Raw genomic sequence first — 57,671 nt, forward strand, 5'->3', positions numbered from 1 at the left:
TCCTTAGTTCTTTGATTAGAGTAATGAGTTCCTCTACCTTTTCTCGTTTCTCCGCTTTGAACTCCAATCCGAAGGACCTCAGGCCGTCAGTAATCCTCTGCTGGACCTCCTCCTGCCATACCATATAGTTGTCGTCTTCCGCCAGGGTCTCGCTGAGGCTGTATGACACTATGAATCTATCTCCGATGCTCTTGTAGTATGATTGAACCATATTCCTCACCTGAACGGTGCGGGTCTTCTTAACAAGTCCAGCCTCTTTAAGAAGGTTGAGATGGTGGATGATGCTAGAGTGGTTCTTCTTGAGAGACTTGGCGAGATCCGTCGCGGACCTCTCATGGTGCCTTAGTGTATGGAGTATGTGGCGGCGGGTCTCATCAGCGAAGAGTTTAGCTATTTCGGGGTCCTTGATGACGCGAATTCCATTGACCAATATTTTCGCTACAGAACCGTGTACCGTTCTATATAAATTCTCTCAATAAACCATCAATCTTTTTTTGTACAACTCAAGGTAGACGAAGGCGTGGAGAATCAAGATGCATTCCAAGGCATTATTCTCTTCGACCCCATGTGTTCGGCATCAACTCCATTCCCGTCCTGCTCATCTCATATAGGGGACCAAGGTCATTAAGCTCAAGAACCCGTAAGGTTTTCAATTGACCTCTCCAGTTCTCAGTGATTTTAATCGAACGTGTCTCATGCTTCACAGTAAAACGTAGTATAAAGTCGAGGACATTAGATTTTGTCCTTACTCTAGTTTTATCCCTCTTGAATCTTAGGCTCCGAACTCGATGATCTTTACAGGTTCACTGAAAAAATACTTGGAACTATTGACCCGGTTTTTTTATCTTGTTATAACTATCAAATATTACGAGTCTATTAAGCAACATTCTGAGCCTCATTGCCCGTAAATATTTAAACACGCTGCCCCTCTTTTCCACCGGTTCCTTTGAACACTCTACTAAGGGAAACCCGAATGAGTTATATCACAGACGCCGCCCGAACTTGCGAGCGTTGCTGTCTCCACAAGGGCCGTTTAAACGTCGTCCCGGGGGAGGGTAGTCTGTGTTCGTCGGTGGTCCTGATTGGGGAGGCTCCCGGGCGAAAGGAGGACGAATCGGGGAGGCCTTTCATAGGGTCCGCGGGAAAGATTCTCGACGAAGCCATGGAGAACGCCGGCCTCGCTAGGTCCCAGGTCTACATCACAAACGTCGTCAAGTGCAGACCACCTGGTAACCGTAGGCCCCGATTAGACGAAGTAGCGGCTTGCACCAACTATCTCTACGATCAGCTAGCTATCCTTACTCCGCAGGTTATTGCTCCAATGGGGAACTCGGCGCTGTATCATGTCTTCAACCATTTTGGATTTGGTAATGCTACCATTGGTGAGGTGCATGGGAAGCCTCATCTTTTGGATTTTGTTTGGGGGAAGGGTGTGGTCTTTCCCCTCTATCATCCGGCGGCCATACTATACAATCGTACTCTAAAGAATGATCTTCACGCCGACTTTGAGGCATTGGGTGATCTTCTAGGGCCTGTCAGTTTGTAAGGGCCCGGATCCGCTTTACTATATTTGGATGAGTGGAAAAGAGCTCTGCGAACCGGGCTATGCCAGTTATCTTCCGGGAGGCGATGTTGGCAACGAGCTCCTCATCGCTTCTCCCGATGCTGGCACTGTTCAGTTCTGCAACGTCCTTTACGGCCCTGTCGGGGTCGGAGATGAAGAGGGTCTTAAAGCTGCTGGACCCTCTGGTCCTAGGTGTAAATATCCTGTGACGGGCCGTGGATGTCGTGATTTTGGCCAGGCCCTCAGTGAGCTTCCGGGCGCCGTCGCTCACGATGCCTGCCGCGTGCTGGTCAGCATAATACTCCCGGAGTCTGCTGAATCTAAGGTTGAATAGCATGAGCCCAAGGTATAGGAGCATGCTGAGTCCCCCTACCAAGGCAAGCCCCCCGCCATTCTTTTGATCCCTCTTGCCGTATCGAGCGAACATAGTGGACCGGGAGATGATGTAGAACAGGCTTGGGAGGACGCTAATGAGCATGGTAACCTGGACATCTCGGTGCTTAATGTGGCCCAGCTCATGGGCTAGGACAGCCTCCACCTCCTCTCCTTCAAGGCTCGTAAGAAGCCCCTCCGTAATTGCAACGTGGTTCCCGGTGAGGGGGGACCCGTACGCGAAGGCGTTGGGGATGCGCATCTTGGAGATCATCAGCTTTGGCGTCTTGATTCCGGAACGTGTTGATAGATCCTCAAATGTGCTGTGGAGCCAGGGATTTTCAATGGGATCGAGCTTGCGCACCCTATAGAGGGCGTTGACAAGATAGGGGGCCAATAACCACTGGGCCGCGTTGAACAAAATAACCATGGTGGCGAGTGAATAAACGTTCAGCCCCCCTGAGTAAGCGAGAAGGGTAGCCATTCCGATAGTAGAAACCCCTATAATGAGTGCAAGGGTTCCAAGCATAGATAGGCGTAGCTTTATGAGATTCAACCTTTATCCCGTAATAATACCCGCTGATCCCTGAATATAAACAAAAGGGTGAGCAATGAACGTGCTTGGTTACATCCTCTCCGGGGGAGCTATGCCTAGAGTCTGGAGAGAGTTCCTGATTGTGATTCGGGTCGCCTCCACCAGCATGAGCCTTGCGCCGACAAGCCCTGGGTTCTCAGCCTTGAGGACAGGGTGCGCGGCGTAGAAGCTGTTGAATTTATCAGAGAGATCGTTGACGTACGCAGTGATATTCATGGGCTTTAGCTCGTTAGCGGCGTCTATGAAGACCTCAGGGAACCGGGCAAGAGCTAGGGTTAGCTCTTTCTCCTGGCGTGCGTAGAGGCTCTTGTAGTCGGGCTTAGGCCAGTCCCCTGCCTTTTTCAGTATGTTGCACGCGCGGGCGTGGCTGTATTGGATGTAGGGAGCGCTGTTGGTTTCGAAGTTGAGGGCCTTCTCCCAGTCAAATGTAACTGTCTTCATGGGATCAATGCTGAGGAGTGTGTACTTGATGGCTCCATGCCCCACTATTCTGGCGATCTCCTCCTTATGTTCTACCGAAAGATGGGGTGAACGGACGTCAACAACCTCGTAGGCTAGTTTCTCGGCCTTCTCCACAATCTTGCTGAGGACAACGTACCTGCCGAGGCGTCCGCTCATCTTGATCCCTGGGAGGTTGACAAGCTCGTAGGCGTAATGGCGGAGGTTGTCCCCCATCTTGAGCCTGCCCATTGCGGCCAGGGCAATCCTAAGCTGGAGCTGTGCAAGCCTCTGCTCTGAGCCAATGACGTTGATGTCTCTGTCCACCAAGTTGAACTTCCAGATGTGGTATGCCATGTCCCTTAGGGTGTAGAGGGTGGTGCCGTCACTCCTAATCAGGACGAGGCGGGGGATCTCGTGCTCCGAGTTTAGCCCCCAGCGCTCCTTGAGGCATAGGTCATTGGCGATCCTGTCGCAGTCGAAAATGAGGGCCCCTTCATCCATGAAGGCATAAGGGGTGCCCTTGAGCTCATCGAGGACTTCGTCTGCTGCTTTCTTCCAGACGAGGTCGCTCTCGAAATCGAATGAGTCGAAGCCGATCCCTATCTCGCCGAGGCTAGTCTCAAAGCCTTTGAGACAGTAGCCCACCACTTTCCTGACGTCCTTGGTGGTCGTTGGCTCGTTGTTTTCATATGCAGTGTTAAGGGCCACGATCTCGGCGTTAGTGTCATTAATTTTAGGGAGTTTCTCGGCAAGGGTATCATAGACTTTTGGATATCTCTTTCGGAGCTCTTCTGCGGCTTTCCGGTATTCTTCTTGCTCCCTCTGGAGCTTGGCGAGCTCATGTACCAAACCCCTCCGCTCTGCTTCATCGATTTTTCCACTGAGTCTAATCGTCTCGTTGATGACATTGACGCTGGCGTAGATGGTACCCACCCATAGTTCGGCTCTCCCCTCCGGCTCTGGCTTCCCCATAAGTTTCCACCCGTACGTGGTCATGGCTACTTGGCGTCCCATATCGTTGACGAGAAAGTGGGCAAGGACCTCATGGCCCTGGCGCCTAAGGATCTCGGCGATGCAGTCACCAAGGATGCTGTTCCGGGCGTTCCCGATGTGAAGTGGAGCGTTAGGATTAGCACTGGTATGCTCCACCATTACCCTAATGGGTTCCTGGGTTTTAACGAAGCCATACTCTTCATCTCCCTCAACTATAGTTCCTAGGACGAGCCCAGCAAATCTCCCCACATCCACCTTGAAGTTGAGGTAACCCCCGACGGCTTCCGCTGATTCAATAAGGCCCGAAAGAGAGGCGTCGATCTTCTCTACAATACCCTGGGCTATCTCCTGGGGGCTCAGCTTGAGTGTCCTAGCGAGCTGAAAGCACACTGGTGATGATAGCTCCCCCATCTCGAGGTCGGGTGGAGGGGAATACTTTGCTTTTGGGAGCTTTGTCCCAGGGTACACTTCTATTATAGCCTTTTCAATAAGTCCTTGACACTCTTCTCTCAGCTTGGCTAGGGGATTTTCCATGGTTTTCCCTTCAGTATTCCAGTAAGGCGAGCGGAGATGAGCTTAAAATGGGTTTTGCTCTGAGTGTTATAACCCAGCGTAGCATGAAAAATCGCAGGTACGACTAGAGAAATTATTTAAAAAAAGGGTCGAAGGTTATGTTATCTCTAAGACTAGAAATATCTTGCCAACAGGCCCCTGAGGGCTTCAGCGTGTCGCGCTTCATCTTTTGAAGTTTCATCAAAAACATCATGCGCCTCATCGATCCCTGCCTTTTTAGCTTGGACTGCCGCCTGTCTTTTCCCAATGTTTGCTCCAATTTCGCCTTTCAGCATTTTTTCAAGATTTTCCTTAGTGCTCTCAGATATTTTTCCTGCGAGCTCCGCGTATCTTGCGCCATGCCATGCTTCATCCAATGCAATTGATTTGAGAACCTCTGCTATCTCAGGGAATCCTTCCCTTTGAGCTTGACGAGCCATCGCAAAGTAAAGACCCACCTCTGCTGTTTCACCCTTAAAGTTTCCCTCCACTGCCTGTTCTACTACTGTTCCCTTGGCAACGCCCAGTTTATTCAAATTTATGAGTTCAGTCATTTCACTACCTCATTCCTTTCTGAGAAGTGGTTTCTTATGGTAACATTTGAACCTTTATCTTGTTTAATTGAATAACTTGATTTAGTCCTAGGGTTTAGTTCGCGCGCGTCTATATTTTTTGGTCAGCCGATATGTAGATATTATTAACGCGCGCTACTAGCATAAACGTCAGTGTTGTCACTTTCTCCCGGTCACGCAATTTTCTGAAGCGTCATAACAACAGATTGCTTCTCGCGCGCGGAAGTAGGCAAACACCGGCTCTGAGATTGAACAAGGACTAGATTATGGCTTTTTTCTCCCAAGCAAAAGAGGGGCTACTATTCGGTCTTCATGACAGGATTACAGTTTTTCATGCCTTTGGATACCCATATTTTTTATCCAAACTGATCCCTTTTCATCTCCGACGACGATGTTGTACTTATGTGAAGAAGAGATTGCAGAGATACTGACCATGAGGGAAGCCATCGAGGCTGTCGAGAAGGCTTTCGGAGAATATGCTAGGGGCTCAGCCATAATGCCCTCTAGATCCACGATGATGCTGGACAAATACAATGGGAGCGTCTCCCTGATGCCATCATATCTTGAGGAGACAGGGGCCCTCGCTACAAAGATAATCTCCATATACCCTGAAAACCCCCGAAAGGGGCTGCCCACAACAATGGCTTCTATCGTCGTTAACGATCCCGAGACTGGGCGAATCAGCGCAATTCTCGATGGCACCTATCTTACCTCCATTAGGACCGGGGCGGTATCCGGTGTGGCCGCCAGATATCTGGCACCAAGGGATAGTAGGGTCGCAGCGGTTATCGGATGTGGGGCCCAAGGGATGACTCAGGCCTGGGCTATGGCTGAGACGTTCAATCTGGATCAGATCAGGATTTTTGATATATTCAAGGAGGGCATGGACAGGTTCGTTAATGAGATGGTGTCAAGACTAGGAGTAGATATCATCAAGGCTGGGAGTAGCAAAGAGGCAGTAAAGGGCGCTGATATAGTTCTCACTGCTACCACATCCAAAGAACCTGTAATCCAAAGGGCCTGGCTAGAGGACCGGGTCCATGTGGGTGCGTTTGGGAGCTTTTACCCTGACAGCCGAGAGCTGGACACGGCTACCATCGTGGAAGGTAAGGTAGTGGTGGATAGTATGGAGGCTATAATGGACGAGGCGGGGGACCTTCTCATCCCTATTTCTGAGGGGGCCATAACCGCTGATCATATCCACGCTGAGCTGGGGGCGGTCGTGAACGGGGAAAAGGAGGGGCGAACCAATAGTGACTCTCTGACGGTGTTTAAGAGTGTCGGCATCGCGATCCAGGACTCTTCAGTTGCCAGTCTAGTGCTGAGAAAGTACAAGGAGTCCCATTAAAACACAAGACTTGCTTTTTGTACAAAGATTCCTTTGACATCAGGGTTTGAAGAATCGTCTAAAATATGTTCAGATTGAGGAAGCCCTCTTCGATGAGGATAACGGTCAGTCTGTACGTAAAGCCGCCTCAACTGCTAAGGCAGCCATGAAACTCATTGAACTTGGTTTTCAATATGTATGTGACTTTGATAAAGTGAAGCAGTTCAGGAAGCGTATGTGAGGTTTAGTTGACCGGGAGAATTTACTGGTAGCCCGGGAGAGATTCGAACTCCCGTCTGGGGCTCCAGAGGCCCCCATCCTTGACCGCTAGACGACCGGGCTACACCGGATCGTTACCAACAAGAACCCCATATAAGTCTAACCCGTCACCCCTTAACCTATGAAGAACTCCACCAACCTCCGCCGATCCAGCCTCAAGTCCCCCACCAACTCCCTCGCCCCAACTAACATTTCCGCAGCAGATCGTTCTGTCACTCCGGAAAGGCCAAGCACATCTAACGCCCCCTCTCGCACTACCTCATCTCCCCCACCCACTACCCTGAGTAACGATGTATAATCATACTTCTCTCCATCCACCGCCAAAATAGCCCATGCAAACCCCTCTAGAAGAGGCAACATCCATCCCCTTAGATATATTACCGCCTCCATATTGTTCTCCATTGCAATCATCCCTCTAACACGAGTAAGAATTCCCCCCAATGTTGGAAGGTTAATTAAATACTCCACGTCTCGTTTCACCTTCCCGTGGAGCCCATCCATCACACATCCATGATCCAAGATAAACCCCCTCACCCCATCCCATGCTGTCTTAAACCCCTTAATGATCTCCTCGGCCTCTTGACGGCTGACCTTGGAAACCCTGCTCAAGATTAGGTAACTCCTGTAGACATCCTCCATATCTAACCTGACGCACGCTCTCCTCAGACTCCATACAAACTGGCTCCTAGTCACAGGAACCCCTGCAATATCTATCAACACAACTGCAGCGGATGTCAACCCCGCACCTACATAAGCGAACGTTGTCTCCGAGTCCCCTCTGCTCAACGCCGATGATGCCCTACTTAGGTACATCTCAGAGGTCGCAAGCAGCCCATCCGTTCTCGCCTCCACACGCCTTGGACTCATAAAGACTCTCTCAACAAATTCCCTTGCTTCACCCAATACCTCCACGGGATCGTATAAAACTACCATCTCGTGAAACCTATAATCCAGCTGGGGACTCACAGGCTCTCTTAACCATCCCAAGGGTATATGCTGGAGATCCACTAACCATCCCCCTCTAACCTCCACCTTACCATACTCATAATCTAAACCTGACCCATCAACAACAAGAATGTCAAAATCACTTGAAATATTGCCTTCCCCCCGGACCCAGCTCCCAAACAGCCCCAGAGCCCGCACCGCAGGGTCCATCTTAAGATCCTCCACTAAACCATAGAATGATCCTTGGATTAACCTAGGAAGAACCTCCATCAAAACCCAGTTAATAATCCCTAAGAGACGATTTTTATATTTTCCTCCCCTAAAGGAACCGGAGAACACAACACGCTTATTTATAGATACGGAACTTAAGGCATTAGTCTTTCACTCATTCATGGTTACATATCATCGGCCTTTTAGATTGGACACTACAAGACTATACCCATAAACTTAAATATGATAAATGGAAGGAAGGCTAATACTCCAAGTGACCAGTCATTTTGAGCCTTAGGGACAAGGATCTGAGATGGAAGTACATAATTTAACACGCGAGAGATATCTATATGTCTAGAAGAAGAGCACAACTCACAAGCGAGCTGGCCTGCTCCGAATGTGGAGGTGGCAATATTATTCATGATGGTGGATCAGGAGAGATCATCTGTGGTGCCTGTGGCCTTGTCATCACCGACTCTGTGATTAACAAAGGCCCTGAGTGGAGGGCCTTCACCCAAACGGAAAAAGAGTCGAGGAGTCGGGTGGGCGTACCCCTCTCCTTCGCAGTTCATGATAAAGGACTCACCACCATGATCGGTAGGGTCGGCCGAGACGCCTTCGGACGAAAGATCCCGCTGAAGACGAAGCTCCAGATGCTTAGGCTCAGGAAATGGCAGATTAGGTCAAGAGTCCACAGCTCAGTGGACAGGAACCTTGCCCAGGCCATGGCAGAGCTAGACAGGCTCACCGACAAACTCCATATACCTCCCTCCATCAAGGAGAAGGCGGCAGTAATCTACCGAAAGGCTCTCGACAAAGGCCTCGTCAGGGGTCGATCCATCTCCGCTATCGCGGCAGCCTCTCTATACGCCGCCTGCAGGACGAGCCAGACCCCCCGGACCCTCCGAGAGCTTTCAACCCACAGCCCTATCGAAAAGAAAGACATTGCTCGATGCTACCGCCTCCTCCTAAGAGAACTCAAAATCAGGATGCCTATCCCTATGGCCCAACTCAGGGTCCCAAAAATCGCCGCCAAGGTGAACGTCGGGGAATTGACCCAACAGGACGCAGTAAAAATACTCCGGGAGGCTGAGAGGCTCAAGACAACCGCGGGGAAAGACCCCATGGGTCTAGCAGCTGCTGCCCTCTATATCGCCTGCGTCAGGAACGACGAAAAAAGGACTCAGAAGATGATCGCCGACGCCGCTGGGGTCACCGAGGTCACCATCCGGAACCGGTACAAGGGCCTCAAGGAATCATTGAATCTAATAATATAAGAACCTAAATAGCCCCTCCACCTAATTTGGACTGGGAAAAAAAGTGTCGGAGTCCAATAACAACCATGAGAGGACCTTAATCCTCTGCATTGATATTGATGACGACATCGGAAAAAAGGCTAACGTAAAAACCCCCATTTTGTCAAGAGCTCAGAACCTAGAGGCAGCCGGCATCCTAGCTTTAGCAGACCCTGAAGAGGCAGACGCCAACGCCATGTTCGGAGCCGTGAGAATCTACGACAACCTACTAGAAAAGTATCCAAAAGAACACTATCAGATCGCCACAATATCCGGATCGGCTCTAGGAGGCATCAATGCCGACCGTAAAATAGTGATGGAGTTGGAGAGCATTCTGAAGGAATTCATGGCAACCGGCATAATCCTAGTAACCGACGGTTACTCAGACGAGGCGGTTATCCCCCTGATACAGTCCAGGATCCCGATAAACTCGATCCAACATATCGTAGTTAAGCACAGCGAACGCCTCGAGGAAACCTGGGCAGTAATTTTCCGCTATCTAAAACAGATGGTGACAGATCCATATTACTCTAAAATAAGCCTCGGAGTACCCGGTGTGATGCTCATTGTGGTTGGGGTCCTCCAGATCTTCAATCAGCTCCAGAACGCCGGCATGATACTCACTTTCGTGATAGGCCTGGTTCTGCTCATCAAAGGATTTGGCTGGGAAGAAAAACTCAACATTGTGAAAATGCGGCTCCCTACTCCTGACCGCCAGATCACAGCTGCCTCCTCGAGCTTCGGGTTCATCCTCATCCTCGTGGGAGGCATAAAGGGGATAAGTAATGCATGGAAATATCTCCCTAGCCCCGCTCCTCTCTGGTGGGAAGACTTTGCATGGTGGATTCAACAGTCACCCAGTATCTTAGGCCGTTTTATGCTTGTTGCTGTCGATCTTATAGTCATCGGGATCATGGCCGCCCTCATAGGGGGCATCGCCGCTAACTACATCAAGAAGGACCCAAAAATCTGGCAAAACGTCGTCGGGATAATTGTCACCTTTTGGAGCAGGTTTATCGCCCTTGAGTCAGCAAGAGTCCTCATAGATCCTGATAAGACCATTGCTCCCTTCTCTCCCTTAGTCCTTTATGCTTTAGCTGGAGTTTTGTCGACTATAATCTCGGTATTCCTGATCTACGGATCAGACCGAAAGCTCTATTTCAGTGATACCTGAATACTGACCGCCATGGTTTTATCAAGTGGGCATATGAGGAGGGATTGATAATTTATGCTCCAAGGCTTCCTTTCTGCCATCGGCGTTTATAGGATGTACCGTCAATGGATCCTCAGTCAAATCGATAAGGAGCGGATACCTGAACATATAGGCATCATTCTAGATGGAAACAGGCGGTGGGCATCGAAAAGATCACTCCTCCAATGGAAGGGCCACCGAGAGGGGGCTGAGAAAGTACGAAAGTTCATGGAGTGGTGCCTCGACATCGGCATCAACACCGTAACCCTTTACGCCTTGTCCACCGAGAACTTCAATAGGTCCAAAGCGGAGGTTGACGAGCTTATGAAGATCTACGAGGAGAACCTCAAAGAACTCATCTCCTCTGAGGCCATCCATAAAAACAGGGTGAACATCCGGGCCATCGGCAGGATCAATCTCCTTCCCGAGAAAATAAGATCAATAATCGAAGAGGTGGAGCAAGCAACCAAGGAATATGACCAATTCTACATCAACTTTGCCCTTGCTTATGGGGGTAGAGCTGAGATTGTCGATGCGACTAGGGAGATCGCAACTCTAGTGGAGAAAGGGGAGGTCAATCCAGAGAGCATAGATGAGGTACTCATCGAGAATCACCTCTATACTGCTCATCTTCCACAGCCTAACCCGGATCTTATTATCCGGACCTCGGGGGAAGCCCGCCTCAGTAACTTTTTGATCTGGCAGGCGGCCTATAGTGAGCTCTTCATCGTAGACGTCTACTGGCCTGACTTTAGGGAGATAGATCTGGCTAGGGCTATTAGAAGCTATCAGAACAGACATAGACGATACGGAAAATAGTGGCTCAGACACGCATCGCGTCCAGATCGGAATCGAAATTTGTGAGCCTCTCGGGACCTGAGGATGTCACCAGAACCGTGTCTTCGATCCTCACACCTCCAAAGCCATTCATATAGATCCCAGGTTCATTAGAGACAACGTTCCCTATCGTCAAAGTGTCCCCACTACTTTTGCTGAGAGAGGGGGGTTCATGGACCTCTAGGCCCACCCCGTGGCCAAGACTATGAAAAAAGTCCTCCCCATGTCCAGCCGTTGTGATGATGTCTCTAGCGATTCGGTCTACATCGATCCCTCTAGCACCTTCCTTGATCTCCGGGAACGCCGCTGTATTGGCCTCAAGGACGTTCTCGTAGATGGTCCTTTGCTTCTCTGAGGGGGAACCTATGATGAAGGTCCGGGTGATATCGGAGCAATATTTCTTGTATGTGGCCCCCATGTCGATAGTGACGAAATCTCCTCTCTTTATCTTCCTCCCGGAGACACCTGCGTGTGGGTATGCTGATCGAGGCCCTGAAGCTACGATGAATGGAAATGAAATATCATTTGCACCTTCCATCCTTATCGCAGAAGCAGCAGAGGCGGCAACTTCATGCTCCCTCACCCCTTCAGTGAGGAACTCTTGGATCGCCTCCATACCCAAATCTGAAAGCGCCCCAGCACGCTTCATGAACTTTTGCTCTGACAAGTCCTTCACCTTCCTCATTGCCCATATGAGATCCTGATTCTCTTTTAGCACCACACTTCCAAGCTTTTTTTTAATCATTTGATATTCTATAAGGGAGAGTTCATCGAAGCCAATCTTTTCCGTTTTAATCTGGTTCAGTTTCTCCACGATCTTGACCTCTTTTTCTTTCCTCTCATATGATTCTATACAGCAGCCTAAGGCGCTATCTTGGGCTAAGTATAGGTTAAGGCGGGGGGTAAGGAGGATGGGGTGGGTATCAGGGGCTATAATGAGAATCCCGCCACTGTTTGAGCCAGTGAGGTAAAATATGTTTGGTTCTCGCGTAACTATGTAAGCATCTAACCCCTCAGATTCTAAGGATTTCGAAACTCTTTCGGTTCTCATCTGGTTTTGTAATTTGGTGTTCAAAGGTATATAATTTAGGCGTTCAAGCTGTTTGTTAACATCAAAAAACTTCAGATCTGGTTATCAAAGGGGATGATGAGCATAATCTCGTTGTAATACTTAATAATACCGTATAGGATACCCCATTTAGCGAACATCGGTTTTGAATTGATTAAAGAAATAATGCAATACACACAGGGTAGTCTCCACTAGAATTAGTTTAAGATATAAACATGCGTTAGATTGAGAAAAAACCTGGTCTGAGGGGTAAAAATGGTGTATATTAACCGGATTGTGTTTAGGAATTTCAAGTCATTCGGTGGAAGCTTGAAGCTCAGCTTCCAGCAGGGATTCAATGTTATCACGGGGCCAAATGGCAGCGGGAAAAGCAATATCATTGATGCGGTCCAATTCGTATTTGGGGAGCTGGGATCTAAACGTATGAGGGTCCCCGTTCTTTCAGGTTTGATTTTTGACGGAGCAGGGGATGACAGCGCAAAGCCCCATTACGCTCAAGTGACTATTTACTTCAATAATACTGATAGGGCCCTTCCAGTAGATAGGAAGACGGTGAGCGTAGGGAGAAGAGTTGACAGGGAGGGTAAGAGTAAATATTTCCTCAATGGGAAGCAGACGTCGAGGCGGGCTCTCCTAGACATCCTCATGATGGCGGGAATCAGCCCCGGGGGATATAACATGGTTCTCCAGGGATTCGCGACCCGCCTTAGCGACCTGACACCATTGGAAAGGATGAATGCCCTCGAGGACCTCGTTGGGATCACAGAATATGATGAGAAAAAGGCCGAGGCTCAAGTTAGGCTCAATGACGCCGAGAGGAAGATCGAAGTTGCCTCCGCCAAGGGGGATGAAGTTCGCCGTAGAGTGATAGGGCTGGAGCGCGAGAGGAACGATGCGATCAGGTCCCGCCTCTTGGAGAGGGAGAAGAAGCGTCTTGAGGGGTACTTACTTTCAGAGCAGATCACTAAGATCGAGACCAACATTGGGGACACGAAGCGGAAAATCACCGAGAACCATACAGAGATCGAACGGATCGTGGGGGAGAGAGAGAAGCTATTAGCCAAGCGGGATGAAGCGAGGGCTCGTCTTGAGGATTTCACAAACGAGGCGTCCGAGAAAAGCAACACAAGGCTCCCAATTATGAAGTCGGAACTTGTGGAGAAAAAGGCGATTAGAAAAGGCCTCGAGAACCGTCTGAAGGAACTAGAATCTAAAAAGCTCTCCACCCACAAGAACATAGAGGCGAAACTCAAGGAGATCAATAGATCGAAAGTAGAAAAGAGAGAAAAGCAAAAGATTCTCAGCGAGCTGAAACGGAAGTTTAAACGGATTGAGCTCAGGATCTCAAAGAGAGAGGAGGACCTCAAGAGCCAGGCCGCTGAGATCGAAACTCAAAAGGAGCTTGCGGAGTATAATCTCGGGAGAATAGAGCAGCTGACAGAGGATCTTGTACCGATGCAAGAGAGCCTAAGTGGTCTCGAGATCGAGATCAATAAACAGAACGTTAACTTTGCTACGCTTGAGGGTAAAATCGAAAACTTAGAGAGGAAGAAGAGTGATACTCTCATCTCAACATCAAATTTAGGCGAAAAGATTAGGGAGTACGAAGACCTCAAGAACGATGAAGCTAAAAAGCTCGAGGAGATGCTCGAGAATATTGAGGGTCAGGTAGGGAGACAGAAAGGAATTCGAGACACCATTCTGGGAGCTAACAAGCTTGCCAAGGAAGCTGAGAACACAATAACCCAGTTCGCAGCTAAGAGGGATCTTTGGAAGAACCTAGTCACTGAGGAGAAAGCCCAGGCACGAATCATCAAGATGTCTAAAGCCGGAGCTCTCAAAGGATATCACGGGCAGCTAAGGTCTTTAGTGAAGATCGACCTAAAATATCAGAAAGCGGCGAACACGGCAGCAAGCGGCTGGAGCACTGCACTGGTTGTTGCTGACGTTGATATTGCGTTCCGATGCATTGAAAGTCTCAAGAAAAACAAACTGGGGATGACCCGGTTCATACCTCTGAAAAATATTAGAATACCAGAACCACTTCAAAATATCCATGAATTAGGTGTTGAGGGATATTTGCCTGAGCTCATAAGATTCACCGAAGAGTATAGAACAGCAGTCTACCTTGTTTGGGGAGACACCTATGTTGCTAAGGATAGGAAATCGGCAATCTCCTTAGCAAATAAAGGATATCGGGTGGTAACTTTGACCGGAGACCTTTTTGAACCTAAGGGAGGACTCCTAGGAGGGCACTGGAGGCGTTCCCCCGATTTTACCAAACTTATCCCCAGCGAAGAGTCCGTTCATGATCTCTCCACAACGATCAAGGCATTAAGGAAAAGCCTTTCATCAAAAATGACTGATCTAAAAAAGTCTGGTGGAAGCCTCAGGGAGTTCACTGAATATATTAATCACTTTAACAACGTCATCGATGGCATCGATTTGCAGGTTAGGGAAACTCTAGAGACGATCGAGAGATACAAGCGAAACGTCGTCACCATTAATGGGAATATTACCAAGCTTGTCGAGGGAAAAGCAAAGGAGCTAGGCCTTGTTACCGTCCTTGAAAAGCGGAAGGCCAGAACTGTACATGAAATAGACAGAGCAAAAAAAGAGATCATTCAACTCCGGGGTCTGGGTAATCCCTCCGAGGTTATCCAGCTTGAGAGGTCTTATGACATCTTGGTAAGGGATACCACTGAACTCGGGAAAAAGAGGTCCTTGCTTCAAACCCAGATCTCAATTCAGAAAAACCATATTGACGGATTTCTCGACCTAAAGACCACAGAAATCCAGGACCAGATCAATGGCATGAAAGGAGAAATCAAGGTCATTGAAGAACATATGAAAGGGGGCTCTACGAGAATCTCTGAGGGAAGAACTGAGATCGAGGAGCTCCAGGAGGTTCTAAACGGCATAACCTCCGATGTGGAAGAAACGGGGAAGATTCTTGAGCAGCACAGGAGAGCCGTTTCTGGAATCGAACGAAACATTGAGAGGCTCGACCAGAGGAGGGTGAATATCGAGAGAAGGACAGGGTCCTTCGAGGTGGAGCTTGAGAGGCTCAGACTCCAAAGCGGACAGCGCTTCGAAGATCTGTCACGGCTTGGCTTTGAAGTTAGGCTCCAAACTAACGGGATGAATCTCGCCCTGGTGGAGAGGACTCTCCGAAGGATTGAGCAAGAGAAACGTGAAATTGGAATGGTGAATCAACTCGCGATCCAAGCCTATGAAGAGGACGCATACAATTACAAAATGCTCAGCGTCAGGATCAACGAGCTCGAGGAAGAGAAAGGCTCTATCTTGAGATTCGTTGAAAAGGTGGAAAGGGAAAAGACTGAGCAATTCATGGCGGCATACAACGATATCTGCGAAAACTTCTCAGTTCTTTTCGAGAAGCTAACAGGTGGAGGAGACGGACGCCTTGAGCTCCAGAACCCAGAAAGCCCATTTTCTGAGGGTGTTGACCTTTACGTCCAGTTTCCTGGGAAGCCTATGAGACTCGCTGCGGGGGCGAGTGGTGGAGAAAGATCGGTGGCCGCAATAGCATACCTCCTCGCTATCCAGAGATTCCTGAAGGCTCCTTTCTACCTTTTTGATGAAATCGACGCTCATCTTGACGACTTGAACACAGCAAGACTAGCTGATGTCCTAAAGGAGAACGCAATGGAGTCCCAATTCCTTATGGTAAGCCTCAAAGATGTGATGGTCCACAACGCCAATAAGATCTACGGGGTCTTCGCGCAGAATGGGCGGAGCCGAGTAGTATCGCTACCGATGAAGGTGGAGGTACCGGTGTAAAGTGCCGAAGAAGAAGCCATACTACCTCCAAGATCCCTGGGAGATACTCTTTAAGGTCAAAAAGCTGGGGAAGACAAGCCCTTGGAGCATAGATCTGGTGCATATCCTCACTACCCTTTTAGAGGAGATGCACAAGGTCGGCATTGATTTTAGAATCGCCGGGACAGCTATCAACTCCTCGGTAATAATCTACCAAAAAAAGGCTGAGCTTCTCCTCAAGTTAGAGGAGCCTCGGAAGCCCCAGATTGTGAGACCCGACATCTATGTCCCTCCAGCCCTAAATCTCCCCTTCCGATTCGAGTTTACGAATACTAGCGTCACAGATCTTATTACTGCCTTAGAGAGTGCGCTCACGGAGGATAGGAGGTCATCTCTCCCACGGGTTCCCGTGCTCCCGGTTCAGATACCAGACTTTCTAGATGTGGAACAGTATCTCCTTGAGGTGGGGGAACGATCGGAGGGACTCTACGAGAGCCTTTTGGAGAGGGATGGAGGGCCTTTCAGCATCAGGGAACTCATAGAAAACTTGAGTCCTATAGAGAAGGTCCGAATATTCATGATGCTACTGTTTTTGGCCCAGAGTCTCAAGGTGGATCTCTTTCAGGACGAACAAGAGACCGACATCCGGATTAAAGTCAGAGAGATGAATGATGATCAGCAATATCCAGAACAATAAACGCTTGGCGATGCTTGAGGCGGCTCTTTATGCTGCAGGGCGTCCGGTTGAACTTAAGAACATGAAAGTAATCGCCAGAACGAAATCGGATAAGGTGATCGCAGGTTTAATCCGAGAACTCTCTCTTCGATACGAGGCTCGGAGGAGTGCTTTAGAGGTCATGATCCTGCCAGGAAACAGAGCCGTCATGAGGCTCAAACAGAGGTTTGATCATTCGGTGAAGAGATTTACAAAAAGGCCACTTCTCTCAATCGGTCCCCTTAAGACCCTGTCCTACGTTGCCTATAATCAACCTGTACTCCAGGGTCAGGTTGTGGCGGACAGAGGAAACCACGTCTACTCTCACCTTAAGAGGATGGCGGACATGGGGCTAATCTCCAGAGAGAGAAACGAGAACAGAGCCTATGTGATCAAAACAACCCCGTTCTTCGCTGACTATTTCGGTTTTGGCACGGATCCCATGAATACGAAAATACAACTCAGAAGAATATTCAATCAGATAAAAATCCACAGACTGGATAACGGAAATGGGGAGAGCGCTGGGCGAAAGACCCTCAATCTGGCTTTCGACGGGAGCACCATCGCAGAGCCCATGGATAAGCTCCCCTAAAAACTGTGGAGAACGCCCCTGAGGAGAACACAAGAATATTCCACACATTTTTATATCCTCCCTAGGTCTAAGTCTAAAGAAAGAGCAGAGCTTTTTACACTGAGGAAAAATAGATGGCTTGGCAGAGTGGGATAACAAAGCGAAAAAAGACGGGCGGAAAGAAGAGAGCCTATAGATCCAAGAGGCTTAGGGACGCGGGTAGCGCTCCATTGCAATCTGAACTGGGAAATACCATTAGGAGGGTGGAGTCTGGGAAGAGTCGCCTCCTCAAGGTGAAGCTATTCTCTGACAATGTTGTCAACGTCTCCGACCCATCAACAGGGACAACCGAGAGACTTGAGATCCGTGACGTCGTGGAGAACCCTGCAAACATTGACTACAACAGGCGAGGAGTTATCACCAAAGGAGCCATCGTGCGTACTGATGAAGGCCTCGCAAAAATAGTCTCAAGACCAGGGCAGCACGGCGTTTTCAATGCAATCGTCATAAAAGAGGAGTAGTAACATCCCTCATGAGATGAGGCCCCGGTGAGGAAAAAACGCAGACTAGTATTCTGGCCAGCTTATTTCGAGTCTAATAATACTAGAGGGGAAGGCCGAAGAGTGCCCAAGGCACAGGCTATCCGGAGCGTCAGTATTGGTGAGCTCTATAGAGCGGCTGAGGAACTTGAGTTGAACCCGGAATTGAAACCTAGTTCAGCCTACACAAAAAAGCCATGGGATCGGACAGGATCCGTCATTGTCAATAAGGCTAAGTCGAAAACACTCACCACAACTGAGATCGCGTCGCGGATACGCTCAAACCGATCCAAAAGATAAATCAATTCGCCCCAGGATAAACGATAATGAAGTGTTAAAAAATTGGTTACACGTAAAGGAGGATCTATAAAGAAAGGCAGTCAGGTCGGAACGGTGAGTCACATCTCTCGAAGCAGTGGGAACCTTATCCTCGAATCAAGCCGGAACGCCAAGATCGGGGAGACGGTTTTTGATTATAAGGGTAAGCGGGTTGGCGTTGTCTTTGATGTCTTTGGCCCTGTGAATAAACCATATGCCTCAGTTAGGACGAGGATCAAAAAACCTGAACACCTAATTGGCGCAGAGTTGTACTCGGGCAGAGGAAAAAGTAGAACCTAGGGTATCCTATAACGGGTAGAAAGTGTGTTACATCCTAGTTAACGTTTGATCTTCCCCTGGATAAAGTCTTCCACCAGATTTTTTGCGACGTTGTCACTAATCTGGAACGGGGGATGCTTGAAGGCGTAGGAGGAGATGCTTGTAAGAGGACCGGATATGCCCCTGTCGAGGGCAAGTTTCACAGCTCGTACGACATCAATGACAACGCCACCGCTGTTAGGTGAATCATTTACCACAAGCTTAAGGTTGAGTGTGATGGGAAGATCTCCGAAGCCTTTACCGTCTACCTTGATGTAGCAAATCTTGTGATCCTTAAGAAAAGGAACAAAGTCACTGGGACCGATACGAGTGGGGACCTCGTAGGGTATCATGCTCGTAACAGCCTCGGTTTTGCTAACCCGCTTCGTGTGAAGCCTATTCTCCACAGTCATATTGAGGAAATCGGTGTTCCCACCGATATTGAGCTGGTAGGTGGAGTCTACGTGAACCCCTCGATCAGAAAATAATTCCGCAATAGCCCTGTGGAGAATAGTGGCCCCGATCTGGCTCTTAATATCATCCCCTGCGACGGGGAGGCCGGCATTTATGAAGCTCTTGGCCCACTCAGGAACAGAGGCAATGAACGCGGGAATGCAATTAATGAATGCACAACCGGCTTTAAGAGCCGCTCGGGCGTAGAACTGAGTGGCCTCGGCGCTACCTACCGGAAGATAGTTGATGAGCATATCTGCCTCAGATTCCCTGAGAGCCTCTACAATGTCAACTGGCTCGTGGTCCTCAACGAAGAAGGCCTCCCTCATGTGTGGGGCCACTCCATCTGAGACCGGGCCCGGCTGGACCTTCCTCCCTATCGTAGGGACCTTGACGAACTTTGCGCAAAGGTTTGGCTCCGCGAAGATGGCCTCCGAGATGTCCATACCAATTTTTTTGCTGTTGACATCAAAAGCGGCAACGAACTCTATGTCATCGATAAAGTAGCCACCAAAGTCGATGTGCATGAGGCCTGGGATCTCCCCCTCTTTCTGGTGCCGGTAATACTCGACCCCCTGTATTAGTGCGGAGGCGCAGCTCCCTAGTCCCGCTATTGCGACCCGGATCTTCCCCAAAGTGATGCCTTCGTTGAACTTTCAGTTAAGTACTCATTTCTGTTATTAAAGTGTCCCTTCGAAAAGAAATCGTTTCCGCTCTGGAATCACTTCAATCGAAGACTAGGGGGGAGAGCAATCTGATTCAAACAATGTCGTTTTTTATGTATTTTCTGATTCCTTCATCATCCCGAACCATTTTTATCTTTTCTTTTTTGAAAAGAGACCGGAGGAGCTTAAAAACACGCTTTTCCTCCACCTCCATTACTTGAGCTACCTCGATCAAACTCATAGGCGTATCATGGATATGCACAAGTATCTGTTTCTTCAGTTTGGCAGTAGACACTTTTTTCGGCTTGGCAACAGACAACGTTAATTCACCTAAGATACATGGTGCTAGGTAAATAAATTAATATTTGTGATTGAATGAAAAGACCAAAAAACGGTAATTTTTCTGATAATCAGTTTTGAATCAACCTAGTCACACGTGGTTTGTTCATTTTTCCAAAGAGGGACAATACGGTCGTTTATTTTAAGTTTAATAAGGATATTTTTTCTCAATAAAGCACACGCCTGCTCAAGCTATAAATATCCTAGAAGGCTATTTGAAACCGGAAGGAATTACGAACAATGGCAAAAGTGTCTGTAGAGATAACGGATATTCTTGAGGAAGGGTGGTGCCCGTTGGATCACAAGATTGGTGAGACGTTTAACTATCCTGAGGATATAGGAAAACTCTGCCCGGCTGCACTCAACTCTATCTACCCTTATCTGAGAATATTGGAATCGGGAGGATCCTACGAATACTTCGAAACGCCCAACTCCCACTCTGCCTGCTGCCCCGATTATAAGCGCCCTGTAGTCTTCAAGATATCCCGTGAAGCATCAGAGTAGGGGCCCTTTTTTTCTTGATCCGATCAACCACCAAATCTATGGTATGAAAGAGAAAGATAATCAAAGTCTAGTGCTATTTTTTCTGTATTGATACATCTAATTAATGGAACTTCTGAGGGGGGGGAGGGGTCGTCCTTCTCTCCCTAGTTCTCGCGCGCTGCAGCGGGATAGGTAAATTGATCTCAGCCAATTATAGATAGACAGTGATTAAGGTGAAAAAGAGTGTGGAAATAAACCTGTTGTCCTGAAAGAAAATTAGATATAACAATTATTTCAGGTAAATAATTGTCTGAATTGAGGTGGAAAAAGCGAAGGCACTCCCCCGGTATGCCAGAAGACAACTTTGTCGTCCTCAGTGAAGACCTCCTTTTTTATCAAGTCAATTAATCCAGCCATGCCTTTACCTGTATAGATAGGATCTAAAAGCACTCCTTCTGTCTTTGCAACAAGCTTAATCGCCTTAATCATGCCCTCAGTAGGAATAGCATATCCGTTTCCAATGTAATCAATTTTAACGTTGATGTCGTCTGGTCTGAATTCGATATTCAATCCTAGATGATTCGCTGTTCCGTTGATTAGATCCGTAAGGTTCTGTTCCCAGTTATCTTTCCGTTCACTGATAGCTATTCCCATGACCTCGATATCTGAATTAGCTGCTATCGAGCCTAGACACAGACCACCATACGTACCTGCTGCACTTGAGACTAGGACCTTGTTGATTTCTAGACCCCGCTGCTTTATTTGGCTCTCTAACTCATTGAACGCGTTGACGTATGCAGTAGCACCTTTTGGAACTGAACCAAATCTGTGAATGATAAAGGGGGTATGCCCCAATTCTCTCAACTCTTGAGCAATTTCCTCCATTTTTGGTTCCAAATCATCTTCATGCCCGCCGACGAAGCGGATCTCGGCTCCCATAATCGTTGTGAGTAACAGATTGCCGTTAATTTCCTGAGGCTTTTTATCGCTGATCACTAAAAGGAGATCAATGCCGAGTTTCCGGGTAGCTGCAGTAGTTTGTCTTAAGAAATTTGACTGAGGATTGGCTCCTGTAACGATTATATCCGCTCCGAGATTTAACGCGTCTCCCAGGATAAACTCAAGGATTCTCGTCTTGTTACCGCCCGTCGCAAGTCCGGTCATATCATCTCTTTTAATGTATATTTGTGGCCCACCGAGTTCTTTTGATAAATTTTTCAAAGGCTCCAATGGTGTTGGTAAGACTGCTAGTTTTACTCTGGGTAGGTCATTGATTCTCATTTCATAAAGGCTCCCAAACGTGACCGCTTTGTATTTTTATTCACGTCACTTCACGCCAATACTCTTTTCTTCACTTCACTTTAAGTATAATTGCATCTAGCGTGCGAGTTTGGTACAGAGGAGATCTGGTTTTATTTTGCGCGCAAAACAGTATCTGAAATAAACCCAAGGATTGGCGGGCTCGATGGGATTCGAACCCATGATCTCCGGCTCCGGAGGCCGGTGCATTATCCACTCTGCTACGAGCCCTCGTGAAAACACGACAGAGGACACACGATTAAAGGATTTCTGTAGAACTCATCAACCCTCATCTAGCTCACAGAGCTCCCGATGAGAGCGATTCAGAACCCCCTGAGCCCTCTCCACGATCACTGGACCCACACCCCGTACCTCAGCCAATGATCCCAGCAGCCTCCTTGTCTTACCCGAAGCAGAAACATGCACCTCTGCCGACGCGAACTCCTTAATCACCTTGAAAGGCGTGTCAAATTGGGCCAACAGTTCCCCCGCAAGGGTCGTTCCAACTTGAGGCAGCCCCGACAGGAGGAACACCTGCTGCTGACTCGGAGGCAGGTCTCTCCGCACGCTCCGAAGTTGCACAGTCCTCTCCTTTTTAACCTGCTCCCGATACGCTAACCGATGTAGTAGCACCGCCGTGCCATCAGGACTATCCGTAGGGATCACAGATAACCCATAATCCAGCGCAAGACTTGACAACGCCCCATATACTGACGCAGGCCTCATACGACTCCTGCCGAAAGCCCGGGATAGCTTTCCCTCTAATATCAAGATCGGTTTTTCGTACACACGGGCCATATCTCCTGCCTGACTAAATAGTCTCCCATCCCTCATGCTCCCTAGAAAATCGGACACGTCCTTCCTTTCCACGCCACACCTGTCAGAAACCACGTAGTCGCAAACATCTAGCTTCTGCACGTCTACCTTGAAACCAGCTAGTCGGAGATAATTCACAATGTCCCGACGTCCCGTAGCCTCATTGCTATCCACACTTATCTGTAGACTTTCACTCAAAACCAGTCACCATAAATCCGGTCCTCTACGTTCGACCCCCCTCCCTCTCCATTAAACAAAGAAAACAGATCCACAATTCTCGTCTAACTCGAGCCAAAAAAAATACTCCACGGCAACACCCAACGCGGACATATTGGGATATTCCATGGTACCATCGGATATATCATTCATCTCCTCCAGAACAATCATAACACGTGAGTTATGTAAACGATTAAGGTATGGTTGGAGGCTTGATCTTTGTTTTTCGTGGCGGTTTAGCCAGAAAAGCTGCAATCATTCCAAGGATTGGGAAGATCATGGAGATCGTTAAAGCCTCAGTATAACCTCCAAAGATATCGTATGCATATCCAAAGGGGAGGGGGCCTAGTGCTGATCCAATCACTCCTGCCATCATTGTCATCCCTCTGATACTTCCTAAGTGATGGCGTCCATAATAGTCAGGCCAGATCACTCCACTCACCATTATCTGAAAGGCCATTGTTATCCCTGTTATGATGCCATAAATCCCTGCCATCTGGAATGAATCCGTCATATATAGGATGACAAGTGTGACAAAGAGCCCGGCCATGGAGCCTATTTGAACGAATCTAGCGGGCACTTTGTCAGCGATCCGGCCTGCAACAAGCACTACGGGAAGTCGGATGAAGGCCATGAGGCTCAAAACTACTGCGGCTGATTGGGCAGAGACTCCAATTTGGTCCATGATTGAGATCTGATGGAAAATGAGACCTGTGTTAATCGCAGAGGGGATGATATTGCAGAAAAGGAGGAGCCAGAAAGTCCTAGTGCCCATAGCCTCCCTAACTGTCCAGCTCTCCCCCAAGGGTGAATTATTAGGTTCATTTACTAATGGGGACAATGTCTCGCCGTCAGGGGCGAGTCCTACATCTTCTGGTTTATCCCTGGTCAGGAGATAGGCAACAGGTGCCATTACGAGCCATAGTAGAACGGCCCAGATTCGCCATCCGGTCTTCCATCCAAAATGTTCGATGATGTAAATATTTAAAGGCGGGATGAGCGCAGACCCTGCAGCACCTCCTATTGCAACAATACTGAGAGCTCGCCCCTTTTTCCGAATGAACCACTGGGGGACAAGGGTGCTACTGCTTAGGCTCATGGATCCTTGACCCAAGAGTCGTATCAAAAAAAACCCGACTAACATTGTAAAGGAACTATTTACGATACTCATACCCAAGCAGGCCAAACCGAAAACAAGTGCAATGGATGTTGTTGCAACTCGGTGACCCCGGCGGTCGAGCAAGTTACCCACTAACCCCATCAAAAGGCCAGCAGTTAGAGTCCCTGTAGAGTACATAGTGGAGATCGTAAACCGGCTCCAGCCAAATTCCCTGATATAGGAGTCGATGAATGTAGAGACGCTGTAGGTCTGACCTGGTCCCGAAAAGAAAATGGTAAGGGAGGAGACCACAACTATGACCCATCCGTAAAAGAAAGGCGGCCTAAAGGGGAGGGAGAAGCGACCCCTGGTTTTGTTGCTCATTGATAGGATTCTCGGGATAAATCATAAATAAAAAGATAACTACGTCAGTCAAGATTAGAGTATATCACACGCGTTTTGGGGCTACAAAGCGATCTTGATGGGTAAGAGGCTCTAGCGGATACTATGGGGTACCTAAGGGATGTTTCTGTGGCTCTTGGTGACCTGATGGCTACTTAGGAGGGATATTTGGTGGTCAGAGAGACCCGTAGAAGCGCGCGACGGAACTTTGAACTAGATCAGTCTATACCGATGATGCGGCGCTTCCTGAGGGCCTCTGTGGCCTCAACATCCACAGTCAATGAGTCTGGCTCGATGGCCACACCGTATTCTCTCTCTGCGGATTCGACGGTGCAGAGGCCATTAAGGACGTCCTCTTGTATTAGGGCGGGGAGTCTCGCATAAGGGTCCCCGTACCCTCCACCTCCCGGGGTTCTGATCAATAAGGTGTCCCCCTCCTCAATGGGCACTGTGCACTTCGAGGGGAGCTTCCGCTTAGTTCCATCCCGCTTAAAGAGAATATACTCTCCAAGGGCCCCAGGTCCCCCTCCATAGAGACCCCATGGTGGAATCTTGTTCCTCTCCCCGAGGATTGAGAGGGTAGCGCACTCCGACTGCAGAGTCCAAATCCTCTCGATACCGCAGCCTCCTCTCCATCTACCAGGTCCCCCGGTATCTGGGCGGAACCTGTAGGCCTCGAATCTGAGAGGGAGATCAGCCTCTAGGGCCTCAATTGGGGTGTTCATGGTGTTGGTCATATTGACATGAACCCCATCCACCCCATCTGAGCCGGGTCGGCCCCCGTTTCCCCCGGCAATGGTTTCATAGAACGTCCAAGGAGACCCATCCCTCCGTAATCCGCCCACGGAGACATTGTTCATAGTCCCCTGGCTAGCTGCGGGCACTCTCCCAGGAAGGGCCTTGGCTAAAGCCCCCATGAGGGCATCCACGTTCCTCTGACTTGTCTCTACGTTACCCCCTGCTACCGGGGCTGGCCTCCGAGGATTGAGAAAACACCCCTCCGGAATGTTCAATGTTAGAGGCCTGAAACATCCTTCATTCACAGGGATGGTCGGGTCAGTCACTGAGATCAAGGTAAAAAAGACGCCGGCGAGAGTGACTCCTAGTGGGGCGTTAACAGGCCCTGCAACCTGGGGTGAAGTACCCTCAAAGTTAAACTCAACAGAATCGCCCTCAACTATGATTTTGACATGGATAAATAGGGGATCGTTTGCTGTCCCCGAGTCCTCGAGACAATCCTCCGCTTCATATGTCCCATCGGGGATAGTCTGGATACTGGCCCGCATTCGACGCTCGGAGTAATCCATCACGGCTCCCATCGCCTCGTGGAGCACCTCTACCCCGTACTCTTGGATGAGCGCGCCCACCCGTAGTTTTCCAGTGTTATTTGCAGCTATCTGGGCCCTCAAATCCCCCATCTGGATCTCGGGAGTTCTTACGTTGCTCCTGAAGAGCCATGAGAGTTCCGTGTCGATGGCACCGCTTCGAACGAACTTCACCGGTGGAATAATGAGACCTTCCTGATAGAGCTCTGTAGAGTCCCCCGCGATGCTCCCAGGAGCCCTCCCGCCTACGTCTGTATGGTGGGCCTTGTTAGCTGCATAGCCGATAAGCTCACCATCGTAGAATATTGGGGCTATTAAGGTAAGGTCAGGGAGGTGGGTACCACTAATATAGGGGTCATTGAAAAGAAGCATGTCCCCTGGTCCCAACTCGTTTTTGTATAGGCGAAGCCCCTCTCGGACCGCTATCGCCATGGAGCCTAGGTGTACAGGGATATGCTCAGCCTGAGCGACTAGGCGGCGCTGGTGGTCGAAGAGGGCGCAGCTGTGATCCATCCTCTCCTTTATGTTAGGAGAGTAAGCTGACTTTTTTAGTGCGATCCCCATCTCCTCGGCGGCGTAAATAAGGGCGCCCTTGATGACCTCCACTGTTGTTGCATCGAGGACTATTGGGCTTCCCTCCTGAGATTAAGGACGCCGAACCAGTCTGTTTCTCCCTTCCACTCGGGGTAGACTACCGTCGTGGAGTCGTACTGCTCAATGATGGCAGGCCCATGAAGGACGCTCCCAGATCCAAGATCTTTCCGTTTGTATATCGGGGTTTCAAACCACGTGTCAGGTCCATCGAAATAGACAGACCTAACGCTGGTGGGGATTGGCCGTTTTGAGCCTTTCGGAATCCGTAAGAGCGCCGGTTTTTTAATAAACCCCACCGCTCTAAGCCTAAGGGTCACGAGTTCCACAGGCTCATCTTTATCATAGTAGCCGTAGATTTTTCCGTGCCTTTTGTGGAAGTTCTTAACTGCTTGGTGCATCCGATCCTCCAAAGGTCCCTCTGGATAGTCGACGGAGATCTCATAGGATTGACCATAGTACCTGAGATCCATGTATCTCCTAAGCCTCATATCCCCAGGAGAAACATCCTCAGAGGAAAGTATCTCTCGCCCCTCCTCCTCCATCTCCCCAAACAGGACCTCAAGTTGTCCCACATCAGCTCGCTCTACCCGGGTGATAATGGCCTTAGAAAGATCGTGAAATAGATCGGCTGTAAGGAGACCCAACGCGGAGAACATTCCAGGATTTGGGGGCACTATAATTTCGTCGATCTCCAGCCCCTCTGCAAGAGAGCATGCGTGCATAGGGCCCGCCCCGCCGAAGGATACTAAGGTGAATCGTCGGGGATCGTAGCCCCGCTCAATAGAGACTATCCTGAGTATCTGGGACATTAGGGAGTCGGCGACCTTGATAACACTCATAGCGGTACTCTCAGGATCCATCCCCAGCTTACCCCCGAGTCGCTCAGCTGCTTTCTCTGCGAGCTTGGGTTTGATCTCCATCTGCCCCCCCAATAAGCTATTTGGATTTAGCCGTCCCAAGACAAGGTTGGCGTCTGTGATAGTCAGCTCGCCTCCGCCCTTCCCGTAGCAGGCTGGCCCAGGCTTAGCCCCAGCGCTCATAGGTCCAAGATGGAGCCCTCCGGACTCGTCCGCCCAAGCAATTGTCCCCCCACCCGTGCTACATTCTGCGAGATCAATGAATGGGAAACTTACGGGATACCCGCTCCCCTTGAGGATACGTCCCATATGGACCTTTCCCGCAACCTCATATTCATGAACTACCTCTGGGATCCTCCCCCTTACAGTTCCAGCCTTAGCCGTTGTCCCCCCCATATCAAAGCTCATCACTTCATCTCGACCAATGAGACCCCCCATCCAGGCAGAGGCGATGACTCCTGAGGCTGGGCCAGACTCCACTATGGATGCTGGTTTTTCTGAGACAACCTCGGAAGCAGCCATCCCCCCATTGGACTGCATCACGTAAAAGGACGCGACTACCCCGAGCCCCTTCAGACCGTCGGCGAGACGGGAGACGTATGTTTTGATGATGGGAATAAGTGTTGCATTAACAACTGCCGTGCTGAACCGCTCGTATTCCCGGTATCCACTAGAGATCCGGCTCGAGACGGTAATGGGAATATCAGGCAATGCTTCCTTGAGGATAACATATGCCTGTTCTTCATGCATTGGATTTGCGTAGGAGTTAAGGAACCCTATTGCCACTGATTCGACGCCATTTCTCTGTATCCTCTTGACGGCCCCCTCAAGGTCCTCCTTATTTAGAGGCCTCACCACGTTCCCCTTATGGTCCATCCGCTCCCGAACCACGTTCCTGTCCCTCCTCGCCACTAGCATCTGTGGCCGCTGGAAGAACAAGTTGTATACCTCCGCCCTCCTCTGGCGACCGATCTCCAAAACGTCCCTGAACCCCTCAGTGGTAACGAATGCGGTTCTGGGTAGGTCTAGGTCAACCTGGCCAAATAGCGCGTTGGTGGCGATTGTTGTGGCGTGGCCCACCATTCCCACGTTGAGGGGGTCCCTCCCCTCAAGGAACCTACGAAGGGCTAGGAGAACTCCCAATTCGGGGCTTTTGGGCTCCGTGGGGACCTTGATATTGATGACTCGCCCATTCTCTCCGCCCATCGCAACGAGGTCAGTGAATGTGCCTCCAACATCAACGCTTACCCGATACAATGAACATCCTCCAACACCCATACATCGACATTATGAATATTAAGCCATCACTAGGTGGCTATGGGTTCTCCTCAAAAGCCACTCGCTTGATGAATGTTCTAGTTTTGAGCATCACATCCAGCTCCCCTTTGGCTTTCAATTGGTTCCCCCAGAGCCTCACTCGCGTTGGGTGAGGGCTTGAGCTCTCCTCCTGTGGGCTTCCAGAGAAACTCCAACAAAAGATAGTGAAATTGGATCAGGTTCTAACTGCAAAGTCTCAGGCAGAAACGTATTCTAAGGGCAAGCCAAACTGCAACCGCCTTGTTGTCTCCGACGGTCGCCGTTATGGTGTATACATAAAAAAAATGGGAAAGAGACCGGAGATATCTCCATGATAATGGGGTTCGCTCCCCTGTACATTGCCAAACCCTCTGGAAAGAGCTAAACCAGCTCCCTGAATCTCCAACTGTAAAGTTTCTCGAAAAAAAATAACTTGGAAAGACCCTTCCAAATAGGTATTGACTACGAAAAGCATCAGATATAACTCTAGGAAATGGTAGGAAGATCTGGTGGAGATGCAGTCGAGGACATGAATGGGAAGCAGCGGTAGCCAGTAGGATCCGGGGGACTGGTTGTCCGGACTGCTTCTTTTGCCTTGATTCTCTTTGGAACAGGGATTTAATGCATGATCATCCCATACTTTACTCCTTTGTTTTTCTCAAAATATTCGCTATAATTTTGCTTATCTGAATCCTGAACTAGCCAAAGGGTGGCACTCAACCAAAAGAGAGAAAAGGCATACATACAGCCGGGTAAACTAAGAATAAACGGTCAGATGCAGGGAAAAGGAGATTTTAACCATGGGAAGAGGAGACGCAAGGAAAAGTACGGTCAACTACGATAAACGTCGCGACGGTAAGGTAGTTTACAAAAGGAAAACAAATGATCCAGAAAAAAAGGCTAAGGAGCCTACACACCAGGGAAAACGATTCACACTCCCAACAACAGACTTCGAAGTCTGTCGGATGACATCCAAGAAAAAGAAGCCGGAGACAGGAACGGGGACTTGACTCCAGATCAGATCACTCTAGGAAGCCGCAGGAAGGTCTGGTGGCGGTGCGGTCGAGGGCATGAATCATCAGGACTGTACGTCTCCATATCAAAGAAGATCCTGCTCATCCTACTATGCTATCCGTGAAGCTCTTCTACTAAGTAATTCAACAAAACAATAGCAGTCTTCTTGTCTAATGGTTCATTGTTAGTTCCACATTTTGATGAGTAGATACATGAGGGGCACCCCTCCTCGCATTTACAATCTTTAACGAGATTTAATATAGTCCCCAAGAGCTCAGGTAACAACTCATGGAGTTTTTCTGATAACCCAATTCCACCCTTGTATCCATCATATACGAAAATCGTTGGTTCCATAGTATCTCGATGAAGTTCAGTGGAAACCCCCCCGAGATCTCTTGGGTCACACATTGCATGTAATGGAGAAATTGCTATCATGGCATGCTCTATCGCATGCAATCCTCCAGCCAAGTCCAAGCCTGAACTACGAATACGAGATACAATAGACGAAGGAATGGTAAACCAGAATCCGATTGAAGGGAAATTTAGTGGAGGAAGATTGAGTGGGTGCTTGGAAATTACTTTCTCATTACGCATTCTTCGATATTCAATGTAATACTCAGTAACATCTACTTTTCCTAATCCCGATTTGATCCCACGGTTTAGTTCATTTATTCTACTCTTGATGGAGATGTCGATTGTTTTCAGAGCCTCAGTGTAATACCCTGGGTCAGCTTCTTCAACACGAGCCACTAAACTATTGAGGTCTAATGAATTTACCTGATATGGTTCACCTTGATGAAGAAAAATTGCTCCTTCATGCACCTCTCTATATGCCTGAGTGATGTCCATTGTCTCAAGTGCCCTAGAATAATGGAAAACTGTAACCGTTTGATCTAAAATGTTGTTTAACTTAACTCTAGTTTCGGGTCTAAAAGTACCTGAATACATCCACCCTTCTTGCCTTTTCTTAATTAATCGTTTTTCGGACAATTCATCGATTGATTGAAGATAGCCTTCGGAGAAGTAATCTATGTCTCTGTCTGATAGGGGCAGCTCATTGGATGCACACATAACATGCCCAATAGTTATGTAAGGATTATCAAGGTTAATTACCGCATTCTCAGGGTTCCTACTGAAAAAGTCCTGAGGATGGTTCATAAAATATTGATCTAAGGGGTCCTGAAAAGCAACGAGGAAAACAACAGAGTCATCTATCAATCGTCCCGCTCTCCCTGCCTGTTGCCAAGTGGATATCACAGTTCCTGGATATCCTGACATTATAACACAGTCAAGTGAACCAATGTCGATGCCAAGCTCTAATGCGTTGGTTGTAACGACGCCTGATATCTCTCTCTGTTTTAAGCCTCTTTCTATTTTTCTCCGCTCTTCAGGGTGATATCCTGCGCGGTAAGAGTATACGGCATCAGCGAGTTCTGGGTGGGTACGGTCGAGGTCTTGTTTAACCCATATCCCAATTAACTCAGCCATTTTACGGGATTTAGTAAAACATAGTGTCTGGAGTTCTTCCCGGATACAATAGGATAATAATGTCCTGGTTTCTTGATGGGTTGATCTTCGAGTTAAATCATCATCAATGAATGGAGGATTCCAGAAGATGAAACTCTTTTTCCCTGATTCAGAGCTATCACTTGAGATAACATGGAAATCCTTTCCTGTGAGTTTCTTTGAATGCTCTTTTGGATTGGCGATAGTAGCCGAAGATAGGATATACTGCGGATTCGAGCCATAAAAACGACAGATTCTTTGAATCCGTCTTATGAGGAGTGCAATATGAGATCCAAATACTCCTCGATATGTGTGTGACTCATCTATTATTATGAATTGTAAATTCTCATAGAAATTTTTCCATAAATGGTGCCAGTGGAGATAATGATGGAGTCCGTATGGATTAGTTAGTACTATGCGTGCCTTGTCTCTGATGCGTCGTTTGTCGTCTCGTGATGTATCACCATCATATATTTTTGGATGAACTGAGATGCCTGTTTCCTTTTCCATGATTAAAAGAACATTTTGTTGATCGTTTGTCAGGGCTTTCATTGGGTATATGTATAGAGCACGAGCTTGTGGATCCATTGATAACGCCTCAAAGACAGGTATGTTGAATGCAAGTGTTTTTCCTGAGGCTGTGGGGGTTGTAATGACAATGTTTTCACCTTTTCGTGCTAGGTTAATTGCATCTGCTTGATGTTTATAGAGAGTGATATCACGATTGTCAAGATATTGTTGTAGCGAGGGTGATAGAGGGGTCTCAAGTGTTCCTTGTACCTCTTTTTTTCGAGGTAAGAATTCGATATGCTCAATTTGGCCTTTATAGCCCTCAAGTTTTTTTAATCCTTTAATGAAAGATTCCATTCTTCAACTCTCACCCCATCATTGTGTAATAGCCAAGGAAGCTTTTATAGAATAATGTTAGAAGCATTAACGTGAGTCTGTTTTAGCACCCAGAAGCTAATTGATCGCCTCAAGAAATCTAATCTCTATATGGAATACCCTTGCGGAGCTGAGCACAAACTATCAGACCTATCACTATTTGATGGAACCAAGCCATTTCCCTCTGAAGTTGAAGAGGTTCAGGAGCAATATGAAGATCTAGTGAAGGTACAGCAGAGGTCATGAATGGGAAGCATTTGTAAGAAGCAGGATAGGTGGAACTGGGTGTCCAGACTGCAACAGAGAACTCAGAAGCTGCAGAAATTAAGGTCTTTCTCGCGTGCATTTGAACTTGTAAAAAAAGGGGAAGGAGGCGGGGGATATATCGCCACCAGGAGCAGAGTTAGAATCTCTCCCGGGCTGCCATTAGATTCTCCCGGGTCAACCAAACCTCACATACAACCTTTTTTGCGCGCACGATTTATTTTGGACTATTAATTATAGCCTATGTCAATTCATGAGGAGGTAAAGGCTGAGTTAGAGAAACTTTCTGATCCGAAGCATGCGATGAAGCTTCAAGGATTCTTTAAGACTGGTAAGGGCGAGTATGGAGAAGGGGATGTTTTCATCGGTGTACGTGTTCCAGATCAACGGCGAATTGCGAAAAAGTACAGGGATGCTTCGTTATCTGATGTTTTAGAGCTTTTTCGGAGCGAGATACATGAACACAGGTTAACCTCGTTGTTCATTATAATTGAGCAATTCAGCAATGGAGACGAGGAAGCAAGACGTCGGATTGTTGATCTGTATCTATGTAATACGGCTTATGTGAATAACTGGGATCTTGTAGATAGTAGTGCGCATAAGATTCTGGGTGCCTGGTTGGTTGACAAGTCGAGGGGCGTGCTCTATGACCTGGCTAGATCCGAGAGTGTCTGGGAGAGGCGAATTTCGATTATATCGACTTTTGCATTCATTCGTCGTGGAGATCTGGTGGACTCACTTGCTTTGGCTGGGGCTTTGGTTTGTGATGCGCATGACTTGATCCATAAGGCATCGGGTTGGGTATTGCGGGAGATAGGGAAAAAAGACCCATCAGTCTTGGAAGAGTTTCTTACAGAACATTTCGAGACGATGCCAAGAACGATGTTGCGATATGCAATAGAACGGTTACCAGAGGAGCGGAGAAGGTTCTATATGGGAAGGTAGTGCGCGGCCGAGAAATTCATAAGTTCTAATTACTAAACAGCAGTTTGACTGATCACCTTGAGAAAAGAACAGATGAGATGGGACCTATCGCAGCTCGTTGTGAGCACAGACCCAGTTTCCGTCAGGAGCACGCTAGAGGTCATGGTGGCTGAATCCGCGAAGTTCCGAGATAAGTACTACGGTATTATCAGCGATTTGGATGCTGCTGGTCTCTTGGAGCTCCTGGAGCTGAGCGACTCCATGACCCTCAAGTATAGAGCCATTGCACTCTACTGCAGCCTGCTCTACTCAGCTAACGCCCTCGATGACACCGCCAAGCAACTCAACGACGCCTCCAAAACCTCCATTACAAAGATGAGCCAGACCCTAGCCTTTATCGACATCGAGATGGGAAATCTCATCGCCAGTAATCCTGCCCTCATCGAGGACCCCTCCCTCGCGGAGTACAAGCATTACCTGAAGAGGACCCTGAGGACCGTGCCCCACATGCTCTCAGATAAAGAGGAACAGCTGATCCTCGCCAAGGACAAGAACGGCGTCGACGCTTGGCAGCAGCTTCAGAACGACTGGCTCTCAACCCGGACATACAAGATCGAAGTGGAAGGCGAAAAAAAGACAATGCCCTACGGAGAGATCATTGGCCTCTTTCAGAACCCCGATCGCGATCTCAGAATGCGGGCGAACAAGATCGTCTACGAGGAGCTGGGCAGGGACGAAATAATCTGGGCTAGCGCTATCCGGTCCGTCTGCACCGACCATCTGCAAATTAGCGATCTCAGGAGTTACCCAACTGCTATGACCCAGAGCCTCATTGCCAATGACGTCGACAAGGAGACTATTGATAGTCTCATGGACGCCATCGTGAAGAATACAGAACTCTATCGTCGATACTTGAAGCTCAAGGCCAAGCTAATGGGCCTTGATAAGTTGGCCAACTGGGACATCGTGGCCCCCCTTCCTAACATCCCAGAGATGGTGTATACCTGGGAGGAATCCAGAGAGGAAGTTGTCTCCGCATACTCCAACTTCGATAAACAACTTGGTGGCTGGGCTAACGAGATGTTTGAACGAAATCACATAGACGGGGAGGTAAGGAAAGGGAAGAGTTCCGGGGCCTTTTGCGCAACATGGTTGGCCGGCAAGTCAGCATACCTGCTGCAAAGCTTCAACGGCACCATGATGAACGTCAGCACCTTGGCCCATGAGTTGGGCCATGCCATCCACGCCTACCTAGGCTCAAGGGCCCAAAAGCCTAGTAACTATAACATTGGGAGCTGTATAGCTGAGTGCGGCAGTAACTTTGGCGAGCTCCTGCTCTTTGATAGACTCCTTTCCAAAGCGGATAGTAAGGAAGAAAAGCAAGCTTTCTTGGCAGCCCTGCTGGACAGCTTTGGTATGAGCGTCTTCCAAGTTTCCGCCAGGGTATTCTTCGAGCAGAGCATGTACAACGCTATAATGGAGGGCGGTTTCCTTGACGGGGAAACGGTGGCAAGCCTCTGGACGACCGCCCGGGACAAGATCTACGGGGACTCCGTGGACTGGCTGGAGGTGATGAAGTGGGAGTGGACCATGAAGGTGCATTACTATATGCCCAACTACCGCTTCTACAACTATCCATATGTCTTTGCCAAGCTCTTCGTCTTTGCTCTCTACCGCCTCTATAAGGAGCAGGGTGAGGCGTTTGTCCCCAAGCTGAAGAGCCTGCTGGCGGCGGGCTCCAGTAAGTCGCCATGGCAGCTTGGAAAAGAGTTGGGGTTCAACATCAGGAAAGGAGAATTCTGGATGAAAGGCATGAGGCAGGTTGAGGAGTTCATCAATATGCTAGAGGAAACTGTCTAACCTCCGTGTGCTATAGAGACGCCGAACAGTACACGAAATCATAAATACGTTCCAAAGGGATATTCTGAGACTATCTTAAATAAAATGACTGTTCGAATTGGGCCAGATTCGCCATAAAGTGCGTAGACTTAGTGCTAACTGAAAAAAATCTCTGTTTCCAAAGAGGGCCTCTTCAGTTTCGCGCTTGCAGAGTTATGTCTAAATAGATTAGAGTGTGCTTTGAAGAGATAATATACGAAACTTTTTGGTTATTGCTCTTTTACTCCTTTCCACTTGGGGTCAGATATTATTTTGTAGAGATCCGGTCGACGGTCACGGACAAAATGACAATTTAATGTATTTGCACGTGGTGAGAAATGTGGTATTTTACTAGAATAATCTAAATCAATTGTGGCGTTAATTACTTCATCCTCGAGGCTATATGATCTAGCTATTATCTCACCTGAAGGGGATATAATTACACTATTACCCATACCACAATGAGCAGAAGCCACTATCCATGACCCACTCCAATAAGCACCAGCCTGGACTGATAATAAGTGGTGAAAAACACCGAAGTGAGAGCCATGAGATGGATTATTTCCTCCACTAAAAAAGCCCAAGAGTATTAACTCAGCTCCCTTCATCCCCATAACACGCCAAAATTCGGGGAACCTTCGGTCATAACAAATACCCATACCAATTTTGCCGTTATAGGCATTCCAAACTTGAAAAGCTGTATCTCCCGGAATGAAGTATCGTCTCTCCATATACTGGGATTTTCGTCCCGGTATAGGTTCGATGCTACCACCAATATGTGACTTTCTATATTTCCCAATTATTTCTCCATTTTTTCCCACTAATATTGAGGAATTAAAAATCCTATCTCCATCTTTTTCGATATATCCCAGATAAAAACCGATGTTCAACTCTTTTGCTCTCTCAAATATTGGTAAAACTGATGGATTAGGCATTGAATCCTCACAAAATTGTTCTAATTCTGAATTATCTAAGGATAATCCCGCTATACCAATTGTTAAAGAAAATTCAGGGAACACTAAAAGCTCAACACTTCGACGTGCTGCCTCTTCAAGGAGTCTAATGTGACGCTCGACAATCCCTTTTCTAGACTCTTCACGTAAAATTCCGCCAATTTGAGCTGCTCCAACATCAAGTTTTCGTGACATTTTCTGAATTTTTATTACATTAAATATTTAAAAATATATACTATGTACCTAAAATTTTTTTTAAAAAGCACTTTTTACCCACTCAAGATATATTTTCCTCATTTTCTGGTAAGTTTTTCTAGTGCCTCTTTTATCCGTTCCAGTCCATTGGTTAGTCGCTCCCATGGAGCACAACAGCTTATCCTAAAGTGTCCTTCAGTATTGATAGGGCCATAATTTGCTCTTACCAGAACGCCTGCTTCCTTGACGAAATATTCTATAATATCGCGTGGATTCCCTAGCTTATACTTGGAGATGTTGGGATAGAGATAGTATGTTCCTGTTGCCTTAGCACAAGTAACATCTTCAATTTTATTGAGTTTTTCCCAGGAATAATCTCTTCTCTTTTGAACTTCAGGGAGAGTATTTTTCTGCATCCACTCCAGAGCCTCTTGGGAAAGAGCTGCAATACCAGCTTTTTGTCCAATAGTATTAATGCACTCAGTTTCGTAGGAAGATATTGAGCGGTAGACCTTTATTAGATCGGAGTTGGCTATTACGTAACCGATCCTCAAACCACTCATTGCCTCAAGCTTGGAGAAACTTGTTGATGTAATTGTTCGTTCCTTCATCCCAGGTAATGCAGCTATACTATAATGTTTTTTACCGTCAAATACACACCTGCTATAGAGTTCATCACTGAAGACGAGGAGGTCCTCATCTTGTACTACCTCAGATATCTGCTCCAGTTCTTTTTTGGTATATAAATGTCCTGTAGGATTATTGCCATTTGCCATAACAAGCATTTTTGAATTAGGCGTTATTCGATCTACTAACTCCTCGATATTAAGAACCCACTCCTTGTTTGGGTCTGTTGGTTCTGTTAAAGGAACAGGGATTACATTTGCCCCGAAGTTTGGCACCCTTCCTAAAAAATAATCTGGGTCGATCAGCAGTACATCATCACCAGGATTAAGGAAGTGACGTCCAGCTATGTTGAAGCTGAATGAAACACCGTGTGTAGGTTGAATTTCTTTATCGATATCTGCTTCAATTCCATCTTCCCTCAGAGCTTTTTCGGCCACAGCCTCTCTGAAATCTCGGAATCCTCCACCGGGTATGTAATCTGTGTGACCCTCGTCCAACGCCTTTTTTGCCGCTTCGATAACCATCGGTGGAGCGGGCCATGAATATCTAAAAGTTCCAGGAGCGATTTCGATGACATCTTTAAGCCCTCTATCAGCAGCAGACAAGTCCCTAAGAAAGGCACGTTCGGTTCCCATTCGATTTTTTGTTACATCATTCCACCACTTTTTTGAAAGAATCTCCTTTTCAAACCATTCTTGATATTCAGACATTATGTGTTGTACTTTTTTTTTCAGCATATATGCTTTTAGATTTGCGGTATTGCATGATTTTATCCTAAAATCCAGATTTTTTATTTTTATATGTAATAACCAGTGATATCTTAGGTGAACACCTTGCAGAGGCCCAACGAGTCCTTAATAATGCGTTGCGAGGTCCTTTGTGTTCTAGGTCTCATTTTATGCTGTGAACGGAACTGAAAGAGATCAATAGGGTCAAAGAAGGCGCACGAAATTAAACCCTTAGCACTCTAGGGAGATAACTAGCAAAGAACGGAAAAAGAGATCTTCTTAACAATTTTTTTACCATGTTCTAGGTGCACTTAGTTTTCTTCGTGATAAAAAGTCGAAATAGGCATCTTTGGCATTCTCAGCAACAAATTTGATCTTAGTAGCTGAGACCCGCTCATCTCCCATAAAGTGATTTGCAGCATAAGCATTAAACTGAATCGGATAGTTTATTTCAACAGTAATGGGATTACTAAAGGTAAGCGGGGGAATTTCGTGACGACGTTTCAGTCCATCTATTACTGCTTTCTTAATGAGTTTTTGTGTCTTTTTTGGATTAATGCAAATGGCACTAAACATACCAACTCCCTTCTTAACTATTGCAGTCGCCATATTTGGAGCAATATTTGATTGAATGTAGTTTACAGACGCTTCATCCCCCGAAATTGCTACAAGTGGAACACCATAATACCCAGCTAGGCTAGCGTCAAGCCCTGTCTCGGTAAGAGACTTACCATTAAATTTTACTTCTCTAGCATTCCACACATGACACATAAGCGCATCAGCTAAGAGAGGAGGACCATGGGCGCCTATGCATAAAAGAGCATCAAAGGTATCATCGATACCAAACACTTCATCATAAACTTCTCTTGAATTTACTACGGCTGAAACATTTTCTGGAAATTCTTCGTAGAATACGTTCATATTTTTTCCATGTCCATCATTAAACAGAATTTCTGCATCAGGATCCATTTCTAGAACACCCGCAATAGCTGCTTTTACATCGTCAGTCCCCATTCTTTGGGCACGTGGATAAGCAGATGGTACCGAAGAATTAGGGCCCATCTGTGCTTTTATTGCTGTTCCCGTACAGCCTTCCATATCAAAAGCTATGTAAACTTTCATCTTTACCAATACTATTAAACTAGATTGAATATATAACATTCATTCGTGCAAATACCTTTGGATGCGTTTGTTTTGACGCGCGTAACCTTCGGATCTTTCCTATAAAATAAAGGTATAACGCCTAAATTTAGCCTATTATCCTTTTAACAATGAAGATGATGCATGGGTACAAGATGCAAGTTCAAGCATTCCGTGATCCTAAGGCCCTTATCCAGAATCCAATTGAGACCCAAAAGAGTCGGCAATTGTGCTGGCGCATGTGTCCTTAACATGCCATCTCTTTAATCTTATAATCTCAGAAAACTGTTTTAAACATTGAGTCAGAGAACGTTTCTGTCTGACATGTCAAGTGGTTATAAACATTCTTGGCTTAATATCGATGGGGTTAAAACCCATTACATAGAGGCCGGCAAGGGTGACCCCTTCATTCTCATACACGGTGGTGGAGCCGGTTCTTCTGGGGAGGCTAACTACGGAGACATTATTGGCCTCCTAGGAGAGAACTTTCATGCCTTAGCTCCTGATGTGATAGGATTCGGCTATACTGTTCCTCGGGGGCCTCAAGATTATCCGGGGCACGCCCAGGGAGACTTTCTCATCAGGTTCATTGAGGTCCTAAACGAGGGACCTGTTTACTTAGCTGGCAACTCCCACGGGGGATTTCTGTCCCAGTGGGTGGCACATAACAGGCCGGACCTGGTCAGCAGGCTTATAATTATCAACAGCCTGAATGGGACTCATCCGCTTCCAAGCAGGAGATATATCTACGCCCCAGGGGGGCACCAATCCACAAAACCTGACCCGGAAAGCATCAGACAAAAGTTGATCAATTTCTACTCTCATAAAGACCTTGTAACCGATGAAAGAGTAAAGAGAAGTTATGAAATAACTTTGCAAAACTATGAGTATGCCGAAAAAAGAGGAAGAGTGAACAGCTCCACTATAGAGGATGCCAACAGGAACCTCAGTTACAACGGAAGACACATTTCTGAGTGGGGTTCTGAGTTGAAGATGCCTGTGTTGCTAACTTGGAGCGAGCCAGGGTCCAAGATAGAGTGGGGCCTAAGACATTTCTTCAAGGTTCCCGGCTGCGAGATGCACTTATTCCCCTGGTCCGGCCATCATGTTCAGACTGATCAGAGTGATCGTTGGGTCCAGGTTGTCACTAACTGGCTGCTGAACGAACCGGCACGACATCCCGAAGAACCACGCAAACTTATGAACAGACGTTGGAGAGATTCTTGGCTCGATGTCGGAGATATCAAAGCACATTACATCGAAGCAGGTCAGGGAGATACGATTGTACTCGCTCACGGAGGTGGACCTGGTTTCGGTACTCCTTGGGCTGCCACTGTTAATCATTTGAGTGAATATTTCCATGTAGTTGCTCCCGATATTGTTGGTGCGGGTTTCACAGCCCCAAGAGGACCGGAGGACTATCCGGGGCACGCCCAGGGAGACTTTCTTATCAAGTTTATTGTAGCTCTGGATGTAGGGCCGGTCTATCTGGCAGGGCAGTCTCATGGAGGTTTCTTATCGCAATGGGTGGCCCACAAAAGGCCGGACCTTGTAAGGAGATTGATTATATCAAACAGCCTAAATGGAACTCATCCAATTCCGCCGCTACCTGAGGGACAAAAATACATCTATGCTCCTGGTGGACATCAGTGGAGTGTCCCATCAAAAGAAAGTATAAAAGAACGTCTATCCCCGCATTTTGAACCTAGCGAAATCACCGAAGAAGTAATTAATCGTTATTATGAGAATTTGAAAAAAACCATAAGCTATAATGATATGAGAGGAAAAACTGTTAATTATTCGGTAGAATCCGCCAACGTGAACCTCAGTTACAAGGGTAAGCATATCTCGGAGTGGGGTTCAGAGTTGAAAATACCTGTAATGCTCTTGTGGAGTGAACCTGGATCGAAGATTGAGTGGGGTCTGCGACATTTTTTCAAGGTACCTAATTGTGAGATGCACTTGTTTCCTTGGTCTGGGCACGGGTTGCATCGGGATCAAGTGGAGAGATGGGTTCAGATAGTTACAGACTGGTTAAACAATAAAACAGCAAGACCGCCAAACTAGGGTTCCGTGATAACATCTACTTCCGTCTATGAACGAACAACTGTGCATGGGATCTAATTAAACTACCTAACCTGGATGTATATTCAACTACGGCACCACATACGCTGTGATTGTTATGGTGGTCCTCTTCATTAATCCGACCATATTCCAACACAACGAATAGATCTATTTAATTCATACATGTATTTTAGATAAATACTCCAGATAGAAATTTCGTTAGTATTAACCTCATGCCTTAACTTTAGTGGTTGAACTCAGTTAATATATGAGTTTAGAATAAACTTTTTTTTATATTGAGTGTTATCTTATAACACTAGACTTTATCTCCATTTAATTTTTTCTTTTATGGGGCTGTCACTTTTCTATAGTTTAATTTTTTTAAGACAAAATCTCCATGAATTTATTGTTTAAATAAACTTATATTAATATGACGGAAATGTGATCAATATGTCAAGAGTTCACAGAGTCATGGTATCTTTTTCTGAAGAAAACTTAGTGGCGTTACAGACTGAGACTGAAAAGCGAAATTTATCCTCTATCCAGTTTCTCATTCGGGAAATCATAAGGGAAAATTTGGGGATGGAGTTACCAATAGTTGACTTCCGAACTGATGAACTTTGTCCCCAGTGTAAAACAGAAGGTCAGCTTGTTGAATATTCCAACGGTAAAATACATTGTCTTAATTGCTCATAAAAACAGTTTTGAAATATAGCGCGCAAAAAAGATATAATTTACGCAAACCGCCGAGGTCCTACCGCTCCACTTTTCTTTAACCTCTTTTCATTTTATGGTATTCCTTTATTCTATTTACAATTGTAATAATTATTCACGACAATTAAAACTTAATTAATATTATTGGAAAATGATCCTTCAAGTTTGGATAACAATAATGCGCGCTCTGGGACCTCGCTTTCCGGTGTCTAGGCTTTTACTGCTCCAGGATTAAAGATCGGTGCCGTTTATTCAGGGGGCCTTTATCAAGTCCGTTGGAGATTGTGGCCGGGTATCACTTTGTTATAGGGATTCTCATCTGAATCATGCCGTTTTGATCCTGAATCCATTTGCTCCTCTCTTTTTCATCCGTGAAAAGTTGACTGAGACGGGGACTTTTGCCTTGGTGTCTGCGCGCGAATATTTGAGGATAGGGGTGCGTTTAAGGCATTGGACGATTTCTTTCATTTCTGGTATTTGGAGTAGCTGCAGGAGTAATCAGAGAGCTAAGGTTCACTTCAGATTGATATTCCGCATATTGCTCATCCGAAAATATAAATTTATTAATATTCTCTTAACATTCCGAACGAGAAAATTTTTACTTTATCTTCAATTTTGCTTTTCATTATAGAATTTATGAATAGAATCAGAGATCTTTTCACTGTTTTCAGGAGGTAAGTATTCAACAATGCGGCGCAAAGGGAAGGACAAAAGTTCTTTGGTCACTTTCTCTGTAACCGGCAGCATGCCCTTCTTAAATCCAAATCTATCCCTATAGGTTCTATTAAGATGAATTGGTGGGGAATAGGGCATTCCTCCGCGTATCCCGTTCTTTTTTAGGAATAACCACAGCTCATCTCGGTTTGGAACTTTGGTTACGAAACGACAGAACGAATGATAAGCCCAATCTTTCTCAACAGGTATTGTTACTGGAGTTCCTTCGAAAAGTTTCTCAAACTCTCTTACATGATCTCTACGGATTTCTGGTCCAGCTTTTCCATTCATAAATCGTTTTAATTGAACTCTGCCAATTGCAGCGTCGATCTCGCTCATCCTATAGTTATATCCAAGTAAGTCATTTCCTAAATGCAAAGGAAAACCCCTTTTATCTATTTTTTTCATAACTTGACCGCGTCCGTGATTATGGAGCATTTTCACTTTTTGAGCTAGTTCTTCATTGTCGGTAGTCACCATTCCGCCATCACCCATGGTTGTGACATGTTTACCCGGGGCAAAGCTGAACATATTAAGATCGCCGAAAGTACCAACTTTCTTGCTCTTATATCTGGCTCCTAAGGCATGAGCCGCGTTTTCAATCACTATGAGATTGTTGTCTGATGCTAAGTCCATTATTGGACCCATATCTGATGGATGCCCATTTAGATGAGTCGGTACTAGTGCTTTGGTTTTAGATGTCACTTTTTGCTGTGCATCATTAGGATCCATAGTAAAACTTTCTTCATCAATATCACAGAAAACAGGTTTTACTCCCTGAAAAATCATCATATCTGTGACTGAATAGAATGAGTGTGATTGAGTGATTATCTCGTCGCCGGGTTTAAAGTCACACGCAATATAGGCTAGATGTAGTCCTGCGGTACCTGAGCTGACGGCGACTGCATATTTAGTCCCTACATATTCCGCGAATTCCTTCTCAAAATTTTCAATTTGCTCCCCATAGATGGGATATCTCGGCGTGGAAAGGACTTTGTGAACTGCATCCACTTCTTCTTGGGTTATTGCAAACATTTTGTTTATGTACGGGTTTGCAATTGTTTTGTCCATATTCATCTGAGAAAATATTTTCGATTATATTGTTAAGCTTTTCCGATATTGGTGCAATATTACTATTATTTGTTGTTGTTTAGAATTTTACTTTGGACTTTAATTTACCATTATTTTTGATGTACGTGCAATAAAAAAATGAAGATAAAAATAGGTGCTAGACTCCGCCAATAACAAACACCTCAGATGCTAACTCAGAAATCACTACCCCAAAAAAAGGACCGGTAAGAAACCCCTCAACTACCTAGCGACGCTCAAGGCTCAGTTGTTGAAGTATCTACTCTAAATACCCTGTGACCGAAGACTTGCCCATGTCTCAAACACGGTAGACAAACAGCTAATGCTTACGACTTTCTAAAAATTTTTTACGCCACAACTTCTTCACCCACTTCAGACACAGACTCGGAAAGGAGACCTACCCCACAATTTTCAACCAGCTAGTCAGGAAGTTACTTTAAGCTAGGGCCGTTAAGGGAAACGTCATAGCCGTCAACAGCACCACGTAGATGCCCACAGCTAATGATCCCCCAACAAATTCACCGGTAAATGCGATCCAATAGCCTGATTAGGCCGAGGCAAGCGCGTGTAGACACAATAGCATCTACAACCAATTAATAGCAAAAAGGAGGGATGAGGAGATGGACTGATAGCTGAAAAAGAACATCTGGAAAGTCCTCTTTAGTCTTACACTACAGCAGCTATGCTCTAAACGGGTCTTGAAACGGATAATGGGGGGAATCACTAAGCACTGACTTAGCCCCAATCCCCACTTTCTACAGCATTATGAATAGGGGTCCTATGAAGCAGATAAGGACAGAACTTGCGGGACAGGCAACTGACTCACATCTCCACCTTTTTTGCGCGAGAGGCCACCCGAAATAGAAAAAACAGGAACACTATCGAATAGCCTGAAAGGTTTTGTGGTTTTTCCTATTTATTGTGACCCGATGGATAGATGTCGCAGGAAGTATTCGGTCATCAGGGTGAACAGGTGGAGTTGGGTGTTCCCGCCTCGAAGCGGATGATCCCGCCCATGGTATAACATTAGGTCAAACTGTTTGTTAGAGTTCTGGAACGCCTCCGCCACCTCTAGAGTGTTCTGCAGTTGCACATTGTCATCCGCCATCCCATGCACCAGCATAAGGTGGCCCCTCAGTTTATGCGCGTAGGTGACCACCGCCTCCTTATTGTAGGCGTTCTTATTCTCCGGGAGCAGCCCCAAATATCTCTCCGCCCAGACGCTAGAATAGAGGAGATAGTTCGTGACTGACGCCTGGGCAATTCCAACTTTAAAGTAGTCCGATCCCTCGGTCAAAGCCAGACATGTGAGATATCCCCCTCCACTCCGACCCCAGATGCCAAAGCGTAACGGATCTACATAGGAAAAACCTGCAAGGTACTTTGCCCCTTCAATGTGATCCTGCAGGGGCACTGTGCCTAGGTTCTGGTACATAAAATTCTCAAATACCTTTCCACGACCACCGGTACCACGGTTATCAATAGTAAACACAATGTATCCCTTTTGGGTCATTAGCTTATGCCAGAGTCCCCGTGCCCCGCCCCACCGATTGACGACTGACTGGGAGCTAACTCCCCCATATGCGTAGAAGATGACCGGATACTTTCTTTCCCGTTTAAAGTCAACCGGCCGTGTCATGACCGCATTTAGAGATATGCCGTTACCTGTGCGAACCGTTAGGAACTCAGGCTCCGCGAGATCGAATTCCGCCAAGCTTGACAATTCACCCCCTTTCACTACTCTGATGAGGGACCCCTCAGATCGGTGGATGCTTATCTTTGGCGGAGTGTTCACGTCGGAGAATGTTTTCATAAAACTCTTGGCATTCGGTGAGAATGACGCGGAGTGCCATCCGGGTTTTTTGCTGAGGCGTTGCATCATCTGACCGTCGAGCCTAATGCGGTAGAGATGCTGTTCGGTGACCCCATCCCTTTTGCCATCGAAGTACATCCAGCCATCCGCCTCATCAACACAGAGCACAGATCGGGTCGATCTACCGGCATTCATCTCCCATTCTCCCCTCGTGATCTGGTTTACCTGACGGCCATCGTAGTCGTACAGGTAAGCGTGTTTATACCCACTGCGTTCGGATGTCCAAATGAAGCGGTCAGAGTCCTTTAGGAAAGTCAGGTCATCGTCAATACGTACCCAGTAGGGATCAGTCTCTGTTAGAATTACCTTAGACTCGCCTGTATCTATGTTGGCAAAAAGCAGTTCTAATTTATTTTGCTGCCGGTTAAGTCGCTCTATTGCCACCAACGAAGGGTCTCGTGTCCACTTAAGCCGAGGGAAATAGACGTCAGTTTCGGGGCCGAGTTTCAGCCAGGTCGTCTGACCCGTCTCAAGGTGGAAGACGCCGATACTCAGCCTCCAGTTCGTCTCCCCCGACTTTGGGTACTTAATTCGGTGAACCTTAGGATATGTCGTCATGTAGTCAATGAGAGGAACCGTGCGTACGGCAGTCTGGTCCACGTGCACGAAAACAATCCGCTTGCTATCTGGCGACCAGTACCATCCGTCCTCTCCAAAGCCCTTGTTTAATCCGTTCAAGATGTCCTCGTTCCCATCAAATGTTAGCTGGCTTTCGATGCCGGATGAACGATCAAACATAAACAGGTTTCCGCCCCTGACGAACCCGATTTTGGTGCCGTCGGGCGCTATCTTAGCGTGCTTTTGGCCGCCAGCGATATCGGATAAAGGCATTAGCGCGCAAGTTTGTGCATCATAGACGTAGTAATGAATATCACTGGGTGGGGTTCCGAAAAGGAACCTTGGTTGCTCAGAAGGTCCGGCAATCAGGAAATATAGACCGTCGTCAGTCACCTGAAAACCATTGATTGGGATGTTTGAGCTGCTCTGGTTAAGCACCAGAAATTTTCCTTCGATAAGGACGTCGCGTTTACCATCATCGACCCGTTCTTGATATATGTTCTTGGTTTCACCGTCAGGATCATCATCCACATACAAGAACGCCGAACTGTCGGAAGTCCATTGAAGATTCTGCATGGACACTCCGTTCCAATCTACGTCAGGCCCGAATATGTCATCGAGCGTAAGCAAACGTTTTGCTCCCATAATACCCTTATTTCTAGCTTACATACATAACCATTTTTCTTTTGCATGAATTCCTTTCAACCTCCCTGTGTTCGGCAGATTCAAAGCAAACACTAAGAACGTTCCTAAAATAACGACGTACACACCAGAAAGATCCTCTCGGTTCTACCAGGTCCTCTACCTGAAGAATCCCTGGCTCAACGAAATCCTGTATTGTCAGAGATTTTATTGGATGATCGTGTATCTTGTGATAATTTTATTGATATGTCTGATTCTTATCATTCCCAACTTTATTCATAACCCCTATAACTAACCCCCCACCATTGTACATTGAGGAAGGGGTTTTGGGGTATTTTCCCCGTTTTTTTCCCCTATCCTCACCCATTTTTCGTTTAATGAAAACCTGTACACGAAAAGATAAAATAATTCTTCCAGCGAATGAGGCACTATGGATGGCCGAATAAGCAGGACGATGGAGAATCTAAAGAAGCATAATATTAACTGCTTTTTCGTGAAGGACGAAAGGGAGGCTCGGGAGAAGGTCTTAGAGCTGGTGGAGCCAGGCGCTTCAGTGGGCATGGGTGGCTCAATGAGCGTCCACTCTATCAGCGTGGTACCTGAGCTCGAGAAGAGGAACACAATGTTCAACCCTTACGATCGGGAAGGGAAGGTAGATAAATCCAAGAACCAGACTGCAATTAGGCGGATGGGTTTGGTAGCAGACTATTTTCTCACGGGAACCAACTCCATCACAGAGGACGGTTACATCGTTAACACAGATGGAATGGGTAACCGGGTAGGTGCAATCTCCTTCGGGCCAAAGAAGCTGATTCTGGTAGCTGGAGTTAATAAGCTAGTACCGGATGTCCACGGGGCTCTTGAGCGGATAAGAACAGTAGCAGCTCCGTTGAATGGAAAGCGCCATAGCTGGGATGATATTCCCTGTGCTACGACGAACGACCCTGACTGTAACCTATGCATTTCCACTCATAGGCAGTGCAACTCGACACTGATCACCCATAACTCACGGGACCCGGAACGGATCAACATCGTCCTTGTGGATAAAGACCTAGGATACTGACCAATAGCGTTGGAGTAATCCGCGCCATCCGTGTTTTCCTTTTATCAGGAATATTCAGGTTCTCGAGGAGTTTGGCATTGTTGTGCGGGTATAATTAGTTTGCGCGCAGTCTCATTTCTCACTTATCAGTACCACGGGAGTTTCATTCTATCAAGGGGAATATTTCAATATTTTATCAATAGCCTCTCTTTTTCTTTCTGAAGGACAAGTTCGGCAATTGGGAATAATTCCTTTTTAAGCCTATGCGACATCATTGACAACTTTTATTTCTGCGTCAAAATTAAAAGGGGTAGTTCTCACGTCATGTCTCCTTTTTTTATAGGACCTATAATATTTTTCTTCTGTTTCTAACGAGCTCGACGAAAAAAAGATTTTTAATGTACCCTGAGGGAGTCCTATCGAACCATAATGATGGGACTTCATACCCCCGAACTGATCATTATAATTTTCATGATTCTCCTGTTATTTAGAGGGAAGAAACTCCCTGAACTTGCCCGTTCTATGGGATTAGCGGTCCAAGAGTACACAAGGGTAACCAAGGGTCCCGTAAAATATATTGAATCAAAAACCATGGACGAGAAGGATGAGGAAAGAGGGGCGATCCTCAAAGCGGCTAGGAAGATAGACAAAAAGACAACGGGAACTGACATCCTCGAAATCTCCCAGGACATCCCGAGGACTGCGGGTCAGAAAGAGGATTAGTCTCGTTCTCTGTTGTCATTCAGTGACTTGGAGTGCCTATGTGAATTGAAGGGTATCCAGAATTGTAGTGGCATCGTCCTCGCGGGGGGCAAGGGAACCCGGCTCGGACACAGCAAACCCCATGTGCGATTGGGCTCGATGAGCCTTATCGAGCACGTAATTGATGCCGCATTAACTCTCTTTGATGAAGTATTACTCGTTGTTGGCAAAGACGCTGATTTATTTTCTGTCATCCAAAAACAACATCCTTTACTTACTATCATAAGTGATGACCAGGAGGGTATAGGCCCTATGATGGGCATGTATACAGGGATGAAAAGGCTGACCACTGAATACTCCCTTGTCCTCCCATGTGATGCCCCCTTCGTCAGTGTTCCCCTGATGAGGGCGTTAATTGGGCTCGCAAGAGGCTCAGACGCAGCTATCCCAATATGGCCGAACAAAAACGTGGAACCCCTCCACAGCGTCTATCGTGTCTCACCTTCGATCCAGGCAATCAAGTCCGCTCTGAACTGCGGAGAGAAGAGCGTCTTGGACATGATAAAGCGTCTAGAAAAGATCAACTTTGTCCCAGTTGACTCCCTTAGGAAATTCGACAGCGAACTCCACACGTTTTTCAACGTGAATTACTCTGAGGACCTAAAGACCGCTTATGAAATTCAATCTGTGAGCGAATAATCCTGTTTCTGTCTATTGCCTAAACTCTTTTGAAGAATTTTCTTATCTCCTCCGAGATCTTGTTGGTTCAAGTCGGTTCATCTACGCTATGGTGATTGGGGATTTATAGCTGAGTGTGAGCGAGTGTGAAAAGTTCTTCTCCGCGTTTGTTTTAGCAGTCCCAATGTACCCGGATTTAATGTAGAACTATGTCCATTACCCTTTCAGAGCCAGAACTGGGGCAGCTATTTTATTCTCGGGATCATGAAAGTATTTGTAGGACTCTGGACCTAAAAAATAGGTTAGTAGTTCTCTTTAGATCATTCCCCCTGTTCATGAACCGCATCATCTTGACCAACGCTGCGACTAATCTCGCAAGAAAAGCCATCGTCAGAACGGAGAGGAAGGATATCTGTTTGCAATTTCTTACCGTAGCTTTTTCTATTATTTACCGCCTCCACATTGGTATGCTGATGGGGGGCCTTCCCCGCATAGTCTCTGAGAGCATGCAAGCTATGGACCTCAAGGACTTAACTAGATGTTTCCTATGATTGGGGTGACAATACCCATGGATCTATCCAAGAATTGTAATTCCGCTAAGAGGGAGATCGTCCCAATTCTTGCTGTAATCGGCACTAGTGGCTCTGGGAAGACGACGCTTATTGAGTGCATCGTAAAAAATTTGACTGATAGGGGGCTTAGGGTTGGCACAGTTAAACATGTACACCACCACGGATTCACAATTGATACGGAGGGAAAGGATACCTGGAGGCATTCGAAAGCCGGGGCAAGGGTGGTCATATGCGTTTCCCCCAATGAGATGGTAAAGATCCGGCATCGGCTCTCTCCGCATGATAATGATCTAGGGAGTGCCCTCAACTCCGTCAGGGAGGATAACCTAGACCTGCTGATTCTTGAGGGCTTCCGATCAGAGGTCTCCGGCAATGAGAGGATTCAGAAAATCGTTGTCGCTAAAGATGAAAAGTCTCTTCAAAAAGTTTTGGAGAACGTCAAAAGCCCTTTACTTGCTATTTCTGGGCCAGTAGCAAATGGAACTGATCTCAAATTGGATAAAGGGGTCCCCCTCATTGATATACCTCGAAACAGAGAACAACTCATCCAGCGGATATTCAACGCCTTCATGTTGTGAAGAGCTTCGCGAATGCCCGAAATAATAGATTAAATGTGCCAATTAACCAGCGAAGTGATGCTATTGTACCCTTGATTGGTGAACAAGACGCTTTTGACAATAACAAAAATCCATTAGGATCGCCCTTATCAAGGTTGGCTCAGAAAGATGCAAAGCGGTCCTGAACGACCTTCCTCTTGATCTTGGAGCTGCTGTCCAGGTCATCTCGCGCGAACCTACTTATGCGTTTGACCTCGACCTTGAGCCCCCGTTTCTCGATGGCCTCCCTTGCCATTGCTTCAATGCCATCCTGATCATAGCCAACGGCGATGACGTCAGGTTTGACTCTATCGATGACGGCGGCCATATCTAGCTCTCTGAACCCCAAGAGAACCTTGTCTACCACTTTGAGAGCCTCCACGACCGCCCTTCTCTGGTCCTCTGGGATTACAGGGGGGTGCCCTTTGAGCCTCCTGATGGTCTCGTCCCTGGCCACAATGACCACAAGCTTGGCGTCGGGACCCCCGAGGCGTTTCGCCTCCTCCAGGAGGCGGATATGGCCGTAGTGTATAAGGTCGAAGGCTCCAGAGGTGAGGACCGTCTTCATTTTTACCACTTGAATTCAACGAGACCTAGGAGTCTGAGGGTGTCTAGTATTCCCTCTGCGTAGCTTACCGAGGCTAGGGCCGTTGCCTTCCGCTCCGCTTGGTAATACTCCCCGTCGTCGAGGTAGTTGGCCGCGTGTAATGTTAAAGCCTTTACCCTTTCGAGGGTAACAGATCTAGGGAGATCTTCAGTGTTGAACTCCTGGATGACCCTCCTGCAGCTCTCCGAGTACTTTTTGATGAGCCGGTCTAACTCCCCGACTGGGTTGTGCAGTTCTAGGGCTTTTTCAGGGCAGGCCGCGAGGGTCCTCAATGCTTCTATCTCGTGGAAGTGGAGCCTCCCCGGGATAATGAGCGCATGGGGGGGCTTCTTGAGGTCGTGCCCGGCGAAGGCCTTGGCGAAATCGGCCTTGATCTCCTGGTCTGTCCACCCGAGGCGGGCAATGCCAACGGTAAGAGTTTCACCCCTGTAGGTCTCTGGCTGGTCGGCGTTCAGAAGGATCTTGATAGCCCCTTTGATGGTGTGGGCTTTTTTGTTCACCGTGTCCAGGTCCAGGAGGATAAGAGTGTGGAGGCCGTACTCTCGGTTTTCCCGAAGAGTAGTAAGGACTGTATCCGGGGGAGCCTTATTTGGGAGTGGAAGGGTAACTGTACGCCCGAACTTGTAGGGGCTAAGCCCTGCCTCGGCTACCGCAGTGATAATAGATGAGCCGTGAACAACCCTAGTGGGGATACCTTCATGGGTAGCCTCGAGGATAAGGCTGACATGGGTAGTGGCAGTAAGGGCGTCCCCCCCAACTAACACTCCTATGTCACCTTGCCTAGCCTCCTCGATGAGAGTATAAGAACTATCCTCCATCCGGCCTCGGGGGAGCTCAATCACCTTTTTACCAATGGCCTCAGAGAGCAGATCTATGTTAGTGTCTAGGATCATGGTGTATAATTCGGCGTAGAGTATATCACAGCCCCGTGCTGCCTGGAGGGCCCGCTGGCTCAGGTCAGTGTGGTCGGTGAGACCGATGCTGATAAGGGTGAGGGTTAATTCTATCTCTCCTTGAGGGGGAAGCGATAGATGTTGCCACACTTAAGGCAGGTGGTGGCCACATGTGGCTCTCGACGCTGGCGTATCCTGGTGCGGCAGGTAGAACCGGGGACGAGATATGTGTCACATTTCCGGCAGACCTGGCGGCGGAGGTAAGGTGGAAGATGTATTCGGCTTCTCTGGGCGATCTTGCGGGCGAGGTCAACGTGACGCTGGGCTTGCTGGGGATAGATGGAGAATTTGGATTCCGCTTGCTGGAAGAGAATGTGTATCCTTTCTAAAGCGATCTTGGCATTTTGTTTGGCCATTTTGAGTTGCCTTTTGTTCGGGTTTTGGGTTTGGTGCTGGAGTTAATAAGCATATTCTTCAATGAAAAAGGGAAGTTGATTTTTTTTGGTCTTACGTAAAATATGTAATAATAACCGTGCTCTCGGAAATTTTGGAGGTAATACGCGCGGTCGTGTGTTCGGGGAAGTCAAGTGGTATAGAATACAAACACCTTGAGGGTGAATCTGTAGGAAATTACAAATGCGCGACTCCAAAAAAACCCTAACCTAACTGCTTTACCAATTATATATGGCGACGGGTCAAACCTAGCCTTCTTCTTTGAGCCTAGAAACGTTTAAGACAACTGATCCTCACCAAAATCTGGTATCATAATGGCTGCACTCAGAAAACCCCTAGATGAGATGCAATACATCCTGGCAACCGACGTTGGAAGTACTACTACTAAAGCTCGGCTCTTTCATAAAAAAGATGGTAATTGGCGATTCCTCGTGGCTGGCGAGGCCCCTACCACTGTGGAGACCCCATACGAAGACGTAACCATGGGAGTCCAGAACGCAGTTCGGGAGATAGAGGAACTCACTGGTCACAGAATTCTTGCCCCGGATGGGAAAGGCATTGTGGTACCCTCTGATAGGAACGTAGGGGTAGATCTCTATTGCACAACTAGCAGCGCTGGGGGAGGCCTTCAGATGATGGTGGGTGGTTTAATCCAGTCGATGTCAGCAGAAAGCGCAAATAGGGCAGCCTTGGGCGCAGGCGCCATCGTGATGGACGTCATTGCTAGGGACGACGGTCGTATGCCCTACCAAAAGATCCAGAGAATCAGGAACCTCAGGCCAGACATGATCCTCCTCGCTGGGGGTACTGACGGGGGCGCGTCGGGTCATGTCATGGAGATAGCTGAGCTTATAAAGGCCTCGGAGCCTAAGCCACGCCTCGGCATCGGCTACGAACTCCCCATCGTCTACGCAGGGAACAAGGCTCTAAGGACCCAGATCGAAAAGCTGATGGGGAAGGACTTTGCCCTAGACATGGTAGACAATATCAGACCTGTCTTAGAGGTGGAAAATACGGAGCCGGCTAGGCGTGCGGTCCATGAGCTTTTTATGGAGCACGTAATGAGCCACGCACCTGGCTATACCAAACTAATGGAGTGGACAGATGTTGATATCATGCCCACCCCGGCTGGAGAGGGGATAGCCATGCAGCTAATAGCAGATACGTATAAGCAAAACGTGCTTGGAGTAGGTCTCGGTGGTGCTACCACCAACGTTTACTCAGTAGTGGAGGGACGTTTTGTGAGGAGCGTCTCTGCAAACTTGGGCATGAGTTATAGCGTCACCAATGTGATGAAGGAGGCTGGGATCGACAAGATCATGAGGTGGATCCCCTTTAGCCTCGATAAAGAGGAGGTCTCTAGTCGGCTCATGAATAAGATGATTCGTCCCACCACTATCCCACAGACTCTGGAGGACCTAATAGTCGAGCATTCCGTGGCCCGGGAGGCCCTCCGGCTGGGGCTGGTCCACCATAGGACCATTGCTACCAGACTGAAAGGGGTACAGCTCGAACGGAGCATCGCGGATATGTTCAACCAGGAGGTGGAGGATACTTACGTCAAGATGATGGCCATTGACATCCTCGCCGGCACAGGAGGTCTCCTGAGCCACGCCCCTAGGAGGATCCAGAGTATGCTCATCCTCACCGATGCCTGGCAGCCCGAAGGTATCACCCGCATGTTCCAGGACAGTGTCTTCATGATGCCCCACTTAGGGGTATTAGCCAGCACTATCCATAAAGAGGCAGCATGGAACATATTCGACAAAGATTGCCTAGTCCGCCTTGGGACATGCATTGCCCCCGCAGGGACCGCCGAACTTGGTGAGCCAGTTCTGAAGGTTGAGATGACCCTGTCCGGAGGCGAGAGCCTAATAATGGAGCTAGATTTCGGCGAGGTAAAGCTGATACCCCTAGCCGAGGGACAGGAAGCGAAGGCCATCATCACCCCCGCAAAGCTGTTCGATATGGGCGATGGACCCGGAACCGCAGTGGAGCGGACCATCATGGGTGGTGTTGCCGGGGTTCTTCTTGACGCTAGGGGAAGACCATTGCATCTTCCTGAAGATGACGTGCAGAGGAAAGAGCTCTTGATTAAATGGTTTACTTCTCTGGGTCTTTACCCAGAGGAGAGGCTTAGGGAGCTAATTTGAGATGACCGACGAAAAGAACAAAATCCCAAAAGAAGCACATGCATATACCCCGGGACTTAAAGTAAAACGCTTTGAGGCGGTAAAAAAGACCCGGAGGCTCCCGATCCATGGTAAAGTCTTTGTGAATGAGGGAGACTCCATCAACTATGAAGCGATCGTCGCCAAGACGGAGTTGAGTGGGAACCCAGAAATCGTAAAGGCTTCCAGGCTCCTCAACGTTGAGCCGGAGGTTCTTCCCCGTTATATGTTGAAGCATGTGGGAGACACTGTCAAGGAAGGTGAGACCATCGCCTCCTACTCTGCATTCTTTGGCCTTATCAACAAGAAGATCGTTTCCCCCTCCACAGGTACTATTGAGTCAATCTCTGAAATCAGTGGTCAGCTGATCATGAGAGGCGCTCCCATCCCCATCGAGGTGGACGCTTACATACCAGGCAAAGTTGTGAAGGTTATGCCCAACGAAGGAGCTGTCATCGAGACCAACGCGGCTTTCATCCAAGGCATCTTTGGGATCGGAGGGGAGGGCCATGGGACAATTAAGATCGCTGTTGGATCACCCACAGATGTCCTCGACGGAGACGCCATAACTTCTGAAGATAGAGACAAAATACTTGTCGGGGGCTCCCTTGTTACCCTCGAGGCCATTGAAAAAGGAGCGGAACACGGAGTCTCATGTATAGTCAGTGGAGGTGTACTCCACGAAGACCTTACCTTATTCACAGGAGAGGAGGTTGGGGTTGCTATCACAGGCCAGGAGGAGCTTGGGATCACGCTCATCGTAACTGAGGGTTTCGGAAAAATGATGATGTCCCAGACCACATTTGACCTACTCCGCAGTTTTGATGGTTACGTCGCCTCGTTCAATGGGGCCACCCAAATCAGGGCGGGTGTCCTTCGACCTGAGATCATAATTCCCCATGAAGGAAAAAATGAAGGTGGATCAGAGGAGGCGCTCTTATCTGGGATTGTACCAGGAACTCCGGTTAGGATAATCAGGCAGCCCTTTTTCGGGGCTTTTGGAGAGGTGATAGATTTACCCGTGGAGCTCAAGCAGCTAGAGTCAGAGTCCTTCGTTAGAGTCCTAAACGTCCGCCTCGCGGATGGATCCCTGGCTACAATACCAAGGGCCAATGTCGAGATAATTGAAGAGTAAATTGGAAGCCCCTCCATTTTTCCTCCTCTCTACTCCTATTCCCGAAAGAAACAGGAGAGACGTTTCATGATGACCGAAAGTCTTAGTATCCTTCTCAAACTCAGCTTAAAACCGGAATCATCATTGCTATATCCATAAAGAAAGTTGTCATTACTGCAGTTATATGTGATGAAACTATCCGCGAAAAGAAATCCCACGTACCCTATTCTTTCAAAGAAACCGCGGGCTCCACTGTCAATGCTGAAAGGGCGGGAGCATTTATCGTCATCTCAACGCAAAGAACCAATACATCAATTCCCCCGCGTGCAGTGAGGTTTTAACTCGCGTGACCGGAGGCCCAGCAAGGATAGGCCTTGACAACTGCATCTACATGGGGAACGAAAAAATCTCACAAAGCAATATAAATCTAGTCTGCAAGACTGGTAGGCTCACCGAAGAACTTGTTCCAGGATAGACTCATTGTATCAAATCCGGAAGATGCTGGGAACCAATTCAGCTCTCCAGTGAATCAGAGACACATTTTATATCTTTTCGCGAGAGGCTTATCTATTGAATCGAATTTGTACGGTCTAAATGGACGGATCCTCAGAGTTAACCTCAGCGACGAGAGTTCCAAGACGGACTCCTTCTCTGAGGACTATGCCAAGAAATTCATTGGGGGAAAAGGCTTTGCTATAGACCTTCTATATAAGGAGCTTTCCCCGGGAATCAAACCCCTAGGCCCAGAAAATAAGCTCGTCTTTTCCACGGGTCCTCTGAACGCCACAGGAATCCCAGGGGACACCCGGTTTGTCGTCGCAGGAAAATCCCCTCTTACGGGGATCTGGGGGGAAGGGAACTGCTCTGGATGGTTCGCCGACAGCCTCAAGAAATCCGGGTATGATGCCCTCGTGGTTGAGGGAACTAGCAAAAAGCCGGTTTACATATGGATAAACGATGATGTTGTCGAGGTGAGACCTGCGGAGCACCTCTGGGGGAAGTGGACTCTCGAGACTGAGAAGTTGATAAAGGAAGAGGTAGGTATAAACGCAAGTGTTGTGGCGGAGGGCCCTGCTGCTGAGAACCTGGTTGCCTTCTCGGCGGTGACCCACACTGCCCATAGGGCTGCCGGCAGGACAGGGTTAGGGGCGGTAATGGGCTCTAAGAAGCTGAAGGCGATAGCCGCTTTAGGCACTGGAAAGGTCGCCGTCGCGAATCCAGATAAGGTCCAGGAGCTGAGGACCAACATTGTTAAAGAAACCTTCGTGGCCGAGTTCACCACGGTACTTCGGGAACACGGTCAGGCGGGTTTCGTCATGGATCTCCATAACGACGGGATACTCCCCACCCGGAACTTCCAGAGCGGCGTTTTCGATGGCGCCAAGGCTATCTCGGGACAGACCATGACGGAGACTATTCTTAAAAGAAGGGAGGCCTGCCCAAGGTGCCCGGTGGCCTGTAAGAGGATGGTCGAGGTTACCGAGGGGCCCTTTGCCCCCGTCTTACCAGAGTACGGTGGTCCCGAATATGAGAACGTGGCTGCACTGGGGTCTCTGCTGGGCGTGGACCGTCTGGACGCAGTTTGTAGGATGAATATGCTCTGCAATGCCTATAGTCTGGACACCATCTCCGCTGGAGTGTGCATCGCCTGGGCCATGGAGTGCTTTGAGGCTGGCATCATCACTACAGAAGACACCGACGGTCTGGAGCTTACCTTTGGAAACGCCAAGGCCGCTGTCAAGATGGTGGAGAAGATCGCTCTCAAGGAAGGTTTCGGTGCAATCTTCAGCGAGGGGCTTTCTAAAGCCGCAGAGAAGATCGGAAAGGGATCAGAGAGATTTGCCGTGGAGGTAAAGCGTCTTGAGCTACCTATGCACGAGCCCCGTGGCAAGAAAGGCCTCGGGCTGATGTATGCCGTCTCCAACAGGGGGGGTTGCCACATGCAGAGCATGCACGACCCGGACCTAGAGTCCCCGAACATGGCCCCCGAGATCGGTATTAGCGTGCCCCTCCACCGTCTAGACACGTCGAGGAAGAAGGTGATCGCTATGAAGAAAACCTCCGACTGGACTGCCATGATCAACTCCACGGGGATCTGCTCAAACATCTACTGGTTCGGCTCTGTCTATTACAGGCCCCTCCACCAGGTGGAAATCCTCAACGCGGTGACGGGCTGGGGTCTTTCCGTGGACGAGTACATGAATGCTGGCGAGCGCATTAACACCTACTGTAGGGCCTTCAACGCAAGGGAGGGGGTCACTCGGAATGACGACAAGCTCCCCCACAGACTCATGGAGCCCTTGATTGGGGGACCTACGCATGGGCAATCCATATCCCAAGAAGAATTAGACTCGATGCTTGACTCCTACTACGAGATCTGTGGCTGGGACAAGGTGACGGGGATCCCAACGAAGGAGAGGCTCAACAAGCTAGGCCTCGGCTTCATCAACCTGTAATTTTCCCATTCCACCCCATTTTATTCTGAATTTACTCTATTTCAGGATGAATCAGAACGGCAGGAATATCCTGTGCGCTTTGTCGGCTAATGTGCTCGCCCAAGATTTAGACGCCTCTTCTCACAATCTTGGGATGTAGGCCACTGCCCTGACTGGGGAGCCAGATCCATCAACGATGTTCAAGGGGAGAGCGATGAGGAACGAGCCTCTGGGCGGGAGCTTCTCAAGATTTGTCATGGTCTCTAATACAGCAATGTGAGCGTCCAGAAGAGCTCTATGTGCTGGGCT

General features: G+C 47.7%; 49 protein-coding genes and 2 tRNA genes (2 of these 51 cut by a window edge). 26 read left to right on the plus strand and 25 right to left on the minus strand.

The window, feature by feature from the left end:
* Nucleotides 1-430 carry the 5' portion of an ArsR family transcriptional regulator gene (locus QGG23_05695; GenBank protein MDP6048919.1) on the minus strand. 167 nt of this gene lie to the left of the window's left edge, so only the first 430 of its 597 coding nucleotides appear in the window; the start codon lies at nucleotides 428-430; the stop codon falls past the left edge of the window.
* A gap of 543 nt (nucleotides 431-973) precedes the next feature.
* Here QGG23_05695 and QGG23_05700 point away from each other — a divergent pair.
* Nucleotides 974-1,546, plus strand: a complete 573-nt coding sequence (locus QGG23_05700; protein MDP6048920.1) for a uracil-DNA glycosylase — start codon at nucleotides 974-976, stop codon at nucleotides 1,544-1,546.
* Here the strand turns inward: QGG23_05700 and QGG23_05705 are convergent.
* The 3 genes from QGG23_05705 to QGG23_05715 all read right to left on the minus strand — a co-directional run bounded on the left by QGG23_05705 (nucleotide 1,536) and on the right by QGG23_05715 (nucleotide 5,071).
* The gene (locus QGG23_05705) at nucleotides 1,536-2,492 is read right to left on the minus strand and encodes a zinc metalloprotease HtpX (GenBank protein MDP6048921.1); all 957 of its coding nucleotides are present in this window, start codon (nucleotides 2,490-2,492) and stop codon (nucleotides 1,536-1,538) included. The two genes, QGG23_05700 and QGG23_05705, sit on opposite strands and share 11 nt — an antisense overlap.
* Nucleotides 2,493-2,561: 69 nt before the next feature.
* On the minus strand, nucleotides 2,562-4,499 hold the full coding sequence (locus tag QGG23_05710) for an arginine--tRNA ligase (protein MDP6048922.1): 1,938 nt from the start codon (nucleotides 4,497-4,499) through the stop codon (nucleotides 2,562-2,564).
* A gap of 152 nt (nucleotides 4,500-4,651) precedes the next feature.
* Nucleotides 4,652-5,071, minus strand: a complete 420-nt coding sequence (locus QGG23_05715; protein ID MDP6048923.1) for a ferritin family protein — start codon at nucleotides 5,069-5,071, stop codon at nucleotides 4,652-4,654.
* Nucleotides 5,072-5,480: 409 nt separating this feature from the next.
* On the opposite strand from QGG23_05715, the gene QGG23_05720 reads away from it, so the two are divergent.
* Together QGG23_05720 and QGG23_05725 are read left to right on the plus strand one after the other, a co-directional pair.
* Nucleotides 5,481-6,437, plus strand: a complete 957-nt coding sequence (locus tag QGG23_05720; GenBank protein ID MDP6048924.1) for an ornithine cyclodeaminase family protein — start codon at nucleotides 5,481-5,483, stop codon at nucleotides 6,435-6,437.
* Nucleotides 6,438-6,483: 46 nt separating this feature from the next.
* Nucleotides 6,484-6,657, plus strand: a complete 174-nt coding sequence (locus tag QGG23_05725) for a hypothetical protein (protein MDP6048925.1) — start codon at nucleotides 6,484-6,486, stop codon at nucleotides 6,655-6,657.
* Nucleotides 6,658-6,682: 25 nt separating this feature from the next.
* Here the strand turns inward: QGG23_05725 and QGG23_05730 are convergent.
* Nucleotides 6,683-6,758, minus strand: a tRNA-Gln gene (locus tag QGG23_05730).
* Nucleotides 6,759-6,809: 51 nt separating this feature from the next.
* Nucleotides 6,810-7,910, minus strand: coding sequence for a nucleotidyltransferase domain-containing protein (locus QGG23_05735; GenBank protein MDP6048926.1), 1,101 nt, complete (start codon nucleotides 7,908-7,910; stop codon nucleotides 6,810-6,812).
* Nucleotides 7,911-8,200: 290 nt separating this feature from the next.
* On the opposite strand from QGG23_05735, the gene QGG23_05740 reads away from it, so the two are divergent.
* Genes QGG23_05740 through uppS form a run of 3 tightly spaced genes read left to right on the plus strand, consistent with a single transcriptional unit; the run spans nucleotide 8,201 to nucleotide 11,156 of the window.
* Nucleotides 8,201-9,127: a transcription initiation factor IIB gene (locus QGG23_05740; protein MDP6048927.1), complete on the plus strand. Its 927-nt coding sequence runs from the start codon at nucleotides 8,201-8,203 to the stop codon at nucleotides 9,125-9,127.
* A 43-nt stretch (nucleotides 9,128-9,170) separates the two neighbouring features.
* The gene (locus QGG23_05745) at nucleotides 9,171-10,319 is read left to right on the plus strand and encodes a DUF373 family protein (protein ID MDP6048928.1); all 1,149 of its coding nucleotides are present in this window, start codon (nucleotides 9,171-9,173) and stop codon (nucleotides 10,317-10,319) included.
* A 54-nt stretch (nucleotides 10,320-10,373) separates the two neighbouring features.
* Nucleotides 10,374-11,156: a polyprenyl diphosphate synthase gene (uppS, locus tag QGG23_05750; GenBank protein ID MDP6048929.1), complete on the plus strand. Its 783-nt coding sequence runs from the start codon at nucleotides 10,374-10,376 to the stop codon at nucleotides 11,154-11,156.
* Between the two features lie 4 nt (nucleotides 11,157-11,160).
* Here uppS and QGG23_05755 read toward each other — a convergent pair whose 3' ends face one another.
* Nucleotides 11,161-12,225 (minus strand): Xaa-Pro peptidase family protein, encoded by a 1,065-nt coding sequence (locus QGG23_05755; GenBank protein ID MDP6048930.1) that lies wholly within the window; start codon nucleotides 12,223-12,225, stop codon nucleotides 11,161-11,163.
* Nucleotides 12,226-12,498: 273 nt separating this feature from the next.
* Here QGG23_05755 and QGG23_05760 point away from each other — a divergent pair, with 273 nt between their 5' ends.
* The 6 genes from QGG23_05760 to QGG23_05785 all read left to right on the plus strand — a co-directional run bounded on the left by QGG23_05760 (nucleotide 12,499) and on the right by QGG23_05785 (nucleotide 18,469).
* The gene (locus QGG23_05760) at nucleotides 12,499-16,047 is read left to right on the plus strand and encodes a chromosome segregation SMC family protein (GenBank protein ID MDP6048931.1); all 3,549 of its coding nucleotides are present in this window, start codon (nucleotides 12,499-12,501) and stop codon (nucleotides 16,045-16,047) included.
* Between the two features lies 1 nt (nucleotide 16,048).
* Nucleotides 16,049-16,723: a hypothetical protein gene (locus QGG23_05765; GenBank protein MDP6048932.1), complete on the plus strand. Its 675-nt coding sequence runs from the start codon at nucleotides 16,049-16,051 to the stop codon at nucleotides 16,721-16,723.
* A complete protein-coding gene (locus tag QGG23_05770) occupies nucleotides 16,695-17,333 on the plus strand; it encodes an SMC-Scp complex subunit ScpB (protein MDP6048933.1) in 639 nt (212 codons plus the stop codon). The genes QGG23_05765 and QGG23_05770 overlap by 29 nt, the downstream gene beginning before the upstream one ends.
* Before the next feature lie 113 nt (nucleotides 17,334-17,446).
* Nucleotides 17,447-17,833, plus strand: coding sequence for a 30S ribosomal protein S8e (locus QGG23_05775; protein ID MDP6048934.1), 387 nt, complete (start codon nucleotides 17,447-17,449; stop codon nucleotides 17,831-17,833).
* Nucleotides 17,834-17,860: 27 nt separating this feature from the next.
* A complete protein-coding gene (locus QGG23_05780) occupies nucleotides 17,861-18,151 on the plus strand; it encodes a signal recognition particle subunit SRP19/SEC65 family protein (GenBank protein ID MDP6048935.1) in 291 nt (96 codons plus the stop codon).
* 42 nt (nucleotides 18,152-18,193) lie between these two features.
* Nucleotides 18,194-18,469 carry a Gar1/Naf1 family protein gene (locus tag QGG23_05785; protein MDP6048936.1) on the plus strand — a complete coding sequence of 92 codons (276 nt, stop codon included), beginning with the start codon at nucleotides 18,194-18,196 and terminating at the stop codon, nucleotides 18,467-18,469.
* Between the two features lie 38 nt (nucleotides 18,470-18,507).
* Here the strand turns inward: QGG23_05785 and QGG23_05790 are convergent, their stop codons facing one another.
* Complete coding sequence (locus tag QGG23_05790; GenBank protein ID MDP6048937.1) at nucleotides 18,508-19,575, minus strand: inositol-3-phosphate synthase; 1,068 nt, start codon at nucleotides 19,573-19,575, stop codon at nucleotides 18,508-18,510.
* 124 nt (nucleotides 19,576-19,699) lie between these two features.
* Nucleotides 19,700-19,924: a hypothetical protein gene (locus QGG23_05795; GenBank protein ID MDP6048938.1), complete on the minus strand. Its 225-nt coding sequence runs from the start codon at nucleotides 19,922-19,924 to the stop codon at nucleotides 19,700-19,702.
* Between the two features lie 260 nt (nucleotides 19,925-20,184).
* On the opposite strand from QGG23_05795, the gene QGG23_05800 reads away from it, so the two are divergent.
* Entirely contained in the window at nucleotides 20,185-20,448 is a 264-nt protein-coding gene (locus QGG23_05800; protein MDP6048939.1) for a TIGR04076 family protein, read from the plus strand.
* Nucleotides 20,449-20,721: 273 nt separating this feature from the next.
* On the opposite strand, the gene QGG23_05805 is transcribed toward QGG23_05800, so the two are convergent.
* From QGG23_05805 to QGG23_05830, 6 genes are all read right to left on the minus strand, one after another.
* Complete coding sequence (locus tag QGG23_05805) at nucleotides 20,722-21,708, minus strand: D-cysteine desulfhydrase family protein (GenBank protein ID MDP6048940.1); 987 nt, start codon at nucleotides 21,706-21,708, stop codon at nucleotides 20,722-20,724.
* Nucleotides 21,709-21,881: 173 nt separating this feature from the next.
* Nucleotides 21,882-21,957 (minus strand) — tRNA-Arg (locus QGG23_05810).
* 51 nt (nucleotides 21,958-22,008) lie between these two features.
* A complete protein-coding gene (locus tag QGG23_05815) occupies nucleotides 22,009-22,740 on the minus strand; it encodes an ERCC4 domain-containing protein (GenBank protein MDP6048941.1) in 732 nt (243 codons plus the stop codon).
* A gap of 211 nt (nucleotides 22,741-22,951) precedes the next feature.
* A complete protein-coding gene (locus tag QGG23_05820; GenBank protein MDP6048942.1) occupies nucleotides 22,952-24,241 on the minus strand; it encodes an MFS transporter in 1,290 nt (429 codons plus the stop codon).
* 236 nt (nucleotides 24,242-24,477) lie between these two features.
* Nucleotides 24,478-26,190 carry a hydantoinase B/oxoprolinase family protein gene (locus tag QGG23_05825; GenBank protein ID MDP6048943.1) on the minus strand — a complete coding sequence of 571 codons (1,713 nt, stop codon included), beginning with the start codon at nucleotides 26,188-26,190 and terminating at the stop codon, nucleotides 24,478-24,480.
* Nucleotides 26,191-26,207: 17 nt separating this feature from the next.
* Nucleotides 26,208-28,292 (minus strand): hydantoinase/oxoprolinase family protein, encoded by a 2,085-nt coding sequence (locus tag QGG23_05830; protein ID MDP6048944.1) that lies wholly within the window; start codon nucleotides 28,290-28,292, stop codon nucleotides 26,208-26,210.
* Nucleotides 28,293-28,811: 519 nt separating this feature from the next.
* Here QGG23_05830 and QGG23_05835 point away from each other — a divergent pair.
* The gene (locus QGG23_05835; GenBank protein ID MDP6048945.1) at nucleotides 28,812-29,021 is read left to right on the plus strand and encodes a zinc-ribbon domain-containing protein; all 210 of its coding nucleotides are present in this window, start codon (nucleotides 28,812-28,814) and stop codon (nucleotides 29,019-29,021) included.
* A gap of 110 nt (nucleotides 29,022-29,131) precedes the next feature.
* A complete protein-coding gene (locus QGG23_05840; protein ID MDP6048946.1) occupies nucleotides 29,132-29,341 on the plus strand; it encodes a hypothetical protein in 210 nt (69 codons plus the stop codon).
* Nucleotides 29,342-29,459: 118 nt separating this feature from the next.
* Here the strand turns inward: QGG23_05840 and QGG23_05845 are convergent, their stop codons facing one another.
* Nucleotides 29,460-31,718 carry a DEAD/DEAH box helicase gene (locus QGG23_05845; GenBank protein MDP6048947.1) on the minus strand — a complete coding sequence of 753 codons (2,259 nt, stop codon included), beginning with the start codon at nucleotides 31,716-31,718 and terminating at the stop codon, nucleotides 29,460-29,462.
* A gap of 525 nt (nucleotides 31,719-32,243) precedes the next feature.
* Here QGG23_05845 and QGG23_05850 point away from each other — a divergent pair.
* Together QGG23_05850 and QGG23_05855 are read left to right on the plus strand one after the other, a co-directional pair.
* Complete coding sequence (locus QGG23_05850) at nucleotides 32,244-32,945, plus strand: DNA alkylation repair protein (protein ID MDP6048948.1); 702 nt, start codon at nucleotides 32,244-32,246, stop codon at nucleotides 32,943-32,945.
* 72 nt (nucleotides 32,946-33,017) lie between these two features.
* The gene (locus QGG23_05855; GenBank protein ID MDP6048949.1) at nucleotides 33,018-34,784 is read left to right on the plus strand and encodes a M3 family oligoendopeptidase; all 1,767 of its coding nucleotides are present in this window, start codon (nucleotides 33,018-33,020) and stop codon (nucleotides 34,782-34,784) included.
* Nucleotides 34,785-35,032: 248 nt separating this feature from the next.
* Here the strand turns inward: QGG23_05855 and QGG23_05860 are convergent, their stop codons facing one another.
* The 3 genes from QGG23_05860 to QGG23_05870 form a co-directional block, all read right to left on the minus strand.
* Nucleotides 35,033-35,950, minus strand: coding sequence for a nitrilase-related carbon-nitrogen hydrolase (locus QGG23_05860; protein MDP6048950.1), 918 nt, complete (start codon nucleotides 35,948-35,950; stop codon nucleotides 35,033-35,035).
* Nucleotides 35,951-36,048: 98 nt separating this feature from the next.
* On the minus strand, nucleotides 36,049-37,314 hold the full coding sequence (locus tag QGG23_05865) for a pyridoxal phosphate-dependent aminotransferase (GenBank protein ID MDP6048951.1): 1,266 nt from the start codon (nucleotides 37,312-37,314) through the stop codon (nucleotides 36,049-36,051).
* Nucleotides 37,315-37,596: 282 nt separating this feature from the next.
* Nucleotides 37,597-38,427, minus strand: a complete 831-nt coding sequence (locus QGG23_05870) for a M55 family metallopeptidase (protein ID MDP6048952.1) — start codon at nucleotides 38,425-38,427, stop codon at nucleotides 37,597-37,599.
* A 342-nt stretch (nucleotides 38,428-38,769) separates the two neighbouring features.
* On the opposite strand from QGG23_05870, the gene QGG23_05875 reads away from it, so the two are divergent.
* Nucleotides 38,770-40,512, plus strand: coding sequence for an alpha/beta hydrolase (locus QGG23_05875; GenBank protein ID MDP6048953.1), 1,743 nt, complete (start codon nucleotides 38,770-38,772; stop codon nucleotides 40,510-40,512).
* A gap of 1,320 nt (nucleotides 40,513-41,832) precedes the next feature.
* Here QGG23_05875 and QGG23_05880 read toward each other — a convergent pair.
* Both QGG23_05880 and QGG23_05885 read right to left on the minus strand, forming a co-directional pair.
* Entirely contained in the window at nucleotides 41,833-43,014 is a 1,182-nt protein-coding gene (locus tag QGG23_05880) for a DegT/DnrJ/EryC1/StrS family aminotransferase (GenBank protein MDP6048954.1), read from the minus strand.
* Between the two features lie 928 nt (nucleotides 43,015-43,942).
* Nucleotides 43,943-46,087 carry a DPP IV N-terminal domain-containing protein gene (locus tag QGG23_05885; GenBank protein MDP6048955.1) on the minus strand — a complete coding sequence of 715 codons (2,145 nt, stop codon included), beginning with the start codon at nucleotides 46,085-46,087 and terminating at the stop codon, nucleotides 43,943-43,945.
* A 442-nt stretch (nucleotides 46,088-46,529) separates the two neighbouring features.
* On the opposite strand from QGG23_05885, the gene QGG23_05890 reads away from it, so the two are divergent.
* The 5 genes from QGG23_05890 to mobB all read left to right on the plus strand — a co-directional run bounded on the left by QGG23_05890 (nucleotide 46,530) and on the right by mobB (nucleotide 49,671).
* A complete protein-coding gene (locus QGG23_05890; protein MDP6048956.1) occupies nucleotides 46,530-47,162 on the plus strand; it encodes a lactate utilization protein in 633 nt (210 codons plus the stop codon).
* A gap of 408 nt (nucleotides 47,163-47,570) precedes the next feature.
* Nucleotides 47,571-47,864, plus strand: a complete 294-nt coding sequence (locus QGG23_05895; protein ID MDP6048957.1) for a twin-arginine translocase TatA/TatE family subunit — start codon at nucleotides 47,571-47,573, stop codon at nucleotides 47,862-47,864.
* 45 nt (nucleotides 47,865-47,909) lie between these two features.
* Nucleotides 47,910-48,542 carry a molybdenum cofactor guanylyltransferase gene (locus QGG23_05900; protein MDP6048958.1) on the plus strand — a complete coding sequence of 211 codons (633 nt, stop codon included), beginning with the start codon at nucleotides 47,910-47,912 and terminating at the stop codon, nucleotides 48,540-48,542.
* 314 nt (nucleotides 48,543-48,856) lie between these two features.
* Nucleotides 48,857-49,072 carry a hypothetical protein gene (locus QGG23_05905; GenBank protein MDP6048959.1) on the plus strand — a complete coding sequence of 72 codons (216 nt, stop codon included), beginning with the start codon at nucleotides 48,857-48,859 and terminating at the stop codon, nucleotides 49,070-49,072.
* Between the two features lie 17 nt (nucleotides 49,073-49,089).
* Entirely contained in the window at nucleotides 49,090-49,671 is a 582-nt protein-coding gene (gene mobB, locus QGG23_05910) for a molybdopterin-guanine dinucleotide biosynthesis protein B (GenBank protein ID MDP6048960.1), read from the plus strand.
* 139 nt (nucleotides 49,672-49,810) lie between these two features.
* Here the strand turns inward: mobB and QGG23_05915 are convergent, their stop codons facing one another.
* From QGG23_05915 to QGG23_05925, 3 genes are read right to left on the minus strand one after another with little or no spacing between them, the layout of a single operon-like run.
* Nucleotides 49,811-50,257: an FAD synthase gene (locus QGG23_05915; protein ID MDP6048961.1), complete on the minus strand. Its 447-nt coding sequence runs from the start codon at nucleotides 50,255-50,257 to the stop codon at nucleotides 49,811-49,813.
* Nucleotides 50,258-50,259: 2 nt separating this feature from the next.
* The gene (gene dph5, locus QGG23_05920; protein ID MDP6048962.1) at nucleotides 50,260-51,339 is read right to left on the minus strand and encodes a diphthine synthase; all 1,080 of its coding nucleotides are present in this window, start codon (nucleotides 51,337-51,339) and stop codon (nucleotides 50,260-50,262) included.
* A complete protein-coding gene (locus QGG23_05925; protein ID MDP6048963.1) occupies nucleotides 51,300-51,605 on the minus strand; it encodes a ribonuclease P in 306 nt (101 codons plus the stop codon). Before QGG23_05925 ends, dph5 begins: the two co-directional genes overlap by 40 nt.
* Nucleotides 51,606-51,956: 351 nt before the next feature.
* Here QGG23_05925 and QGG23_05930 point away from each other — a divergent pair, with 351 nt between their 5' ends.
* The 3 genes from QGG23_05930 to QGG23_05940 all read left to right on the plus strand — a co-directional run bounded on the left by QGG23_05930 (nucleotide 51,957) and on the right by QGG23_05940 (nucleotide 57,383).
* Nucleotides 51,957-53,795: a glutamate mutase L gene (locus tag QGG23_05930; protein ID MDP6048964.1), complete on the plus strand. Its 1,839-nt coding sequence runs from the start codon at nucleotides 51,957-51,959 to the stop codon at nucleotides 53,793-53,795.
* A gap of 1 nt (nucleotide 53,796) precedes the next feature.
* Nucleotides 53,797-54,948 carry a hypothetical protein gene (locus QGG23_05935; protein ID MDP6048965.1) on the plus strand — a complete coding sequence of 384 codons (1,152 nt, stop codon included), beginning with the start codon at nucleotides 53,797-53,799 and terminating at the stop codon, nucleotides 54,946-54,948.
* Between the two features lie 560 nt (nucleotides 54,949-55,508).
* Nucleotides 55,509-57,383: an aldehyde ferredoxin oxidoreductase family protein gene (locus QGG23_05940; protein ID MDP6048966.1), complete on the plus strand. Its 1,875-nt coding sequence runs from the start codon at nucleotides 55,509-55,511 to the stop codon at nucleotides 57,381-57,383.
* A gap of 120 nt (nucleotides 57,384-57,503) precedes the next feature.
* On the opposite strand, the gene QGG23_05945 is transcribed toward QGG23_05940, so the two are convergent.
* Nucleotides 57,504-57,671 carry the 3' portion of a cyclase family protein gene (locus QGG23_05945; protein ID MDP6048967.1) on the minus strand. The gene runs 513 nt beyond the window's last position, so the window shows 168 of its 681 coding nt (coding positions 514-681); the start codon falls outside the window, past its right edge; it ends in the stop codon at nucleotides 57,504-57,506.

It is taken from the genome of Candidatus Bathyarchaeota archaeon, assembly GCA_030739585.1.
Classification (GTDB): Archaea; Thermoproteota; Bathyarchaeia; order TCS64; family TCS64.

What these genes read in the sequence shown, in the direction of transcription:
- QGG23_05770 (MDP6048933.1), top strand. Translation starts at nt 16,695, where the DNA reads ATGATGATCAGCAATATCCAGAACAATAAACGCTTGGCGATGCTTGAG.
- QGG23_05720 (MDP6048924.1), top strand. Translation starts at nt 5,481, where the DNA reads ATGTTGTACTTATGTGAAGAAGAGATTGCAGAGATACTGACCATGAGG.
- QGG23_05760 (MDP6048931.1), top strand. Translation starts at nt 12,499, where the DNA reads ATGGTGTATATTAACCGGATTGTGTTTAGGAATTTCAAGTCATTCGGT.
- QGG23_05880 (MDP6048954.1), bottom strand. Translation starts at nt 43,014, where the DNA reads ATGAATATGGACAAAACAATTGCAAACCCGTACATAAACAAAATGTTT.
- QGG23_05890 (MDP6048956.1), top strand. Translation starts at nt 46,530, where the DNA reads ATGGATGGCCGAATAAGCAGGACGATGGAGAATCTAAAGAAGCATAAT.
- QGG23_05925 (MDP6048963.1), bottom strand. Translation starts at nt 51,605, where the DNA reads ATGGCCAAACAAAATGCCAAGATCGCTTTAGAAAGGATACACATTCTC.
- QGG23_05935 (MDP6048965.1), top strand. Translation starts at nt 53,797, where the DNA reads ATGACCGACGAAAAGAACAAAATCCCAAAAGAAGCACATGCATATACC.
- QGG23_05860 (MDP6048950.1), bottom strand. Translation starts at nt 35,950, where the DNA reads ATGTCACGAAAACTTGATGTTGGAGCAGCTCAAATTGGCGGAATTTTA.
- QGG23_05855 (MDP6048949.1), top strand. Translation starts at nt 33,018, where the DNA reads ATGAGATGGGACCTATCGCAGCTCGTTGTGAGCACAGACCCAGTTTCC.
- QGG23_05820 (MDP6048942.1), bottom strand. Translation starts at nt 24,241, where the DNA reads ATGAGCAACAAAACCAGGGGTCGCTTCTCCCTCCCCTTTAGGCCGCCT.
- QGG23_05850 (MDP6048948.1), top strand. Translation starts at nt 32,244, where the DNA reads ATGTCAATTCATGAGGAGGTAAAGGCTGAGTTAGAGAAACTTTCTGAT.
- QGG23_05930 (MDP6048964.1), top strand. Translation starts at nt 51,957, where the DNA reads ATGGCTGCACTCAGAAAACCCCTAGATGAGATGCAATACATCCTGGCA.
- QGG23_05905 (MDP6048959.1), top strand. Translation starts at nt 48,857, where the DNA reads ATGAACCGCATCATCTTGACCAACGCTGCGACTAATCTCGCAAGAAAA.
- QGG23_05715 (MDP6048923.1), bottom strand. Translation starts at nt 5,071, where the DNA reads ATGACTGAACTCATAAATTTGAATAAACTGGGCGTTGCCAAGGGAACA.
- uppS (MDP6048929.1), top strand. Translation starts at nt 10,374, where the DNA reads ATGCTCCAAGGCTTCCTTTCTGCCATCGGCGTTTATAGGATGTACCGT.
- QGG23_05845 (MDP6048947.1), bottom strand. Translation starts at nt 31,718, where the DNA reads ATGGAATCTTTCATTAAAGGATTAAAAAAACTTGAGGGCTATAAAGGC.
- QGG23_05700 (MDP6048920.1), top strand. Translation starts at nt 974, where the DNA reads ATGAGTTATATCACAGACGCCGCCCGAACTTGCGAGCGTTGCTGTCTC.
- QGG23_05805 (MDP6048940.1), bottom strand. Translation starts at nt 21,708, where the DNA reads ATGAGAATCAATGACCTACCCAGAGTAAAACTAGCAGTCTTACCAACA.
- QGG23_05895 (MDP6048957.1), top strand. Translation starts at nt 47,571, where the DNA reads ATGATGGGACTTCATACCCCCGAACTGATCATTATAATTTTCATGATT.
- QGG23_05840 (MDP6048946.1), top strand. Translation starts at nt 29,132, where the DNA reads ATGGGAAGAGGAGACGCAAGGAAAAGTACGGTCAACTACGATAAACGT.
- QGG23_05800 (MDP6048939.1), top strand. Translation starts at nt 20,185, where the DNA reads ATGGCAAAAGTGTCTGTAGAGATAACGGATATTCTTGAGGAAGGGTGG.
- QGG23_05735 (MDP6048926.1), bottom strand. Translation starts at nt 7,910, where the DNA reads ATGGAGGTTCTTCCTAGGTTAATCCAAGGATCATTCTATGGTTTAGTG.
- QGG23_05740 (MDP6048927.1), top strand. Translation starts at nt 8,201, where the DNA reads ATGTCTAGAAGAAGAGCACAACTCACAAGCGAGCTGGCCTGCTCCGAA.
- QGG23_05710 (MDP6048922.1), bottom strand. Translation starts at nt 4,499, where the DNA reads ATGGAAAATCCCCTAGCCAAGCTGAGAGAAGAGTGTCAAGGACTTATT.
- QGG23_05775 (MDP6048934.1), top strand. Translation starts at nt 17,447, where the DNA reads ATGGCTTGGCAGAGTGGGATAACAAAGCGAAAAAAGACGGGCGGAAAG.
- QGG23_05875 (MDP6048953.1), top strand. Translation starts at nt 38,770, where the DNA reads ATGTCAAGTGGTTATAAACATTCTTGGCTTAATATCGATGGGGTTAAA.
- mobB (MDP6048960.1), top strand. Translation starts at nt 49,090, where the DNA reads ATGGATCTATCCAAGAATTGTAATTCCGCTAAGAGGGAGATCGTCCCA.
- QGG23_05870 (MDP6048952.1), bottom strand. Translation starts at nt 38,427, where the DNA reads ATGAAAGTTTACATAGCTTTTGATATGGAAGGCTGTACGGGAACAGCA.
- QGG23_05865 (MDP6048951.1), bottom strand. Translation starts at nt 37,314, where the DNA reads ATGCTGAAAAAAAAAGTACAACACATAATGTCTGAATATCAAGAATGG.
- QGG23_05915 (MDP6048961.1), bottom strand. Translation starts at nt 50,257, where the DNA reads ATGAAGACGGTCCTCACCTCTGGAGCCTTCGACCTTATACACTACGGC.
- QGG23_05755 (MDP6048930.1), bottom strand. Translation starts at nt 12,225, where the DNA reads ATGAGAACCGAAAGAGTTTCGAAATCCTTAGAATCTGAGGGGTTAGAT.